The sequence below is a fragment of the Enterococcus sp. M190262 genome, assembly GCF_005843965.1.
GTDB classification, from domain to species: domain Bacteria; phylum Bacillota; class Bacilli; order Lactobacillales; family Enterococcaceae; genus Enterococcus_D; species Enterococcus_D gallinarum.
Genome location: NZ_CP040461.1, coordinates 1505001 through 1562671, shown reverse-complemented (window position 1 = coordinate 1562671; position 57671 = coordinate 1505001). Strand labels below are relative to the sequence as shown.

Genomic DNA, 57671 nt, shown 5'->3' with positions numbered 1-57671 from the left:
AAGGTAATTGATGCAGTTGTTTAAGGTGTGTCTTTTGCAGATAATTGCTTGCCATAAAGCGACGTAAGTCGAATTCACTGCCGCAAAGCTTCATGCCGTAGTAAGGCTTTGTTTGGATGGATAAATTATAATGGCTTAAAATCCGTCGCAATTTTTTGAGTTCATGAGATAACTTGCTTTGTGAGATAAATAAGCGTTCACATAATAATTCTGACTTGATGTATTCGTCTTCTTGGACGAAGTACTCAATGATTTGTGTCACAAAATCTTCTTGAGGTGTGTTTTCTAAGCTACGTTGAAATAATTCATGATTGATTATTTGTAAAAACAAGCCACTTCCTTTCTTCCCTTGAATCACACAGCCATAAAGCGATTGGCTTTGATTGATTTTCTCCACATATCTACGAACTGTTTTCGTACTGACACCTACTTTTGCAGCGATCTCTTTGGTTGTCATAAACCCGTCTTGCTCTGAAAGAGCCCTGATCAACAATAAGCTTATTTTTTCCATCTTTCTCTCCCTCATTAATTAGTTTAGAGTCTATTGTAGTCAACCTCCATAGGTATATGGTCCCTTTTATTAGGGTCAATTTCTACAAGAAGTTTTATCTTTAATAGTTAGGAGTAGCTGAAAAGGCGTATCACTTCGGATGCTACTAAAAAAAGCACTAGCACTGGCTAGAACGGAAACGCCCTTCAAAAGTTAACCCAAAAAACTAACTTTTGAAGGGTGTTTTATGAGAACGTTCCTTTATAAATGGGTCGAGTGATCCTGACTATATTTCCCCCACATTTATTTAGAGCGTACTCTTATGCTTAAAAAAAGGCTGTAGGCCTCCCTTTTCCGGGACATTGCCTACAGCCTGAAACCAGCTCAACAGCTGGTTTTTAATCTGGTACTATATGTGTTACCCACGATTGTCTAATGATGCACCAACAAATGCTTTGATCAATCGTTGTGGACGTGTTGGTCGTGAAATCAATTCGGGATGGAATTGGCAACCAACAAAGAATTTATTTTCTGGAATCTCAACGATTTCAACTAAGCGATTGTCTGGTGAGACACCTGAGAAGACCATACCTTCTGCTTCAAAGATTTCGCGGTATTTATTATTGAATTCATAACGGTGACGATGACGTTCTTGTACGACTTCTTCTCCTTCATAGGCTGCAGCTGTTTTCGTTCCTTTTTTGACTTTACATGGATACAAGCCTAAACGTAGCGTACCGCCTAAGTTTTCAATATTTTCTTGATCTGCCATCAAATCAATGATGTTGTTTGCTGTATCGGGATCAGTTTCTGCCGAATTCGCATTTTCTAACCCAACGACATTGCGGGCAAATTCCACGCAGGCCATTTGCATTCCCAGACAAATCCCTAGGAATGGGACATCATTTTCACGAGCATACCGAATCGCTTCGATCTTGCCTTCGATTCCACGATCGCCAAAACCGCCGGGAACTAAGATACCGTCTGCATCCTGTAAGTATTCGGCAACATTGTCTTTCGTTAATTCATGGGCTTTGATCCAATCGATCGTAATGTCGGCATCAAAAGCGAAACCAGAATGTTTCAATGCTTCAACAACAGACAGATACGCATCTGGCAATTCCACATATTTCCCTACCAATGCAATGCGGACTTTCTTTTTCAAGTTCAATACTTTTTCCTCTAATGCTTGCCATTCTGTCATATCAGCTACTGGCGCATTCAATTTCAAGTGATCACAAACGATTTGATCCATTCCTTGTGCTTGTAAAGCCAATGGGATCGAATAGAGTGTTTCTACGTCTCGGGATTCGATAACCGCTTCAGGTGCAACATCACAAAATTGGGCCAATTTGTTTTTTGTTGATTGGGACACAGGTTGTTCAGTCCGAACCACTAGGATATTTGGTTGGATACCCAATCCTCGCAACTCTTTCACACTGTGTTGTGTTGGTTTGGTTTTCATTTCACCCGCTGCCTTTAAGTAAGGAATCAACGTTGTATGAATGTACATCACATTGTCCGAACCAACGTCAGCTTTCATTTGGCGCAACGCTTCTAGAAACGGCAACGACTCGATGTCGCCAACGGTTCCGCCGACTTCAGTGATGATGACATCTGAATCGGTCATTTTTGCTGCCCGCATGATTTTTTCTTTGATTTCATTGGTGATGTGCGGAATTACTTGGACAGTTGCTCCTAAGTATTCCCCTTTACGTTCTTTGCGCAAAACTTCTGAATAGATTTTTCCAGTCGTTACATTTGAGTATTTGTTCAAGTTGATGTCGATGAAACGTTCATAATGGCCTAAGTCCAAATCTGTTTCTGCACCATCATCGGTCACGAATACCTCACCATGTTGGTATGGGCTCATCGTTCCTGGATCAACATTGATGTAAGGATCAAACTTTTGGATCGTTACTTTTAAGCCACGATTCTTCAATAAGCGTCCTAGTGATGCTGCCACAATACCTTTACCGATCGAAGAAACCACACCGCCGGTTACAAAAATATATTTTGTCATAAACTGAAAAACTCCTTTTAAACTATTTTGCAGGAAAAGCACTTAGAAAATAAGAAAAGCTCCCTATCCATAAATGAATAGGGAGCGAAAATTCTAAATCACTTTCTGACTCTTTTTCAAGAGTGCCCAAACAGAATGATACAATCTTGCCTAGCAAAAGTCAAGCAAACTTTTCTCGAATCCTTTCTGGATGCGGATACATCGAAAAATCGCTGATTTCGATGAACATTCACAAATCGCTAAACTTCTTTCTTACTTTCTTAATGGATTCTTTGGGTCTGCTTGTCATAATGATTCTTGTAGAGGAAGCTCGGTGCTTTACTTGTTTTGTTACAAATGATCAGAAATCGTTTTCTTATCATTTTTGCGAAAACAAGGTGCAGGTTCGATTCCTGTCTTCTACTTTGAATAGATAACAGAACAAAACCGCTAGATTGGTTTTCTCTAGCGGTTTCTTTTTTTGTATCGGTTGTCACAGACGCTTCAATAGATTCTAAGGACCATCTTCCAATGACTTATTCGTTTGTTGCCTCTGCAGATCGAACGACTAGTAATTGATTAGTACAATTCAAGGTACTGCTCGCGTTCCCACTCAGAAACTGTTTGACGGAAAGCGGCCCATTCCAAACGTTTGGCTTCCACAAAGTTCGCAAAAATGTGTTTGCCCAATGCATCGATCATCACGTCATCTTTACGCAATTCTTTGATCGCATTGTGGATCGTTGATGGCAGGTCTTCGATTTGTGCTTCTGCACGTTCTTCTTCATTCATCACATAAATGTTGCGGTCCACTGCAGGCGGCGGTGTCAACTCACGACGGATACCATCTAAACCGGCTTGCAGCAAGACAGCCATTGCCAAATACGGATTAGCGGATGGATCAACGGAGCGCAATTCTAACCGGGTGGACAAGCCGCGAGATTCAGGAACACGAATCAGTGGTGAACGGTTGCGTCCTGACCAAGCAACATAAACCGGTGCTTCGTAACCTGGGACCAGACGTTTGTAAGAATTGACTGTTGGGTTGCAGACTGCTGTATAAGCACGGGCATGTTCAATCAAACCGGCTAGGAAATGATACGCCGTTTGGCTCAACTGCATTGGTCCTTCTTCATCAAAGAAGACATTTTCTTTTCCATTGAACAAGGACATATTGCAGTGCATACCTGACCCATTGATGCCATATAATGGTTTTGGCATAAATGTCGCATGCAAGCCGTGTTTGCGGGCAATCGTTTTGACAACTAATTTGAAAGTTTGGATGTTATCGCACGCTTCTACCGCATCGGCATATTTAAAGTCGATTTCGTGCTGGCCTGGTGCTACTTCGTGGTGGGAGGCTTCCACTTCAAAACCAAGGCTTTCTAATTCTAATACGATATCGCGGCGGCAGTTCTCACCTAAGTCAGTCGGTGCAAAATCAAAATAGCCGCCTTTGTCATTTAGGTCTGTTGTGATTTCGCCATCTTCATCTAATTTGAAAAGGAAAAATTCCGGTTCAGGCCCAAGATTGAAAGAAGTAAAACCTAGAGATTCCATATCTGATAGTGCCCGTTTTAAATTGCCGCGAGGATCGCCAGCAAATGGCGTGCCATCAGGGTTGTAGATATCACAAATCAAACGAGCGACTTTGCCATGCTCACTTTCCCATGGGAAAATCATCCAAGTAGATAAATCTGGGTAAAGGTACATATCACTTTCTTCAATCCGTACGAATCCTTCAATGGAGGAGCCATCGAACATCATTTTGTTCTCAAGTACTTTTTCCAATTGGCTAACTGGTACTTCTACATTTTTGATCGTTCCCAAGATGTCAGTAAACATCAAGCGCAAGAAACGTACATTCTCGTCTTTAACGATTTGTTTGATATCTTCGGCTGTTCTTTCAATTTTCGGCATAATATCCCTTCCTTTGACCTTTATTCTTTCGTGCCACAACATTGATCTACATTAGCGGACCTTTTTGTTGGAATGGCTGTTGTTGATTCAGACCACCTTGCGCTAGGAGTTCGTCATAAAAGATTCGACGAACATCTTCGTCAGTCAGTGGCGGTTTGTTCTTTGCTTCTTGTTCTTTGGCAATTTTCATCTCGTACACACGTTTGATCCCAGCCATATTCAAACCATCTGACAGATAGTCTTTGATTTCTAATAGCGTATCGATATCATTTAATGAATACATGCGTCGATTACCATCACTGCGTTCTGGATGGATCAGTTCTTGTTCTTCATAGTAACGAATTTGACGAGCCGTCAGATCCGTTAGTTTCATCACTGTTCCAATCGGAAAGACAGACATCGAACGCCGCAACTCTTTTTCCCGCATAACGTGGCGCCTCCCTCATTTAGATGATCCTGCATAACTTAATTGAAACTATACCAATTGTTTTTTCCACTGTCAACCCTTCATGTAAGAAAAAGTGACATAGACATTTATTTTTTTCTGTTTGGCAGAACAATCACTAGAAAACCATCCTTTTACTGGTTGAATGAAAAAAATTTCCAGTGGTAATAACTGAAAAAAAACTGCGTGCAGGTATTAGAATTCCCTACACACAGCTCGACCACTTCATTTCCTGAGCGTTACTCTTCAATTGTTGGATAGATCCCGGCAGAACCTGGCAATGCAAAACCTTTTAGGTGATAGGTTTGATCTTCCTCGTCAAAGTCATTGGTAAGCAAGAGTGTTTCCCGCTTCAAACGGCTCAATCGCTTGCCTTCATTGGCAGCTAAAACGGTTTGATAAGGCTGCATGATTTGCATGAGTTCCATTTTAATTGCTTGGATCAGTTGTTCTTTCCCTTTACTGCTCTTGGCAGAAATCAAAACATTGGGGAACAGCGTCGGCACAAATTGTTCTGGATCAATGCGATCAGCTTTATTATAGATCGTCAGAACTGGGACTTGCGTTAATGATAGTTCTTCCATCAATGCTAAAACTGTTTTTTCTTGCTGTTGCCGATCATGAGAACCAGCATCAACCACATGCAGCAGCAGATCCATATTTTGACTCTCTTCTAATGTAGAATGAAAGGCATCGATCAATTGTGTCGGCAGTTCCTGAATAAAGCCGACAGTATCGGTAACGGTCACTTCCAATCCTTCCGGCAACCGCCAACGCTTTGTCAAAGGATCTAACGTCGCAAACAGTTGGTCTTGCTCATAGGTATCCGCACTAGTCAATAAATTCAAAATCGTTGATTTTCCAGCATTGGTATACCCGATCAAACCGATCTGAAAGACTTGACTGTCGCGGCGTTTCTGACGGGTACGATCACGATGAGCAGCGACTTCCTTCAACTCTCGTTTAATGATCGTGATCCGATTGCGGATATGGCGTCGATCCGTCTCCAGTTTGGTTTCTCCTGGTCCTCTCGTTCCAATACCGCCCCCCAGACGGGACATATTTTTCCCTTGTCCGATCAATCGAGGCAGTAAATAATCTAATTGCGCCAGCTCTACTTGCAGTTTTCCTTCTTTTGAACGAGCGCGCATAGCAAAGATATCTAAAATCAATTGGACACGATCAATAACTGGCGCCCCTAATTCTTCACCAATCAACTGGCTTTGTCGGGGTGTCAATTCATGATTGAAAATCACCAAATCAGCTTCATGGGCATCCACTAACTGTTGCAGTTCAGCCAATTTTCCTTTTCCGATCACTGTTTGCCGATCAACTTGCGGCCGTTTTTGGATCAGTGAAAAAATCACCTCTCCGTTTGCTGTTTTGGTCAAACTTTTCAATTCATTCATTGAGGACGCAAAGGTCGAATAATTTCGTTCTGTTTCTACGCCAACAAGGATTACGCGTTCTTGTGTCATTCCTTCTCCTCCAACCATTGGTCGATCGCTTTTTCGATCGAAGATACGTCCTCAGGATGCTGGACAAGATCGACCCATCTAGGAGCGAGACGATTCTTGAACCAAGTCAGTTGCCGTTTGGCGTACCTGCGAGACTGTTGTTTGATTTGTGCGACCGTTTCTTCTAATGAACATGTACCGGTAAAATAAGGGGCAAATTCTTTGTACCCGATTCCTTTTGCTGCTTGGGTCTCAGGATGGATCAGCACCTGTTGTGCTTCCGCAACCAAACCTGCTGCCACCATTTGATCGACTCGCTGATCAATACGCTGATACAACAACTGTCGGTCTGTGGAAAGCCCAATCATAAAATAATCGTATACCGCTTCCGGTGCAGTAGTCGGGGCTGCAATGCTTATTCCCGTTGTTTCCAAGACTTCCAACGCGCGGATCACTTTACGTTCATTGTTGTAATGGATCTTTGCTGCGGCTAAAGGATCTAATGCCTGCAACTTTTGCCATAGCGCTTCTTTGCCAATTCTTGCTGCTTCTTGCTGGTAGCGCTGCCGAACGGAAGGATCACTTTCCTCAGCGGCTCCTAATTGATAGTCATAGAGCAAAGCTTGGATGTACAATCCGGTTCCCCCTGCTACGATAGGCAGATGGCCTCGTTGATGGATGGCCGTGATCAACTCGCGGGCTTCTTTTTGAAATTCTGCCACAGAATAGGATTCATGGCTGTCGCGAATATCGATCAGATGATGAGGGATTCCTTGCATTTCTGCAGCTGTTACCTTGGCTGTCCCAATATCTAAGCCACGATAGATCTGCATGGAGTCGCCGCTGATCACTTCTCCCTGATACTTTTTCGCCAGTTCGATGCTTAAGGCCGTTTTTCCAACCGCAGTCGGTCCGACTACCACAATCACTTTTTCCATCAATGAGCTTCCTCCTGAACCTTCCTTTGGACTTCCCGGACTCGCTCAGGAAAATTGGTAATAATTCCCGTGACCCCTACTGCAAGACAGTGACGAATTTCCGCTTCTGTATCGACTGTCCAAGGACGAATGGCAATCGGATAATCCGCGATCTGTTCCTCATGTTTCTTGACCCACTCATAGGCAGGATGAATCCCTTCAATGTAAGGGCGCGACAATGCTAACGGAGGTTTCTCCTCCGATTTTCCCATAATAAAGTCAAAGGTTGCTTGCGGTTCAATCGCATACAATCGATCCAATGTGTCAACATTGAATGAACAATACCAATGAGTAAAGGGCCAGCTTTGACTGGCTAACAATTCAGATACTTTCTTTTCGATCCCTTGATACTCGTAATGGTCTGTTTTCAATTCAATCGTTAAAATACCACGATAATTCTTTGCTGCTAAAAGATCGAGGACTTCCTTCAACGTCGGCACTTTTGTGGCGGCATAATCTTCTGAGAACCAGCTGCCGGCATTCAATTCTTTTAGTTCTGTCAGCGTTTTATCACAAATTCGGCCTTTGCCGTTCGTGGTGCGATCGACTGTTTCATCATGCATTACGATCAGGTGACCATCCTTTGATAGATGAACATCTAGTTCAATGATATCGGCTTTGACCCGAACTGCTTCTGCAAAGGCTGGTAACGTGTTCTCTGGACGGTCTCCACTACTGCCACGATGGGCAACGATTTGTACCATTTGTTTCACTCCAATCTTTTTCTATTTTACCACGGAACCCCATAGAACCAAACTCCTACTCCTTGTGCCATCCTCATTTTCTAAAGGCATCGCTAGGATTTGTATATATCAGAGAATCGACAAAAAAAAGGCTATGACAGAAGTTTTTCCACAAAATGATCCTCCCAACAATCATGAAATTGCTCCTACTCTGCAGCAGGTCTTCATCAAATACACGATGGAGAGCGCAATTCCGTTCACGTCCTTTGGATCATCTCGTTGCAACTTCTGTCACAGACTCAATGTTATAGCCCCATTCTCGATTGACTCGACTATAATGGTTTAGAAAAATAAGTTAATGGTTCATTGGTCAAATTTTTCATTTGCGTTTTGCGCTCATTGACCATTTCAGTCAGTGTATCCAAGAAATTCTCCATGATGACACGACCGCCTTTATACGTATAACCGCCGATCTTCACCGTTTCTTCTGGTGAAAGGATCACTCTGCGGGTACCGATTTTCTTGAAAAATTCTTCTAAAAAATAATTCGGCAAATAAAAGTTATTCTGTGCGGCAAAAGACTGTAAATAAGCAAAATCATCGATCGTTATATAACAGTCATCGAAAGCATCGAAACTGACATATTCGTCCATCAGGATCACCCGTTTTTGTAAAATTTCGCTGATTTTCCGGTTCAATTGGAGAAGTGTCTCGATTTCTTTGACTTTATGCTCCAACAGCCGTCGCCGTTTTTCTTTTTGTTCATCGTAACGAATTCTAAGATTGAAGATGATCGTTACTAATAAGGCGCCTACTAATACGCCGATAAAACCTGCAATCGCTACTGCCATTTTCTTCTGACCCTTTCATGCTTACTTTCTTTTTATTGTATCATAATTTAAAAGAGAGGCAAAAAAGATAACGAACTTTTTATTTGACCTTTATTGACCTAATAGGTATACTTACTTTTAGATATTGCAAAAACTTTGTGCTAAACTATATCTATATCGATTTTTAGGAGGACTAAAAAATGAATTTAATTCCTACAGTCATTGAACAATCATCTCGTGGTGAAAGAGCCTATGATATCTATTCTCGTCTATTAAAAGACCGCATCATTATGTTAAGTGGTCAAGTAACAGATGATTTAGCAAATTCGATCATCGCCCAACTTTTATTCTTGGATGCACAAGATTCTGAAAAAGATATCTACTTGTACATCAACTCACCAGGCGGAAGCGTCACAGCCGGACTAGCAATCTTTGATACCATGAACTTCATCAAAGCAGACGTGCAAACAATCGTTATGGGGATGGCTGCCTCAATGGGTTCATTCTTATTGACAGCTGGTGAAAAAGGCAAACGCTTTGCTTTGCCAAATGCTGAAATCATGATCCACCAACCATTAGGTGGCGCACAAGGACAAGCAACAGAGATCGAAATCGCAGCTCGTCACATTTTGCAAACTCGCGAACGCCTAAACAAAATCTTGTCTGAGCGAACAGGTCAACCGATCGAAGTCATCGAAAAAGACACAGACCGTGATAACTTCATGACTGCTCAAGAAGCAAAAGATTACGGCTTGATCGACGAGATCATGGAATCAAACAGCTTAAAATAATTCATCCATCAAAAAACCAGCTGTGCTGAAGCACGCTGGTTTTTTTGCGTCATTAAACGAGATCCGATTGACTTCGCTTGCCATTAATAAACATATTTCCCTTGCAAGTAGTCTTTTCCCAAGGAAACATAATGGGCGATATTGGCTTTGTTTTTGGCAATTTCTTCCTCTGTCAACGGACGAATCACTTTAGCAGGACGTCCAAAAGCCAGCACATTGGGCGGAATGATCGTTCCTTGAGTAACTAAAGAACCGGCACCAATCAAACTGTTTTCACCGATAACTGCATGGTTCAAAACAATGGAACTCATGCCGATTAAGGCCCCTTTTTCAATCTTACAGCCATGAAGCATGCACTGATGACCGACAGTCACATCTTCTGCAATGATCGTGGGTGCATCATGATCCACATGAATGATCGTCCCATCTTGAATATTGGTCCGCTCACCTACTCGAATATAATTTGCATCTCCCCGCAAAACTGCTTGGAACCAGACAGTCGCCTCACTGCCGATGGTGACATCTCCGACGACAGTCGCATTTGGCGCGATAAAGTTTTGCGTACTAGCAGTTTCTGCGTTTAGTTGATTTCGTTTTTGGCTATTTGTCTCTTTTTTCCGATCCATTGTTAAACTCCTTTAGGATTTTTCTTTCTCCACTACACTTTACTACTACACTTTACTACTATACTTTACTACTATACTACTCTATTCCTGTACCCATGATACCATGAATAACTATGAAAACCATGAATCAGTCCGTAAGAGAACAGCGACTATATGCGGATATCTTTACTCTTCATACAAAAAAAGAGTGCGGCTGACACCACACTCTTTTGACCTATTCTGCTTCTTCTGAAAACTGACTCTGATAAAGCTGACTGTAAAATCCGCCAGCTGCCAGTAGTGTTTCATGATTGCCTTTTTCTATGATTGCTCCTTGATCCATGACTAGAATCAAATCGGCTTCCCGAATCGTAGACAACCGGTGAGCAATGACGAAACTGGTTCGTCCTTCCATCACTTTGTCCATCGCTTTTTGGATCAACGCTTCGAGCCGTGTGTCCACAGAGCTTGTTGCTTCATCTAAGATCAAGATTTTCGGATTAGAAATGACTGCTCGAGCAATCGTCAAAAGTTGTTTTTGACCAAGCGAGATATTATCCCCTTCGGAATTGATAAACATCTCATAACCGTCCGGCATCGTCCGGATGAAATGATCCACATTGGCTGTTTTAGCTGCATCGACCACTTCATAATCGGTCGCATCTAACTTACCAAAACGAATATTGTCTCCGATCGTTCCTTCATATAACCAAGCATCTTGCAGAACCATGCCGAATAACGAACGGACATCGCTGCGGGCCATTTTCTTCGTATCAATACCATCAATCTTGATCGCCCCTTCGTTGACATCGTAGAAACGCATCAACAAATTGATCAATGTGGTCTTTCCGGCTCCAGTTGGTCCGACGATCGCTACCGTCTGACCAGCTTTCACTTCAAAGTTCAAATCTTTGATCAGCGGTTTCTTCGGATCATAGGCAAAACCGACATGTTCAAATTGAACATCCCCATGAAATTCCGCTGGCAATGGAATATCTGTTTGGTTGACTGGTTCTTCCGGTTCATCCAAAATCTCAAAAACCCGTTTTGCAGCTGCCGAAGCACTTTGTAAGACAGAGGAAAGCTGGGTAATATTCCCCATTGGCTGACTCACTTGCCAAATGTATTGGATAAAGGCTTGCAGTTGCCCTACCACGATCACACCGCCAATTACATAGAAACTTCCCATAACTGCCATAGCAATATACGTAAAGTAGGCAGTCATTTGAACTAACGGCATCATCAATCCCGAGACGAAGGCCGAACGGAAGCCGTAATAGCGCAGTTGGTGATTGACTTTTTTAAAGCCGTCAAGTGTTTGTTTTTCTCGTCCATAGACTTTCAATACACTGAAACCAGTCATATTTTCCTGAACATAACCGTTCAAGTCTCCTAATGCATTTTGCATGCCTTGGAAGTCTTTTTGCGATTTCTTAACGATCGTTCTTGAAATGATCAATGACGTTGGAATCATGATCAATGCGATCAACGCCATAAACGAATTGATATAAAACATCATCGCTACCGCCATGATGATTCCTAGAAAGGCATTGACGATCCCGATCAAGGCTTGCTGCATCGCACCACTGACTGCATCCACATCGTTCGTTACCCGTGACAAGATATTTCCTTGCTGATTTTTGTCAAAATATGAAACAGGCAAGCGGTTGATCTTTTCTTCAATGTCTTGACGTAAATCACGCATCGCAGATTGAACGACATTTGTGATCAAAAGCCCTGACATTAATTGTGAGAAACAATACCCTACACCGACAACGGTGATCCAGATCAAACAAACGATGATGTAATCAAAATTCAGCGGCTCTCCCGCTGCAATATTCCGACTGATCTCTGTTGTAGGCAATCCGGACACATACGGCAATGCCGCGTTAAAGCCAACTGTAGCGACAGTAAAAAGTAAGACTAAAATAAAGGAGACTTTGTAGGGTTTGATGTAGCGCCCTAAACGTTTTAAAGAAGAGAATGCTTTCATTGTGCCAACTCCTCCTCTGATAATTGTGATGCTGCAATGTCGTAATAAACCGAGCAGTTTTCCAACAGTTCTTTGTGGGTGCCGATACCAACTACATCGCCTTCATTCAACACAATGATTTTATCCGCGTGCATGATCGTCCCCACACGTTGCGCCACGATCAAAACAGTTGATTCGGTCGTTTCTTTTTTCAAACGCGCCCGTAATTTGGCATCGGTTTGATAATCCAGTGCAGAAAAACTATCATCAAAAATATAGATCTCGGGACGACGGATCACCGCACGAGCGATCGCCAGCCGTTGTTTCTGACCACCAGAAAAGTTCGTGCCTCCTTCTGCTAGACGTGCATCAAAGCCATCCGGTGTTTTAGCAATAAAATCAGCTGCTTGTGCGATCTCAACCGCACGTTCTAAGTCCGCTTGTGTCGCATCTTCTTTCCCATAGCGCAGATTTTCTGCGATCGTTCCAGTGAACAGCAACGCTTTTTGGGGAATAAATCCGATCTTATTTCTCAAAGCGGACAAGCTGTACTCGCGAACATCGATCCCATCAATCAAAACCTGTCCTTTTGTGACATCATAAAAACGAGGGATCAATTGGATCAATGTTGATTTCCCGCTTCCAGTACTGCCGATGAAAGCAACTGTTTCACCAGGAGAAGCAGTAAAACTAACATTGCGGATCACAGGACTCTCAGCATGTCCCGGATAGGCAAATGTCACATTCTTAAATTCCACATATCCTTTGGTCTTGCCTTCTGTCACTGGCTGTTCGGCTTCCACGATTTCTGAAGTCATATCCAATGCCTCCTGAATCCGTCGGGCTGAGACCGCTGCACGTGGATACATCGTAAAGACAGTCGCAAACAACATGAATGAGAATAGAGCATGGAAGATGTATTCGATAAAAGCAATCAAGTCACCGACTTGCAGTTGCCCATTTTCGATTTGAATACTTCCTGACCAAATGATCAGTACCATCACGATATTGAATAAGAAGAAAAAGCCCGGCTGTGCTGTCGCCATCAAACGGAACAAGCTGCGAGAGCTGGATGCATACGCTTGATTGACTTTGCTAAAGCGTTTCTCTTCAAATTTCTCATTTACGAACGCACGGATGACCCGTAAACCAGACAAGTTTTCCCGCAAAATACCATTGATCTTATCCAAATTGGCTTGCTGCTTGTTAGACAACGGCTCGGAAATCTTTGCGATGGCTATCACAGCAATCAACAAGATCGGCAGTGCCCCTAACACATACATCCCTAATTTTGTACTTGTCCGCATGACCATATACAAACTGACCGCAAACATCATCGGCGTCATCAATCCGATCCGCAGAATATTCTGCAAGAACAACATGATTTGATATGCATCATTGGTCACCCGAGTAATCAAGGATGAAACACCGATTTTTTCATATTCCGTATGTGAATAACCTTGCACCTTTTCAAAAAGATCATCTCGAACATCTGCTACGATATTCGTTGTGATTCTTGAGGTAAAGTACCCTAACATAATATTCATTGCGATCCCTGTCAAAGTAATAGCAATCATTGCCATTCCCATCTTCCAGATATACTCTCGGTCACCATTTCGAATACCGACATCGATCATTCGAGCCAGCAATGTGGGTAATCCTAGTTCAATCAAAATAAATCCAAACACACAGATGAAATTAAAAACCAACAGTTTTTTATTACGCATTGTGTAATGCCACATTAATTTCAAAAAAGCCCCTCCTTTTTTTACACATTACTTTTACTATATCATAGTCCCAATTTCAAGTAACCCACTTCCCGAAGAAAAAAAGGAGATATTTTAAAGTATTTTTTTAAGGATGACCAAGGGAAGCCCTTTCAAACCAACTAGTTTCTATACTTATTTACTTTTCTATGATAAACTAATACTACTTGTAATGGAACGATTTACAAAAACCGGTGAATTTTTTATGACAACATTTGGAAAGCAAAGACGAGGCTTTCTCTTTTTTCTCACAACGATTGTCTGGAAAAAGCATGTAGCGGTCCACTGACGACCCCCACTTTTCAGGTCACTTATCTAGGGCCTTGATTTTGTGATGCACCGAATCGAACAAAACGATAAACTACTGCATTAGCAGATAAAGGAGAATTTGTATGATTTACAAAGTTTACTATCAAGAAACAAAAGACCGCAACCCAAAAAGAGAACAAACCCATTCCCTGTACATTGACGCAGAAAGCGCGGTTGCTGCACGCCGTACAGTCGAACAAAACACCCCATATAACATCGAGTTTATTCAAGAACTTGATGAAAAACATCTTGCGTATGAAAAAGAGAACGCTGATTTCAAATTAGCGGAGTTTTAATAATGAAAGTTTCTCTAAAAAATAATGAAACTGGCGTATTCGGCGTCGGCGGACTAGGCGAGATCGGAAAAAACTGTTATGGGGTTCAATTCCAAGACGAGATCATCTTGATTGATGCCGGGATCAAATTCCCGGAAGATGAACTGCTTGGAATCGACTATGTGATTTCCGATTATAGCTACATTGTCCAAAACATCACGAAAGTCAAAGGGTTAGTCATCACTCATGGTCATGAAGATCATATTGGTGGTATTCCTTACCTTCTGCGTGAAGCAAATATCCCAATCTATGCTGGTCCATTAGCATTGGCTTTGATTACCAACAAGTTGGATGAACACGGGTTACTGCGAGATGCTACATTACATGAGATCAATGAAGATACCGTGATTCGCTTCCGCAAAACATCGGTCAGCTTTTTCCGAACGACCCACAGTATTCCTGATGCGCTAGGCGTTGTGGTGAAAACACCTTCGGGAAATATCGTAGCAACTGGTGACTTTAAGTTCGATTTCACACCCGTGGGCGAACCAGCAAACCTACACAAAATGGCCAAAATCGGAGAAGAAGGTGTGCTATGCCTCCTTTCTGACAGTACCAATGCTGAGATTCCGACCTTTACCAAGTCAGAAAAAACGATTGGTAGTTCGATCCGCAAGATTTTCGAAAAAATCGAAGGCCGGATCATCTTTGCCAGCTTCGCTTCCAATATTTTCCGTTTGCAACAAGCAGCAGATGCTGCGGTTGCCACAGGTCGTAAGATCGCTGTCTTCGGTCGAAGTATGGAAAATGCGATCGTTAATGGGCAGCGCTTAGGTTATATCAAAGTCCCTGACGGTACATTTGTCGAATCTCATGAGATCAATCGCTTACCAGCTAATGAAACCATGATCCTATGTACTGGCTCTCAAGGGGAACCAATGGCAGCCCTTAGTCGGATCGCCAATGGTACTCATCGACAAATTCAGATCCATCCAGACGATACGGTCATTTTCTCTAGTTCACCGATCCCTGGAAATACTACTAGTGTCAACCACTTGATCAACTTGCTGTTAGAAGCAGGTGCACATGTGATCCACGGGAAATTGAATAATATCCATACCTCGGGACATGGTGGTCAAGAAGAACAAAAATTGATGCTTCGTTTGATGAAGCCTAAGTTCTTTATGCCGGTCCATGGAGAGTTCAGAATGTTGAATATCCATACCCAACTGGCACAAGATGTCGGCGTTCCAAAAGAGAACTGTTTTATTATGGAAAACGGTGATATGCTGGCGTTAACTGCAGATTCTGCTCGTCGAGCAGGTCATTTCAATGCGGGTGATGTCTATGTTGATGGTAGTGGAATTGGCGACATCGGTAACGTTGTCTTACGAGACCGTCGTATCTTATCAGAAGAAGGCTTAGTGCTAGCCGTAGCCACCGTCGACTTGACGAAAAAAGAAGTCTTAGCAGGACCAGACATTCTTTCCCGCGGATTCGTCTATATGCGGGAATCTGGCGAGATGATCAATGAAGCACAACAGATCCTGTTCCGTGCCCTCAGAGAAGTCTTGAACCAGCCAGATCCTAGCGAACATAAAATGCGAGAAGCCATGTCAGCTGCTTTGCAACCCTTCTTATTTGAAAAAACAGAACGTCACCCAATGATTCTTTCGATGATCATGACACCTGACGACCACTAACAAAAAAACTCGACCAAACCCTCAATGGAAGTGGTCGAGTTTTTTATTTTTCATCCTACTGACTTCCTTAGGTTTAAGACTCTCTTCTTTCGAAATTGGACGCAGGATTATCGGTACTGTCTCTTGCCACAGCTATTTAAAACTACTTTGGAAACTTAGCTATATTGGAGGCTATATTAAAAACTGTCTTAAAAACGATCTAAGAAGTGATCTCACCGATACATCTCTTCAGGAGAACTATCTACTTTTCGCTAAGCACCAGTTTAATGGTTTTAACTTCATATGGATGCAATGAAAATGCGATCGGCTCCGCTTTTAACTCTTCGCTAGCTTCTTCCATCATGTTCGTCTCTTGCCAGCGAATTTTGCCAGTTCCATGACAGTGAATGGTGACGTCGCGATCGCTCCCTAAATGGTCATAGCAACGCAAAATCCACCCGCTTTGATCTTCCGCTAACTTCAATGCGTCGATTATCAAACTTTCATCAGCCTCGATTTCAAGAGGAATACTTGCCATCTCTGTTTGAAGTTGACTCAATGGTGCATTGATCTCCCAAGCTTCTTCCATCACCTGACCAGTTGCAAAATCTCCTTGATGCGGAAATAGGCTGTAGGTAAGCGTGTGGGAACCAAGATCTGCCTGAGGATCCGGGTATGTTGCTCCTTTTAATAAAGATAATCGCAGCTGATTGCCTTTGATATCGTAGCCGTATTTGCAGTCGTTCAAAAGGGCCACCCCGTAATCCATTTGTGCAACATCCGCCCACTGATGACCTACTGTCTCAAATTTGGCGATATCCCAGCTCGTGTTCCAGTGAGTTGGACGCTTCACATTCCCATGCTGAATATCAAAAATAGCTTCTGTCGCGCGAATATTGACATCAAATTTCACTTTCAACAATTGCTGGCGTTCTTGCCAATCCACCGTGGTAACAAAATCAATTCGCTTCGTATGAGCATAGAAATAGATTTTTTGTAAAATAGTTGACTGCCCAAAAGTGACTTGCTGTTCTAAGACAGTAAACAAAGGATTGTTCGCGATGACTTGAATGCCTGCACTGCTTAGCTCCGTGCCTTTTTCTTGATAAAAAAGATCGATATCCCACGCATCGAAATTCAATGGTTTGTCTTCAAATAATTGAAAGACATTCCCTGTCCCAGCAAGCACTTCTCGTTGTGCGGTTTTGTCATAGATCTGGGTCAAATGCCCCGCCTCATTCCATCGAACTTGATAAAACGGAGTCTCGAGTCGGTCTTTTTCACTAACGGACACTGCTTCCAATGGCAACGCACAGATACAATCCGGCAAAAGACTCGCTTGGAATGCTGGCAAATGTACCAGAGCGTAACAAGAACCGTCGAAGAAAACTTGCTGCTGTTCAGGTACCGTGCCCGGTGCTACTGCAATGATGCTTGTTCGCTGCCAAGCGGCTGTATTGATGATACGTAATTGTTGTTCTTCTGTCTCAAGAGCAGTTGTCAGAGCATGAAGCTGCTTTTGACAAGCAAGTGCTTCGTTCCGATAATCTTGATAGACTTCTTTGATGGAAGAGCCCGGGATAATGTCATGAAATTGATTCTTCAAGACGCTTTTCCAAAGCTTTTCGAATACTGCAGCAGGATAAGCCGTTCCTGCTGTCATAGACTGAAGACTGTACAAACATTCAAGTTCCCGCAAGCGTATTTCAAACCAGCGATTCATTTTCTTGATAAAGGCCTGCGAAGTGTAGGTACCGCGATGGTACTCCAAATACAGTTCCCCATCCCAGATTGGTAGATCGTTCGAATTTTGGTCGACAGTTTCATGTAACTCTTCAAAAAAGTCAGCAGCCCGACCCGTTTTAAGCATCGGTAATCCCGGAATTTCAGCCATCTTTCTGCGGTTTTCCAACATTTCTCGGGTGACACCACCGCCGCCATCTCCATGTCCATAGGAAATCAATAGATGTTGATTCAATGCTTTATTCTGATAGCTGCGATATACTCCTAAAACCGTCTCCGGGGTCAGCAACCCATTATACGTGTAAAACCAATTGAATTTTTCTGTCCAGCTGCCACCACCTGGAACGGGTGTCGTGATGAAATGCGTCAAAATTTCAGAGCCATCGATCCCCTTCCATAGAAAGGTGTCGTTTGGCATGCGATTGTATTGATTCCAACTTATTTTCGTCGTCATAAAGGTATTGATTCCACTTTTTTTCAGAATCTGCGGCAACGCCCATGAATACCCAAAAACATCCGGCAGCCAGAGATAGGTGCTTTCTCGCCCGAATTCCTCGCGAATAAACTTTTTTCCGTAGAGAATCTGGCGAATAAGGGATTCGCCACTAGGCAGATTACAATCTGCTTCGACCCACATGGCGCCATCAACTTCCCAGCGGCCTTCTGCGATTCGTTGTTTGATTTGCACATACAATTCAGGATAGTCCTCTTTGATATATTGGTAAATTTGCGGCTGAGTTTGAAGGAACACATATTCTGGGTATTCTTTCATCAATTTCAAGACTGTAGAAAAGCTGCGGGCCGCCTTTTCACGCGTGTGCTTCAACTGCCAAAGCCACGCAAGATCAATGTGGGTGTGTCCAATCGCTGTGACTTGAACCAAGTCACTTTTGGGAAGTGCTTGCAGCGCCTCTTTTAGAAAAAGATGTGCTTCCCGCAAACTATCATAAAACTGCGGTGATCCTTTTTCTCGCCAATCGATCCGTTGAAACGAACCATTCAACATCTTGAGCAGCCGAACCTTCCGGTCATGATCCTCTGCTAATTGCTGGATCGTTTCTAAAATCATTTTAGAAAGATAAAAATAATTGTTGGCTTCTTCATCCAAATAACCGATAAATGCAGCTTTCAGTTCATGGGTCAGCTGCCGTTCTTCGCCACCGCCTTCTAGTCCAGACCATAGCTTCAGCGCAACGATCACTTCTTTTCCTAAATGTGCAGGTTCTAATAGAAATTCTTTGTGGTTGGCGTCGATTCCCTGAACAGGGATACCATCAATAAATAAAAGTGATTCAAAACCAGAGTTATTGCCGCCACCAGTTTTTCCAAAATCAAAAAACAATATATTCATCTTCGGGGGAATGGTGACTTTCGCTTGAAGCCATAAATAGCGATCCCTTCCTTGCCACGTTTCCCCTATGTGCATGACTTGTTCAGTCGAAAAGAGTGGCGGATATTTCTGACACTTTGTCTGATCCTCTGTGACAAACCATTGCTGGATCTGACGCTTGTTTCGATACCTCAATGCCTCGATTTCTTGAATGCGGCGCTTGATTTTTGCTTCTTGCATAAAATAATCCATTTTGTTCTGCTCCTTTGGCATTCACTTGGTTTTCCTACTGCTTATTCGCCCTTAAGTTAGTCTTGATTAAAGCGTTCAAATTGTTGCCGACGGATCTCCAATAAGCGTTGAGCACCGATACGATCCAATTGCTGCACATAGTTGGTCCAATCCTTTTCAAAATTCCATTCACCTGTAATGAACTTTACCCGCGATTGTTCCACATGGGTTGAGATATCTGTAACGATCGTTGACAATTCTGCTGCTTCTGCTTCGGTTGCCATAAATGTCGGCAGCATGTATTCCGGCATATATTCTTCTTTGACATCATCATAGACAGCCGGTTCTTTGCCAAATGCTCGATCTCTGATTTCTTGATCCAGTTCCGCGTAAGGGAAATAACCCCCGTAAACATTATCGACCCACTGGAAAGCACCGAGTTGCGGCCCGTTTTGATAGTTTAAGATTTCGTCAATATAGACCATGTGCCCATCTTCGTCAACTTCATAGGTCACTCCTTCTTCTCCTAAATAAGCAAAAATCTGCCCTTCAGGACTATAGAAGTAATCCACCCACTCAAGAAGTAATTCTGGATCTGCTGCATCCTTCGTAATGATAAATGCTGAAGTACCAGAAACAGGCGGTTCCGTATAAAGTGTCTTGTCGCCATAAGGTCCTTCAATGACATTGATCGGTGTATACGTTTCTGGTCCAAATGGGCCAATGAAATCAGGATCGACCCACTGGAAGAGACCAACTTTGTCTTGGGCAGCATCCGCTCGCCATTTGTCATCATCCACGCCGGCAAAGGATTGTTTTGCAACTAATCCTTCTGCATACAACTCTCTTAGGTACATCCAGACTTCCCGCATCCGTTCATGGTTGATGGTCAACTGTAATTGCCCCGCTTCATCCACAAACAGCATATTCCCCATCGCCTGTCTGCCGCCTGTCCCCAATCCATAGGAAGCCATCAAGACCTTTTCCAGTCCGCCGGCTAACCAGCCACTTGGCATATAATACCCTTCTCGTCCTTCCCCGCTCGCTACAAAAGCAGCTAGAACCTCTTTCAGTTCATCTGTTGTACGAGGCACATCCAAGGACAATTCATCCAGCCAATTTTGATTGATATACAGTCGAACCGTTCGCCCGCCGCTCATTGGATCCAAAGACATATACGGCAGCGAGTACATATGACCATCCGGTGCTGTTAACGTCTTTTTGACAATCGGATTTTCATCTAAGATTTTTTGCAGATTCGGCGCATGTTCGGCAATCAGATCTTCTAATGGAATGAACAATCCTTGCTGTCCGTATTTCACGATCTCATCATTGCTCCAGCCGGTCTGATAAAAGGCATCAGGCAGCTTTCCTGATAGAATCAAATTCTTCTTTTCCCCAAACTCTTTTACTTCTTCCCACTGTACTTTGACTCCAGACTTCTTCTCGTACTCTTGCCACATCCACAGGTCTTCGCTTTTCGGCCTCACGTCTGTAAAATCATTCCTCATTAAATGAATCGACTTTACGTCATCTGCTACTTTTTCACTTGGACTAGATTGGCAAGCCGACAACAGCCAGACGAAGGACAACAAAAACAATAGCACTCCTTTTTTCATACAGTTCTCTCCTTTTTATACAATCGAACAACCAACAACATCAAAAATAGACTCCTTTCATTTTGTTAAATTTATTGAAAAACAAGAAACCTATCCCATAAGCAGGCAATCCGATCCCTAAACAGATCCCTAAAAATGGATAGTAACAATAAAGAAGACTAACCAATCCAAGAAGTCCCATACTTATTAACAGCTGAACGGGACAAATGAACACAAACAGTAACGGCTGTAACCAACGATGGACTTTGTCTAAAGAAAAATAAGCATGCACAGGGAAAAATGTGATCGCCAGCAATAAAATAATCAGGAGATTCGTCCGCATCGTAAACTCAAACAAGAAATTGGTGGGATAATCACTCGCTAATGTGTGATGAACCCCAATAATAAAACCAGTCAGAACAATAGCCGCAACATGAAACCAGCGATTTTTTTGTTTGTTGTGCCGATATTGATCTGAAAAAATTTCTTTGAGAGGAGCTTCATTTTTCTGCAGAATCCTTTTTCGGATGCAATCGTAGACAGTAATCGTTGCCGGTATCAGACTAAACAGCACACCGCCCAGAAGCATGTAGCGCCACCAATACACATTCAAAAGCATCATATCGTACACTAATTCACAAAATGCAACGATCGCTTTTAGCATCGAAACACCTCCTCATCCCTTGATGGATCCTACGAGGATGCCTTTTTCAAAGTATTTGGCTACCACAGGATAAAATAGGAGCACAGGCAGACTTGAAACGATCACTACGCTGTATTTGAGGGTCATTTTCAGCATAAGCAGTTCGGATTCCGCACTACCGGCAATGATTTGGTTCATATCTTGACCAAACTGTCCCTGAACCAGTATTTCTCGCAGAATAATCTGCAGAGGATACTTGGCTCGATCCTGTAAATAAATCAACGCATCAAAGTAGGAGTTCCAACGACCAACACCATAGAACATTGCCATCACTGCGATGATCGGGGTAGCCAGAGGCAAGACGACTTTCCATAATAACCATAAATCGTTGGCACCATCGATATAAGCGCTTTCAATCAAATCATTAGGAATATTTTGACTGAAATACGTACGCATCAAAATCATATTATAAACACCCAACGCTCCAGGCAAGATCATGACCCAAAGTGTGTTAACGATCCCTAACTGCTGATTGACTAAATAAGTGGGGATCAACCCTCCGCTAAAAAACATCGTAATCGTAAAAAATAAAGTAAAGAAACGCTTGCCTCGTAAGCCGGAACGAGACAATGGGTAGGCAGCAATCGTCGTGACGATCAAGTTGATCACTGTTCCTAAACCCGTGTAGATCACTGCGTTGCGAAAACCCGTCCAGATATCACTGCTCTTGAGCACTTCCTTGTACCCTTCAACATTTAATCCACGGGGATACAAAAGCAACGGGACCTCATAGATCCTAGTGGGATCACTGAAGGAAGCATTGACCACAAAGATAAGCGGATATAAGATAATCAGGGCAATCAGACTGACCAGTAAGATATTGATAGTATTAAACAGTTTATCCCCTTTCGTTGCTGATACTTTCATTCGTTTTCCTCCTACCAAAGACTCGATTCATTTGTCTTTTGTGCTAGTTTATTCACGATAAATAGAACAATAAAATTAATCACGTTATTAAAAAGACCGACTGCAGCAGAGAAACTATACTCCCCATTTATGATCCCCATTTTATAGGTATATGTCGAAAGCACCTCAGAGGAAGCGAGATTCGCAGCGTTCTGTAAGAGAAAAGTCTTCTCAAAGCCCACGGATAAAATGCTTCCTGTCGCCAATATCGTGGAGATCACGATGGTCGGCATGATGGAAGGAATCGTGATATGACGAATACATTGCAAGCGAGAGGCACCATCCAAGTAGGCGGCTTCATATTGATCGGGAGAGATCCCGGACATCGCTGCCGTATAAATCAACGTTCCCCACCCCACACCTTGCCAGACACCCGACCACACATAGATATGCGGGAACCATTTAGGACTTCCGAGAAAATCGATCGATGGAAACCCAAATGTATTCAGCAACATATTAATCATGCCATCTTGACTTGAAAAAAAGAATTGAACCATCCCGATCACGACAACCACCGAAATAAAATTTGGGATGTATGAAATCGTCTGAGCGGTTGATTTGAACCATTTCCGATTCAATTCATTGAATAATAACGCCAAAATGATCGGTAATGGTACACTGACCAACAAACTGTAAAGACTCAAGCGCAAGGTATTAACAATGATCTCGAGAAAAAAATAGGAAGCAAAAAACCGCTCAAAGTGCTTCAATCCCACCCAAGGGCTACCTAAGATCCCAAATGCGGGAGAATAATCTTTGAATGCGATGATCACGCCATACATTGGCCAATAATTCCAGATCACGACAAAAATAATTGGAATGATCAGCATGACGTAGAGCCACTTGTGTTTCTTTAAATCTTTTTTTAGATCCTGGAAATTTCTTTTGTTTTTACCCAGATAGCCACTTTTTGCAACTGTACCTTTTACAGGCATCTTGAGTCCCCTCCTCCATTTAACTAGGTTTGTCTTTTTGTGTCGTTTTGTTACCTTCGATGCTAAAAAAATACGTCCAATCAAATTGGAGCACTTTACCGATCCGCTTCGCTACTTCAACACTTGGTCGTCGCTTTCCTCGTTCAATCATATTGTAATATGTTCGCTCAATTTCGGATTCCTTAGCTACTTGATCCTGAGTGAGTCCATTTTTTTCACGTTGCCTAATGAGCCACTCCCGCATACAGTTCCCTCCTTCTTCGGAATGTAACGTTCCGACACACACTCATTATATGTTTCCTTATGACACTTGTCAACGACATTTAGTAACAAATAGACACTAACCGACTCTTTTTTTCTAAGTAACGGTGTGTTACTATCACGAGAGAGGCAGGTGTCATTATGTTTCCGCAAATCATAAAAAAATTACGTCTGGAAAAGAAGTTAACTCAGCAAGAAGTGGCAGACAAAATCGGGATCACACGTCCAGCTTATACTGCCTATGAATCAGGAAAAAGAGAGCCCGACTTTAGCATGCTGCAAGTGTTAGCCGATCTATTTGGTGTGTCGACCGACTATCTCTTAGGCCGATCTGATAAGAGACACCTCTATCCTAAAGTAGAAAGTGACTTGATCAGTTCCCATGTCGATGAATCAATCTCAGAAGAAGGAATCAAAGAAATCCTCACGTTCATTGATTTTGTCAAAGAACGCGAGCAAAAAAAAAGACCATCTGAATGATGGTCTTTTTTGACTGTGCCTTCACTAATCCCATGAATGCAGTCTTGTAAATAAGCTTACGCTTTGTTTACGTTTACTGCTTGAGGTCCACGATCTGATTCTTCAACATCAAAAGTCACTGCTTGGCCTTCTTCTAAAGTCTTGAAGCCTTCACCTTGGATTGCTGAGAAATGTACAAATACGTCTGTACCGTCTTCACGTGAAATGAAGCCAAATCCTTTTTCAGCATTGAACCATTTAACTGTACCTTGTTCCATTATAAAAAACCTCCTCGTGCATAAGCACTTAATTATGTGTAACATTGCTCGTGTCCGATAGAGGTGTAACAAGCGTTTCAACATCTATTCAGCAAACAAAATTACACTAATATTTTACACTTGCTACTATTTTTTTGCAAGGTAGACGATCAGCCTTCCCAGAGTCCTTCTTCTCGCAAGCTGATATATGAATTATTACCGATAATCAAGTGGTCCAGCAAGTCGATACCCATCAATTCCCCACACTTCATCAATCGTTTGGTAAAGGTAATATCCGCCTGCGAAGGTTGGGGACTGCCGCTGGGATGATTGTGCACGCAGATCACTCGGGCGGCACAGCAACGAACTGCTCCGTGATAAATTTCTCTAGGATGAGCAATCGACTGATTGAGACTGCCGATGAATAACGTCTTTTTTTGGATGATCTCATTTTTGGTATTTAGGTAGAGACACAGCAAATGTTCTTGCTGATAATCTTTTAATTCCTCCATCATCTGATTGGCAATATCCACACTGGAATGAACTCTGCCATATTTTGGCTGTGCTGCTCGTTGGATACGGGCGCCAAGTTCTACGGTAGCTTTGAGTTCGATCGCTTTGATCTGGCCTACCCCACGAATGGCCTGCAGTTCGTCCAATGTCACGTGCTTTAGCTCATACAAGTCTTCAAACTCGTTGAGGATCTGACCAGCTAGTTCGATGACATTGAAAGGATGAGAACCCGTTCGTAAAAGAATCGCTAACAATTCTTGATTGGATAAAGCTTCAGCGCCATAATGCAATAGTCGTTCCCGAGGATAGGAACTTTGAGGAATTCCATTGTCTTTCATAAAAAAAACTCCTTTGCGTTAGTCTAAAATAAAACTACGCAAAAGAGTTCATGGTTGATGCGACACTACCAAGTATAGGCCTGCTCAAAATAATCCGGCACTTCTACCAGTGAAGGCAAGATATGCAGCACTTTTTCTTCGATCACTGACGTCGGAGCAACCAGATCAGGTACCATGATCACCGGAATGCCAGCTGCATGCGCAGCATGAATACCGTTAGCGGAATCTTCAAGAATGACTAATTGATTTTTCGGAACCCCTAAGCGATTATGGGCTTTTTCGAAAATTTCAGGATCCGGTTTCGCCCGCACAACATCATCGAAACAAACGATTTCTGGAAATTCTTGCGTCAGACCTGCGGAATCCAGCAATGTATCGATGACTCGTCGTTGGTTGCTAGAAGCAAGGATCCGCGGAATCCCTTTTTCATCCAAATAGCGCAGCAAGTCATGGACGCCCGGTTTTAGTGCTGCTTGACCTTGCTCAAAGAGCAGCAGAGTTTGATCAAAAGCGGCTTGGATGAAACGATCAACAATCTCTGGACCGAAGGCAGCATCATATCGTTCATGATAAGCCGCCCAGACTTCTTCATCTGAAACACCAACGTATGCTAGATAGACATCTTTTGCATAAGGGATCGCCATCTGATCGGCCACGATCTGTGTTGCCTGATAGTAAAGAAGCTCCGTATCAAAAATCAGTCCGTCCATATCAAAAATCACACCATTTAATTCAGCCATTTCTTCCTCCCATTCCCAACAAAAGTTCCCGAACTTCTGATACAAAATAAAGCGAACCAGTGATCAGAAGCAAGTCTTCATTGGTCATTTTTTCTAATAATTCTGCTAAGCCAAACTGCCATAGTGAAACGATCGAGATGCGCGCTTCATTCAATTGCTGGTAATCATCACTTAAATGGATCGCTTTTGGAAAATCAAATGTGGTCAAATAGATTTCAGCTTTCGGGATCGTTAACAGCTGTTGCAGCATCTCATCGACATTTTTTGTCTCCAATGCCGAAAACAAGATATGAATGCGATAGTTGGTGAATTCTTCTCTAACTGTTTCAACCAAGCGTTCCATGGCGTGCGTGTTATGCGCACCATCTATAATGATCAGCGGTTCATTGCTGATTTTCTCCATTCGCGCGGGCCAATAAGCTTTCTTTAAGCCATTGCGGACTACTTTTTCCGAAAATGGCAGTTTTTTTAACTCACAGAATAAATAATATAATTGAATAGCGACACCGGCGTTTTCTGGTTGGTGTCGACCAATCATCGGCGTTTTCAGTCCTTTGATTTTTCCGCGGTCATTCTCAAAATCAAACCACTCTCCCCAAATTTCATCCGGACGATGATACGTGACTCGATAGTCTTCTCCCAAGTGGGATACAGGAGCCTCAGATTCTGCAGCTTCAAGGTCGATTACGGATAGCGCACTTTCAGGGATCTTCCCAGTCACTAGTGGCACCTTGGGTTTGATGATCCCGGCTTTATGAGCAGCAATGGCCTCAATCGTGTCACCAAGCATATCCATATGGTCCATTCCAATCGTCGTGATGGCCGTCAAGATTGGTGTGATCACATTTGTACTATCCAAACGGCCGCCTAAGCCAACTTCTATGATAGCCACATCGACTTGTTGTTGGGCAAAGTAGCCGAATGCCAGTGCAGTCAAAATCTCAAATTGGGTGATTCCGGTCAATTCTTCTTCCTGATCCAGTTGCATGACGAGTGGTTGAAGTGTTTCGACCCATTCAATCAGCGAGTCATCTGGTATAAAACGCCCATCAATCTCGATCCGTTCATTGAAAGACTCGATATGGGGCGATGTGAACGTTCCAACTTGCAGCCCACTTTCTTCTAGAAGACTTCGTAAATAGCTGACAGTCGAACCCTTGCCGTTCGTTCCGGCAACATGGATCAATGTCAGATTTTTTTCTGGATTGCCTAATCGTTGTAGCAATGCTTCTACTCGCATTAATCCTGGACGCATCCCGAAGGTCTTTCTTCCGTGGATCCATGCAATTGCTTCTTCACTTGTCATGTTCTTCACCTCAAAATCATTTTAGCAAATCTTCCCTTTTTTTCCTAATTCTACTGCTCTTTCTCTCAGAGCGTTCCCAACAAAAATCGATAGGAAAACTACCCGATCTATAGCGGTTAGGAATTCTTTCCTCTATAGATCGGGTAGCTAGAGATCGGGTAGTTAGAGAGTAAATAGTTAGATCGGTAGTTTGCAACAGCTAGTGTTCCATAGGAATGTCGATGATTAGCTTGCTGCCTCGATTCAATAAATAGATTATTGAATCGTACGCAATTGCTCGATCCGTTCTTGAACTGCTTTTTGTTTATCCAAATAATCGGCTTCTTTCGCTCGCTCTTGCGCCACAACTTCTTCAGGGGCATTGGCAACGAAACGTTCGTTTGCTAATTTCCCTTGCACGCGTTTGACCTCTTGATTGAATTTCGCCAATTCTTTTTCTAAACGGCTGATTTCTTCTTCGATATTGATCAAGCCGGCTAATGGCAAATAGATCGTTGCTCCGGATAAGATAGCTGACATCGCCAATTCCGGTGCTTCCAGTGTATTGGAAATCACTAGCTCTTCTGGATTGCAGAATCGTTCGATATAGTTTTTGTTGGTGATCAGGAAGCTCTCGATCTCAACATCGTTGGTTTGGATCAGCAATGTAATTGGCTTAGAAAGCGGCGTGTTGACTTCCGCCCGAATGTTGCGGACAGAACGAATCAACTCTTTTAACACTTCCATTCCATGTGCTGCTTTCTCATCCGACCACTCTGGCTGAACTTCTGGATAAGCAGCTACTACAAGCGAATCGCCTGTATGAGGCAGTTTACTCCAAATTTCTTCTGTGACAAACGGCATGATTGGGTGCAGCAAGCGTAATATTTGATCCAACACATGAACCAAAATGCTCTTATTGACTTGTTTAGCTGCTTCACTTTCACCATATAAGGTTTCTTTGCTCATTTCGATATACCAGTCACAAAAGTCATCCCAAATAAAGTTGTATAACTGGCGACCTGCTTCACCGAATTCAAAACGATCAAACAACTCAGTCACTTTCTCGATCGTTTCATTTAAACGAGTTAAGATCCAACGGTCCGCTACGGATTTCTCGCCAGAAAAATCAATATCTGTCACCGTCATTCCTTCAACATTCATCAAGACAAAACGGGACGCATTCCAAATCTTGTTGATGAAGTTCCAAGCAGCATCCATTTTTTCATAGCTGAAGCGAACATCTTGTCCTGGTGCAGAGCCATTTGATAAGAACCAGCGCAATGCATCGGCGCCATATTTTTCGATGACTTCCATCGGATCGATCCCGTTCCCTAATGACTTACTCATTTTACGTCCCTGTTCATCACGAATCAGTCCATGGATCAGCACATTTTCAAAAGGACGTTTGCCTGTGAATTCCAAGCTTTGGAAAATCATGCGGCTTACCCAGAAAGCAATGATGTCGTAGCCTGTGACTAGCGTGTTGGTTGGGAAATAACGCTGATAATCAGCACTATTTTCATCTGGCCAGCCCATGGTTGAAAATGGCCATAATGCGGAGCTGAACCAAGTATCCAGTACATCAGGATCCTGTGTCCAGTTTTCGGCATCTGCCGGTGCTTCTAAGCCCACATACATTTCACCAGTTTCATTGTGGTACCAAGCAGGAATTTGATGTCCCCACCACAATTGTCGGGAAATAACCCAGTCGTGAATATTTTCCATCCAGCGCAAGAAAGTTTGATTGAAGCGCGGTGGGAAAAACTCGACTGCCTGATCCGTCGATTGGTTGTCGATCGCTTCTTTAGCCAATGGCCCCATTTTGACAAACCATTGCGTAGATAAACGAGGTTCAACAACGACACCGGTTCGTTCTGAATGGCCAACACTGTGAATCATTTTTTCAATCTTTAACAAACGTCCGATATCTTCCAAATCTTTGACGATCGCTTTACGAGCTGCAAAACGATCCATGCCAGCATATTTACCGGCTAAATCATTCATGGTTCCGTCATCGTTCATAACATTGACCCGTGGCAAGTTATGGCGGTTACCGACTTCAAAGTCATTCGGATCATGGGCAGGGGTGATTTTTACTACGCCGGTTCCAAATTCTTGATCCACGTAAGTATCCGCAATGATTGGGATCCCTTTATTAACTAATGGCAAAATAACCTTTTTGCCGATCAATTCTTGGTAGCGTTCATCCTCTGGATGGACAGCGATCGCAGTGTCTCCTAGCATCGTTTCTGGACGAGTGGTGGCAATCTCTACGGTACCAGAACCATCTGCCAGTTCATAAGTCATGTGGTAAAAAGCTCCTTCGATCTCTTTATGGATGACTTCGATATCAGATAAGGCCGTACGTGCTTGCGGATCCCAGTTGATGATATATTCGCCGCGATAGATCAAGTCTTTTTCGTAAAGAGTTACGAAGACTTTACGGACAGCATCTGACAGACCCTCGTCTAATGTGAATCGTTCTCGACTATAGTCAAGAGACAATCCTAGTTTTGCCCATTGCTCACGAATATGGCCTGCATATTCTTCTTTCCATTCCCACACTTGGTCGACAAATTTTTCCCGACCAAGGTCATAGCGGGAGATCCCTTGTTCTCTTAGTTTTTCTTCGACTTTTGCTTGTGTCGCAATTCCAGCGTGATCCATACCTGGTAACCACAATGTATCAAACCCTTGCATCCGTTTTTGGCGAATGATGATATCTTGAAGGGTTGTATCCCACGCATGGCCTAAATGTAGTTTACCAGTAACATTTGGCGGAGGAATAACGATTGAATAAGGCTTGGCTTTTTGATCACCACTTGGTTTGAATAGATCTTTGGCTAACCATTCCTGGTAGCGTCCCGCTTCGACTTCTTGCGGGTTGTACTTTGTTGATAAGTTATCGGACATTGCTTTACCTCCTACTTTTTTTGATCAGTTTCTTCAAGACCGCTCGGCTTTTGGGAATAAAAAAAGTCCTAAAATGCCGAAGCATTTTAGGACGCAAATACGCGGTACCACCTAAATTGTAGATTTCTCTACCTCTTGGGCGTGAGTTAACGGTCACGAAGCGTTTGATTCTACTGAACAAGGTGTTCCTTGCTGTTCCAATCAAAGACTCACAAGCTACCTTCTCAGATTCCTGCTGAAAACCTTGCACCAATTGGTCTTCTCTCTGTAAAAACAGTCCGTCTGATACTCCTCTTGATCCTCGTCTTCTTTCAATTGATCTTGTTCATTCTACAATGAACTTTTTTGAAAGTCAAACAGCGATTGATCTGGCAGCGGCCAAAGCCGATTGATAGTCCGGTTCTTGAGAGATTTCAGGCACGATCTCTTCGTAGCGGATCACCCCTTTTTCATCTAAGACAAAAATCGCGCGGGCAAAATGTCCAAACTCTGGGATCATAATTTGATAGGTTTCTCCAAACGTATTTTCTGGATCATGCAGCATCAGCATATCGATCCCTTCTTGTCCACACCAATTTGCTTGTTCTTCTTTCGTATTGTTCGAGATTGTCACAAAATTAACCTCATCAATCTTACTTGCTTCTTCATTGAAGCGCTTCGTCTGCAATGCACAGACCCGCGTGTCAATGTCGGGAACAATGCTTAAGATCGTCGGTTTATCTAAGAAATCAGCCAAGCGATAAACTTTGTCATCTAAACTTTTCAGTTCAAATTCTTTGGCTTGATCCCCTACTTTTGGCTGAATGCCTGGTACTTCAAAAATGGTTCCTTTACGTGTTACTTGCATGTCATCTCTCCTATTACAGTTTTCTCCAGTATAGGAGAGAACCCGCGAAAGCCAAAAGATTTTGCTCAAAACCTACGATTTCTGAGAATAGGTATTGTCAAAAAAGATCAACGTCTGTAATTCTGTCGTCAGATCGATGTATTGGATATGAACATTTTTAGGTACATTGACGCGATCAGGGGCAAAATTTAAAATCGCTGTAATGCCAGATTCTACGATCGTATCGATTGCCGCCTGAGAATATTGACTAGGTACTGTCGAGATAGCTACAGTGATTCCTTTCTCCTGAACGATCTCAGCTAGCTGATCCATTCCATAAACATAGTGACCGTCGATGGTCTTACCGATCAATTGCGGATCATTATCAAATACAGCAACGATCGAAAGATTCTCATTGCGGCGAAAGTTGTTGTTTGCAAGAGCTTTACCTAGATTGCCAAAGCCCACTAATGCAATGTTCTTTGCTTCGTTCGTTTCTAATATATGGCTAAAAACTTCAATCAAGTAAGGAACTTCATAACCATACCCGCTTCGTCCTAATTCCCCTAAGTGGGAAAAGTCCCGACGAATCGTTGCGGAAGGAACTTGTGTGATCTCAGCAAACTCTTTTGATTTGATTCGATGGACACCTGATGCATCCAAAAATTTTAAATGCCTTAAATAAGCAGGCAGACGTTTCGCTGTTGCTTTAGGAAGTTTTTTTTCTCTTAATGCTTCCATGGTTTCCGTCCTCCTTGTTAAATAGTTCACATATCGAGTTTAGCATGCTCGTCATTGAATAGCAAGCAATTTTCACAAACTTTTAATGCTTCCTAGATTCCAGTCAAACGACTGTGAGAAATCTCTCACAGGTCCAGCATAAACGAAAAAAGACGGCTACTTGGGCACACCCTTTGTAACCATCTTTTTTCTTTAATTGCCAACAGTCAACAGCTGGTTTTTATCCCCTGATATCAAAATTTTTTCTGATGTGAAGATCAAAGAAAATCAGCGAATTCTGCTTTTTCGGAAGCTTGGATCTCTTCGATTTTCAACCCAGCTAATGCCCGCTCCATCATGCCTGTTATATCTAAGCGCTCTTCATATAAATGCACTTTCTCCAACTTCGGTCTTGTCTTAGGCTGTGGCGGAGCAAAAATCGTGCAGCAGTCTTCAAATGGCTGGATCGCCAGTTCAAACGTATCGATCTCTTGAGCTACATCAATGATTTCTAATTTATCCATCGTTGCCACCGGACGAATGATTGGCGTATTCGTTACTTCATTGATCGCCACCATACTTTGCAATGTTTGTGAAGCCACTTGGCCTAGTGATTCTCCGTTCAAAATAATCAATCCATGACGAGCTTCACGGATCGCATCTGTGAGTCGCAGCATCATCCGGCGAGTGATCGTCATCCAATAGCCTTGAGGCACATGCTTCTTGATTTCTTCTTGAACTTCAGTGAATGGGACTTCAATAAACTGAATACCGCCAACATAAGGGGTTAGTTTCTTTGTCAGATCTTTGGCTTTTTGTAGTGCCTGTTCGCTAGTATAAGGCGGGCTAGCAAAATGGACCGCTTCGATCTCTACCCCGCGTTTCATCGCAAAATAACCGGCAACGGGGGAATCGATCCCGCCTGAAAGCATCAGCATCCCTTTCCCACTCGTTCCAACCGGTAACCCACCAGCTCCTTGGATCGTCTCGTAAGAAAGGTAGGCTCCATCCATACGGATCTCTATCCGTAGATTGATATCTGGCTTTTTCATTTGAACTTTGATTTCTGGAAAGCGATCAATTACAGCATTTCCTAACGTCAAATTCAACTGATTACTGTCTTGGATGAATTGATGGTCACTGCGTTTGGCAGTGATTTTGAAGGTCTCAGTCCCTGTATAGATTTCACTCATCACTGTTTGTACGGCTTCTTTTAACACTTCGACGTCTTTTTCTACCCGAATGCTGGGAGAAAAATTTTGAATCCCAAACACTTTTTGCAATTTCAATATAATTGCCTGACTGTCTTCCCCATTCAGAAGCAAATGCATCCGATCACGTTCTGCATGAACTTTGACTTTAGGATAGTCGGCAAGTGTTCGCTTCACATTCTCCGCCAACTGCATAATGAAACTGCGGCGGTTTTTTCCTTTGGTTGATAATTCGCCGTAGCGAACCATGATCTCTGTATAATTCACGAGTAAAACTCCTTTGTTTGTCGTTGGTATGTTCGCAACATGCTCTTATTGGCTTAATTTTGAGAACTTTTGATAAAGCTGATTAAATACAATCAAAAATTGTTCTACTTCGGCCATCGTATTACTTTCATCCAAGCTGACCCGAACTGCTGAAGTAGCTAAGCGACTAGGGACATGCATCGCATGCAATGTGCTGCTAGCCATTTTCTTGCGGGAAGAGCAGGCACTGGTCGTTGAGAGATAAATCTGTTTTTCTTCAAAGGCATGGACAAGCACTTCTCCTCTGATCCCTTCCAATGAGAAACAAAGAATATGCGGCGCAAAATGTTCGGCTCCAGAAAACACCGTCACTTTCTCATACTCAGATAATGCTTCTGAAAGGTAACTTTTCAATAAGCCCACATGGTTAGGCCGGGCAGCTTTTTGTTCAAGTGCTAGTCGCAACGCTTTAGCCATTGCAACAATTGCCGGTAAATTCTCAGTCCCGCTGCGCTGATTTTGTTCTTGCCCGCCACCGGTCATCAACGGTGCTAGCTTACGGCCTTTTTTCCAATAAATAAAACCGACGCCCCTAGGTCCATGAAACTTGTGGGCAGAAAATGTGGCAAAGTCTACCCGTTGTGGCAACCATTGCTGCTGATCAACCTTCGCAATTGCTTGAACAGCATCCACATGGAAGTGGATGCGAGGATGAGCTTCTAGAATTTCAGCGATTTGATTGATTGGCTGGATCGAACCAATTTCGTTGTTGACTGCCATCACAGAAACAAGAATTGTTTCCTTTCGGATCAGTTGCTGCAAAGCAGCGACATCTACAAATCCAGTAGAAGTAACGGGTGCGATGCTCACGTCAAACCCTAGTTCTTTCAACTGTTCTGCGGTCTCACTGACCGCTGGATGTTCGATGCCAGAAATAATCAAGTGATTGCCATAAGCTTTTTTGGCGATCGCGGTGCCTTTTAAGACCCAATTGTCTCCTTCCGTCCCCCCACTGGTAAACCAAATCTCTGAAGCAGAAACTTGCAGCAGCTCAGCAATTTGCGCCCGAGACTGTTCCAAAAGACGGCTGGCTTGACTGCCAAGATCGTGAAGACTTGAAGGGTTGCCGATAATACGCTGACTAACTTTTACATATGTATCTAATGCTTGCGGATAAATTGCGGTTGTGGCGCTGTTATCAAAATAAATCAATGCTAGGACCCTTTCTTTGAAAAATTCTTTCCCATTATAACTGCTCTTTCCTGCTCTTTCAAGAAGTTCCTCTTCTTGGATCGATTTGTCGGTAGAGAATCCGCCAATTCACTAAAAAAGCCAGACAGTTTTTCACTGCTGGCTTTTGCTTTATACTAAATCACGATTCTTGAAATAGAAGTTCTCGATCCGCTTGAAAGCACCTGGTTCGACGCGTTCCAAAGCTGTCCCGATCTCATCTAATGCATCTTGATAACGATACTCTTTCGTAAACAGATACAAACTCTTATCAATCGCTGCTTTGATGTCGGCATGTGAATGACGGTAACGGTTTGCATATTGCATCATTTGTTCTGTCAATGCAGCTGCATCCACTAAATCTTTCGTTTGTTCATCAAGCATGTCTAAATCTTCTTCACAAACTGAAACCAATTTATTGATTTCTTGCATGTTGATCCGAATTTTATTCAATTCTTTGCCTAATTCTTCCACTCGGTCAGTTGCGACAAAGAAGAATTCTAAGTATTCCCCTGGTAAGCCTGGCAAACGCTGTTTCTCAACAAAACGTTTGAGGTTACGTAAACGAAATTCGAAGTTCTCTACTTTCTCTTGTGCGACCTTTTCACCACGGCGTAGATCACTTAGCGCTTCATCGATTTCAACTTGTTGCGCTTCGACATCATCTAAAATTTTGTAAGCATCTTTATAAAAACTTTGTACTTCTGAATAAGGGATCTCATGGTTTTCCAACTGCGGCAAGTATTCATTGTTGCGGCGAGCCAATTCATCGACTTCTGTTTGGAAGCCACGAACCCGACCTAATTCATTATGATTCAATGTATAGCTTTGAGCGGTATGATCCAACTCAATCAATAATTGACGATTGTTTTTCGTCGCATGATCGATGTAGTCAACAATCACTTGACGATTTTTAAGAACATATTTCTTCGCATTGATTTCACGTTCCATTACCGTATACAACGCATCGATGTCACTAGCTGTATCCCGATTAGCTACCTCCACAGAAGCAACTTCTGTTTTGGCTAAATCATTCATAGAATTTTCAACCCGTTTTTTCACGCGGTTGATATCTTCTTGGAAGTTAGCTTCAGGAAAGACGTATTTTTGATCCAATAATTTTTTGTATCCATCTTGGATTTCTTTTAATTGATCAGGGAACGTACGATTCAGCTCTTCATAAGCAGTTGGGATTCGTTTCATCAAATCTTCGACTTCATAGGTGTGTTGCTCTGCTTGTTCTAAAACTTCCCGAGCTTCGACCGGATCACCGGAAGTATTCAGCGTAACAAATTGAGTGAATTCAATCTCGATATTTTTGATTTGCTTTTGCAGTTCGTTATAAGCTGGACCAAATTCCTCTCCATGCTCCCGCAAGTTTTTCTTCAAATCTTCATAAACATCCAATGCTTTTTGGACTTCTAGGGAATTGCGTTCTTCACTTTCACGAAGTTCTTTCAAGCCGGCACGAATCTCTTCGACTTGACGTTCCATATCATCCATGGTTGCTTCCGCTTGTTCGATCGCTGTTTTAGCTTTGAAAAAGCGAATCCGTTCATTCAACTCTTCGACTTCAAAGATTTGGCTTTCCAGTTCCGCAAATGAGGAGGTGGAAATATCTGTCCATTGCTGGTTCCATTCTCGGAATGTGTTTTGGCTTTGACCCACCAAATGCATTTTTTTCACTTCATCGACTTCTTCAATGACCGGCAGATCAAACAGGTTTTCTTTACGTTTCTCTAAGACATCCAGTTTCTCCTGATTTTTCTTTCGCATAAAGTAACCGATCGCATATAAGATCGCCGCGATGACGACAATGGCAATAACGATTCCAAAGATGATATTAGTTCCCATTTTATGGTTCCTCCAATTTTCAAATCTACACTTTTCGTATGAAATCCGCGTTTTCACAGATCCGTTTTTGGGTATGTAAGGTATCTCAAATAAAAGGACCCACTTGTCCCTTTTCAAAAAAAGCATCTACGCTAGATTATAGCATAAAGAAAAAAATCAAGCATTAAATTGCGGCAAAAAAGATTGACTTTTTTGCGACTTCCTCCAATTTTTCATTCTTTTTTTAACAAGCTCTCTCCAAATTTCCTTGGAAAAGCCGAAATCAAAAAAGCTTTTTCCTGTTTTTTGGTGCCTTTTTTAAGAAATGCCTTGATTTCTCACTTTTGACACTGTACTCTAGAAAAAAGCTTGAACAGGAGTAATGCAAGATGAAAGTAGCAAAATTTGGTGGTAGTTCGCTCGCTTCAGCCGAGCAAGTGCAAAAAGTAGTTGATATTATCCAAGCAGATCCACAACGCCGTTTTGTTGTTGTTTCTGCCCCCGGTAAACGCCATGCAGACGATACCAAAGTGACTGATCTTTTATTAGCCACTTGTGAAGGACTAGCTGCATCAAAAGATGTCCGTCCCTTATTAACAGAAATTTATGCGCGTTATGCTGCCATCGCTGCCCCTTTTCAAGTGGCGCCTGAATTATTGGCAGAGATCCAAAGTGCTTTACAGCAGTTTCTGACATTGTCGCCTAATGATGACCCACATTTTCATGACAAGATCTTAGCTAGTGGAGAAGACAATAACGCTCGTTTGATTGCCGGAATTTTACAAGCATCCGGTCTAGCAGCACGTTACTTAAACCCAGAGGAGCTAGGGATCTTAGTCACTGATGAACCCCAAAACGCCCGGATCTTGCCAGCATCTTACACAAAAATCAATGCCTGGGCAGAAACAGAAGAAATTTTAGTGATCCCAGGATTTTTTGGGTATACGGAGGATGGAGAAATCTGTACTTTCTCTCGAGGCGGATCAGATATTTCTGGTGCATTGGTAGCTGCTGGTGTCAACGCGGCGCTTTATGAGAACTTTACAGACGTCGATGGTATTTTTTCGGCTCATCCAGGTTATGTCCATCACCCAGAACCCATCAAAGAACTGACTTATCGAGAAATGCGGGAACTTTCGTATGCCGGATTCACGGTGCTGCACGATGAAGCGTTGATGCCTTCTTATCGGGCAAAGATTCCCGTCGTTATCAAAAATACGAATAATCCCACACATCCAGGAACCATGATCACCAACCAACGGAACAACTTGACACAACCAGTTGTCGGTGTTGCTAGTGATGAAGGCTTCTGTATGATCTACATCCGTAAATACTTGATGAACCGAGAAGTTGGTTTTACTTTACGCGTCCTTGAGATTTTCAAAGAATTTGATTTAAACTATGAGCATATGCCGTCCGGAATCGATGATATCTCGATCATTATGAGAGCCAATCAATTAAATCCGGTGTTGGAAGAAGAATTGCTGCGCAAGATCGCTTATGAGATCGATCCAGATGAATTACGAATGACCCACGACTTATCCATGGTCGTAGTTGTTGGAGAAGGGATGCGCCAACGAGTGGGGATCACTGCAGACAGCACAGCTGCATTGGCCCGCAAGAACATCAACTTGGAAATGATCAACCAAGGTTCTTCCGAGGTCAGTATTATGTTTGGTATCCATAAAGAACAAGAGAAAGCCGCTGTTCGAACTTTGTATTATACCTTTTTTGATTGATAGTCAGTGGCCTTTCCCAACAAAGCCGACCCTCAAATACACTTAGAACAAAAAAAGATGACCCTTGCGAATGATTTTGCAAAGGTCATCTTATTTTTATGGTTGTTCACTCGTTTCAAGTCAACTCTTCATTTTTGCTGCGATCTGACGTTCAATTTCAGCTTTGATGCGGGGCTCTGGAGCAAAACGTTCTTCCCAATCTGCAGGTTTCATGACTTTATGAGTCACAGGATGGTAATGGGGCATGCCATCTGGAAAAAGTTTCCCCATATTGGCTTCATGAACGATTTTCAAAATTGGTGCCGGATCGACACCCAATAGTGAAAAAGAGCCATAGGTGAAATACAAAAGATCGCATAAGGCATCGACTTGCTCGACTAACGTATCCGTCACTGGTTTTTGTTTGCTAGTGATCTTTTCTTTTGCTTGCTCGATTCCCTGATGCAGATCCGCCACTGACTGTGCGAACTGCTCGGGATCATTGTTGGCCGCTGCATACAAAAACTCAACTAATTCTTCTACTTTGAACCCTGCACGGAAACTGGCCTTTTCTGGTGTGAATGGCCGTGGTTGCTCCGGACGTGTCGGGTCAAAGGTTTGATGAAATTCTTCTGTCATTTCAAAAGGACTCATCTTCTTTCCTCCTCCGTTGATCTCACTCAATCAATTCGTGTATTCCATTTATTCCTCTAGTTAGGTGTTATTCGATGATGCCATAGTGCCTCAGAGCCTGAGCGATACCATCTTCATTATTAGATGCTGTTACATATTTGGCCGCTGTCTTTGCCGCTTGCTGCGCATTCCCCATAGCCACCCCAATACCAACACCTTTCAACATCTCGATATCATTTTCGTGATCCCCAAAAGCCATGGCTTCCTCGATCGCGATTCCTTCATAAGCCAAAAACTCATGGATTCCCTTCATTTTCGAGCCTTTCTTGGGGACGATATCCACTGAATAGGCATTGGAGCGTTTGAAATCACAGGAAGGCAGTTTTTGCTTTAGCTTTTCTTTCTCTGATTCGGGACTCAGCATAATGCACTGATAAATTGGTTCCCGCAAAATATCCAGAGACTGATACCGTTTGGCATTTCGATTTGGACTGAATCGCTGCAGCAATTTTTTTAGCACCCCAACGGGAAACTTCTTTGGGACGAATCGCAAATAACGTTGCATCACTGGTGATTGACTCAAACGAATCGTCAAGCTGCCAGCCACTTTGGTTTCTCCGCCAAACATTACCTGCCGATAATTTTCATCTGCATATGCAACAATTTCTTCAAGGATGTTCTTCGAAAAAGGTTTGGCATAAATCAAATTTTGTTTGGTGTAGACAAACTGCCCATTATAGGTGATGAACATATCCAAATCTAAATAATCGATGACTTTCTCTAATTCTACAGGTCCGCGGCCTGTCGCCACGCCACATAAGACACCTTGCTTTCTGGCTTCTTTGATCGCTGCTCGGGTGCTTGCCATCGCTTTCCCGTTATCTGCGATCAATGTACCATCGATGTCAAAAAAAATTGCTTTAATCATATAACTCCTCAAAATAGCTCCAATTGGCTAGGATTCAGTTGTTGGTAATCGATTTGCATGGCTTCGATCAACGCGCGGGCATTGTCCGCCGCATCACCGCCAGCATTATTGTTAAAAATAACAGCAACTTCTTGTGCGTGAGCCGCTGTTTCTTCGACTGCTTGACGTAGTTCACTTAATTCTTTCTCATTGTAGCGATAGAGCGTCCGATTCTTTTTGGCGTCAGGTCCGGTAGCTGTCCAACCAACATCATTTCTGCCATGAAAACGACATACGGCAAATGCCGGATTAGTCACTAGCGGTTCTAAAGGAACCGTAGTGGAGAGTTTCTTGGGCTCATCAACAATAACCAACGAGAACTTTTGCTTGCGCATATAGGCTTGCATCGAAGAGCGGAACTCTGGCTGATACCAACTATTGTCCCGCAGCTCGATTGCCACCGGATACGCTGCAAACCACTGACGTACTTCATCTAAATACGCCACACTTTCTTTCGTACACTTAAACCGGTTGGGAAATTGTGCCAGCAAACAATAAAGCCGGCCAGCATCCACCATAGGTTGAATCGCCTGCTTGAAAGCTGTTAGTGCTTCTGCCATAGACATACCTTCCGGCAAATCACCTTGTGTCGTTACGCTTTGATGCACTTTAAGAATAAAACGGAAGTTATCCGGTACCTGCGTCAACCAATTCCGCACATCCTTCTCTTTGGGTAAATAATGATAAGACGTATCCAGTTCAACCACAGGAAAGACACTGGCATATTCAAAAAGTTTTGATGTTTTTCTCTGAACAAGAGAACCATGTTCACTAAATGTCGTACAACCAATTCGAATCATTTTTCCTCACCTTGCTTGTTTTCTTATTTGATTAGTATACAATAGTTTTGGAGTTATGAGTAAAATAATCTTTGAGGTGACAAAAATGAAAAAAATCCTCGTTTTGCATACAGGTGGCACCATTGCCATGAAAGAAGATGTGTTGACCGGTGGTGTCAGTCCAGACGTCACAAACCCATTGATGGATGCCCCTATCCATATCGATGACGATGTTGAACTGATCGTTGAAGATATCTTTAATCTACCTAGTCCTCACATTGCACCTGAGCAAATGCTGCAAATCAAAGTACGCATCCAGTTGGCTCATTTAAGTGGAATCGATGGCGTAGTTGTCACTCACGGAACAGATACATTAGAAGAAACTGCCTTTTTTCTAGATACAACGATCGGCAATCAGCTGCCTATCGTCATTACAGGTGCCATGCGCTCCAGTAATGAAGTCGGTAGTGACGGTTTATATAATTTTGAAAGTGCCATTCGCGTAGCAAAATGTGATGATGCTCAAAAAAAGGGTGTTCTAGTCGTTATGAATGACGAAATCCACTCTGCTCGTTATGTCACAAAGACGCATACAACGAATGTTGCAACTTTTCGCACGCCAACACTAGGTCCCATTGGGCTGGTCACAAAAAATCGAATATTATTCATGCAGGAACTATTAGAGAGTCGCCAATTGGATGTTGATCGGGTCGATGGCTTGATTCCGATCGTTAAAGCCTATGCCGGCATGCATGGAGAACTTTTTGAGGCCTTAGCAGAATCCAATATCGATGGATTGGTCATTGAAGCCCTCGGAGCTGGCAATCTACCACCCCAAACATTACCGCCGCTAAAAAAATTACTGGCGAAACAAATCCCAGTCGTACTAGTCTCCCGCTGTTTCAACGGTATTGCCGAACCTGTCTATGGTTATTCTGGAGGCGGAAAAGAACTGCAGGAGATGGGAGTCATCTTTTGCAATAGCATCAACAGTCAAAAAGCCCGAATCAAATTGCTGATCGCCAAAAATCGTCGGCTGCCATTAGTTGAATTACACGACTTTATGGAAAACTGATTGCTGACTTTTTTAGAAACTAAACTGACAAAAAACCGCACCTTCGCTTGTTCTTAGCAACTGACCTTTTTTAAGAGAAGGTCAATCGCTAAGAACAGACGATTGTCAGTGCGGTTAGTTGTTTTCATTATTTTTTGTTCGTTCATGCCACTTCATTGCGGCTTCGCAGTACGTCGTCTCTCCGATTCTGATCTCATGTAATGTTTCCAAATGGTTCTCATCCCGAATCGTTTCAAAATGACTTTCTACCAAGTTCCCGTACTCAACTTCTCGGTCAAAACGAATCGTTATTTCCTTCACCTGATGCGTCGTCAAAAATTCATAGCCTAAAACATCCAGCAGCCAATTAAAATACATTGCATTGTTGACGTGCTGATTGCTGTCAATATCATAAAACCGAACCCGATAAGGTAAAAAATGTCCTTTTTCTGGGGAATTGATTTTAGGATAGCGCTTGATGCGCTTGATTTTCTCACTTTCAAAAGGAGCGACGATCTCATCTGGAACACTGCTGACTTTGCGTGTTGCCAAATCCATCAATGCAAAAACCGACTCGATCTTCACTAATTCATTTCCTTGGGCGTCGTGCAGCCAGAAATAGCGGTAGCAAAAATATTTATTGTATTCTTTTGCTTGTGTTGAGACCGTGATCTGTTCCCCGACCATCGGCAACCGATTGACCGTGATATGGTAAGTAGTAATGATCCATGTCAGTCCAAAAGAGCGAATGTATTCTGGCCCACGCTCCAATACTGCACTTTGCTCTTCGGATACTTTGATTGCCACTCCCAACATTGCTGGAAACGTCATTGTCTGATTGATATCGCACTCATAATAAGCGACTTCATGTTCTTTTTGATACTTTGCTACCATCTTGCCAAATGCCTCCTAATATCTACTCAAAATCTCATCTACATTATTGCCGTAACTTTCACCGAATAGATTCAAATGAACCAATAAATAGTACAACTGATACACAGGAACCCGCTCTTGCCAATCTTTTTCCAGTGGGAAGACTTGCTGATAGCGTTGGAAAAATTCCGGACGAAATCCGCCGAATAATTGCGCCATCGCCAGATCAAGTTCGCGATCACCAAAGGATACAGCCGGATCAATGAAAACTGGATCACCCTTCTGATCAAACAGCACATTGCCGCGCCAAAAGTCACCATGCAGTAAAGAAGGTTGAACCTGTCGACCTGACCACTCTTGATACAGCGTTTCTTTCAGATTTAGGTACTTATCTTCTCGGCGAGGATTCCAATGATTTCCTAACTTGGCCAATTCCACCTGAACGTCTAAGCGGCACGTGGTATAAAAACTCACCCAATCCTCTGCCGCGGGATTCACCTGCGGCAATAAGCCAATAAAGTTGTCCTGTTCAAATCCAAACGTTGGGCTTGTTTGCCGATGGATCTCAGCTAAAGCAGTGGCGATCGACTCTTGATCACCTTCACCAACATCGATCCATTCTAGCAAAAGGTAGGCGCCATGTTCGTTATCTCCATATTGATAAACGGCGGGTACGCGAACATAGGGACGTAATTGTGCCAGTCCTGCTGCTTCTGCTTGAAAAAACTGCTGGGATACTCCTGGATGATACTTCAAGAAATACTGTCTTTCTTCTGACCACAACCGGAACGTCTGATTCACGTCACCCCCGCTGATTGGCGTTAATGTTCCGGATAACCCAAACTGGGCAAGCAATTCCTGATTCATGTTGGACACATCCTTTACTCGGTAAAGTGGGCGTGAAAATACTCTTTTTCGTCTTTTGTGATTGCCAGTCCTTCTTTTAAATACTGATCCACCGTGCCAAATTCTTTTTTGATCGCTGCTAAACTTTCATCAAGAAAACTTTCTTTTGCACTCATCAATGTGGTGATGGCTTCAAGAACTTCAGGCGGCATTTGCTGCGCCATAGGGGCAAATTTTTCTTTTAAAAAAGGCCCCAGATAGCGATTCGTTGCCAGATAGTCTTGTTTGATAGTTGATTGATCCACCTCTAATAAAGATAAGAGCAGAAATGCCCCGAAGCCTGTTCGATCTTTCCCTGCTGTACAATGAAATAGGGTTGCTCCTGCTTCCGCATTTTCTAATACCAAGTCAAAAAAATGACGGTATTGCTTTCGAGCATGCGGACTTTCGACAAAGTGGCGATATACCTTCTTCATCTGATCTTCTGCATCATCCCCATCTGCCAGCTTTTGCTTCAATGTCTCTGGTGATAAGGAAACCATCGTTTCATCTTCGCTAAAAATCGGCAAAAAGAACTGCTGGGCATAACGGATTGGCTGATCTGGCTGTGCTTTGGCTTCTTCATAGGAACGAAAATCAATGATTTGATTGATGCCATAGTTGCTCAATGTTGCTTGATCTGTCTCAGACAGCTCATTGATCGCGGCACTACGAATCAGTTTTTTCCGCTTAATGGTCTTCCCTGATGTCGTTTTATAACCGCCTAATTCTCTGACATTTGCTGCATTTTCTAACTGAATCAGTTGTGTCATCTTGATCCCTCCTGCGCCTGTATACAAAAAGTATAGCAGAAACCCATAAAAAAAGCGGTGAATATTTCTTTATTATTCTCTCATCTACTAAAGATAGCGGTCAGAGTAGGCCATAATGACACATAATAACAATAGTGACTCTGATTTTTGGTCACAAAAAAAGAAAGACCACACGCAGTCTTTCTTAATAAACACTCTTTTGTTATCACTTGATTTAGTAGCGGCTTCTACTTGAATCAATCGGCATCAATCACAGCTGTTTGACTTTCAAGTGTTGCACGATCTAGTTCATGGATACGACTGCTAGTCACCACACCGGCAACCATGCTGTCACTGACATTAACCAGTGTTCGAGCCATATCGATCAGTGGTTCAACAGAAATGACTAGACCAACGATTGCGATCGGCAAGTTCATTGATCCTAAAACGATCAATGAAGCAAAGGTTGCCCCACCGCCGACACCAGCAACACCAAAAGAACTGATGGTTACGACCGCCACCAAAAGCAGGATAAACTGCCAATCAAAGACATTGATTCCTACCGTAGGCGCTACGATCGTGGCTAACATCGCCGGATACACACCAGCACAGCCGTTTTGTCCAATTGACAAGCCAAAGCTACCAGCAAAATTGGCGGTTGCTTCGTCGACACCTAGCGCTTTTGTTTGCGTTTCGATATTCAATGGCAACGCACCGGCACTTGAGCGTGAAGTAAATGCAAAACTTAACACTGGAAAAGCTTTCTTGAAATAAGTAATTGGATTGACTTTTACACTCGCTAACAACAAGGAATGAACGAGCAAGACAATGATCAATGCTGCATAAGAAGCTAAAATAAATTTCCCAAGATTTAGGATCGCTTCGAAATCACTTGATGCTAGAACATTTGTCATCAACGCCAATACACCATAAGGAGTCAACCGCAACACAAGTGTGACGATTCGCATCACGATCTTGTACAAGCTATCCATTAGATCAGCAAACGTTTGCGCCTCTTTCGGGGCTTTTTTCTTCACCCCTAAGTAGGCAATCCCTACAAAAGCAGAAAAAATTACCACTCCAATCGTACTCGTTGAACGTGTCCCAGCTAGATCGGCAAAAACATTATTCGGAATAAAGGATACGATCTGTTGAGGAATTGACAAGTCTTGGACTTGGGTAGAACGTTCTGCCAACTCAGCGATCCGTGCGGTCTCCGCTGCGCCTTCAGTAAAACTCGCACCGTCTAAACCAAACAACATAACCATCACGATTCCGATCAGTGCAGCGATTGCTGTCGTGCCCAACAAAGTAGCCAACACAGTAAAGCTGATTTTTTTGATTTTTTCGCTTTCTTTCATCTTGGTAAATGCCCCGACGATCGAAACAAAAACCAATGGCATGATCAACATTTGCAGCAGTGCTACATAGCCGTTCCCCACCATTGTGATCCACTCTAGTGATTGGGTGATCACTTCCGAGCCAGTTCCAAAGATCGCCTGTAAGATACCCCCAAAAAGTATCCCGACAAACAACGCTGTAAACACTCGTGTAGAGAATTTCAGATGACGCTTTTGCATCAGGTAGAACCCATAAATAAGGGCAGCAAAAATAAGTACAACAATAACTATAAACAGATTTGTCATTAGTCTCCTCCTTTAACATTAAGTAAAATGACAAAGTCTGTCAGTGGAAGTAAAGGTTCCCAGTGACCATTCTTCAACAGTTCACTCTAATGAGACGTGTGGCATCATTAGTGACTGTTCTATTTTATAGAAAGAATGGCGATCTTACAATTAATAAGTTTCACATTTTTCTGCTAAAGATCATAAAAATGGACAAAAAAAGCTGTGACAGCGCAGCTAATAAACGGTCCATCAAACAAATTGGTCTATCTGATAGAAAATGAACCGTTTCTATCTCAGTCCTCGTAAAATTTGTTCGATCGTCTCTTAACATACGCTCACAGCTTTTCATTTCTTCATTATGCTAAAGCTCCCATAGGGTCCCAAGGAGCTAAGACTTGCGGCTCTGCTTCAAAAGCAGCGAGTTGTTCGGCCGTCAAAAATTCCTTGCGAACAACGATTTGATAGGTGTACTCATCCATCCATTCATCACTCATTACAAAAAATCCATTGGTACCGACTTTTTCTCCCCAGCTGTTTTCGACTTTCCATTTTGTTGATTTGCCATCAACAATGTCCACACCAGTCAAGACCATCGCATGGGTCATCAGACTTTCACCATAATCTAAACGTTGAGCTTTCGTCATCGTGAAATCGATATCGAATAAGTCGTTCATATCATACGCATCCAATGCCATGATTCCAGAATCACGGGTAGAAGATTGCCCAACATCACAGCCAAACCAGACAGATTCTCCTTGTTCTAATTGGGCAATCGCCAATTTTTTGAATGTTTCCATATCCACATTCAAATATTTCACTTCTTTACCTCCAACAACGTTCCCCAACATTTCCACTGTATAGGACTTGTTATAAGGTTTGTCAGCAGTAGGGGCGTTGATGATGCTTACATAATCATCCAGATCTACCCCTACATATTTGTCATAAAATGTTTGCGGCGTCAGTCCGCGATCAATATGATAATTTTTCTCTTCATCACGGTATTCAAAGTCAAACGTTTCTGGTGGAGTCCCCAAAGAAGTCGCTAAGAAATTGTAGATTTCTTGTAGCATCCCTTCTTTTGCTTCTTGAATAGCTGCTTCGGATTGTCCATCCGCCACTAATTGGCGCAATGTCCCAGCATCTTTGCGCAATTTTTTGTTCAAGTAGTTGTTCAAGTCACGGGAATTCGATGAATTACTGCTTTCTGGCATCACTGCTTTTGGCACGACACCATATTTTTGAAAGATCGACACGATCATATCCCATTGTCCGCCATCTTGTTGGGGTGTTTGCAGCAAGAAAGCAACCTTGCGGCTAGATAAAGGCTCTTGTGCTGTTGCCAAGACATTTTCATAAAAATAGTTGGCTTTTTCATATTTATCCCAGAAAAAAGTATGGTTCTGTGACAATTCAAAGTCCTTCAAATTAAAGGCATTCAACATTTTGTGACGGAATGTGTTCAATGCTGCAAACATCCAGCAGCGACCTGATTGTTTTTGGTTTGACACTTTGCCAGTCGTCACATCAACTGAAAAGACTGGTACATTGTTGACATGGCCTTGAATCGTTTCTGCTGAAGCAGTGATCCCGTTTTTGACCACGCCTCTTTGCAGTGCATTTTGCTTGTTATTTTGCTGATACGCTTCAGCAAATTTTTCAGTAGTATTTTTGGAAATTTCTGACATATTTCTCCATCCTTTCACTTTATTCTCTTCATTTTACTCTTGTCCAAATCAAATAACAACCGCCTGAGCAAAAGTCTGGCAGATCCAAACTTGCGAAGGCGGTGTTTCCATTTAGATTCAGTTCGCAATCATGAAGATACCCAAGCCCAATAGGACAAAAGAAATCCCTTCTTCAAAACGGGCGTAGAACTGTCGAACAGGTCTGCTGGCTAATAGGATCGTCAGTAAAACACTGACGACGATCAACGCCATAAATCCGAGCAGTGACAAGTTTAGTTCAGTGATTGCCAATGCTCTCAATCCCTTAATAAAGATCCCTTGCAGCAAATAGACTAACAGTGTGTTCTTGCCCCATTTGGTAAAAAACAGCTGTTGCCGCGGGACGAGTCGCAGAAAGCCAATGATCCCCAGCAGTCCAATCACAAAGAACACCCCTCGTAATGGTCCTCCGAACAATGGATAGCTCAGATAGTCTTCATAAGGTTTCGAGCCAAAGACCATGTACTTATTCATCCCATGGAAAAGCGCAATAAACAAGTAGATAATCGGCAAGAAAACCAGACTGATTTTTTTTATTCGTGTTCCTTGTAAAAACTGCATCTCATTTTTAGGAAAATAAAAACCGATGATAAAAAATGGTAGAAAGACAAATGTCCGCTGCAGTGTCAGAACTTGATTAATAAAAGGGAGGTAACCAGCAAAAATGCTCAGCAGCACACTAAGCAAGATGGCTTTTCTGGCAGTCATTTTCTGAAAAAAGACGAGGGAAAGCTGCCAAAAGAACATGCTGAGTAAGAACCACAATGCCCATTGAGGGTTGAGCAGCTGAATATTCAACGACGCGTCAAGTCCAATCACCCAGTAATAAACTGTATAAAAAAGTTGAAAAAACACATAAGGAAGTAGAAACTTTTTGACCAGATCTCGAACTTTTGAACCTTTTGTGAGCGGTTTGGCAAAATAACCTGCTAAAAAAACAAAGGCTGGCATATGAAAGGTAAAAATAAAATAGTACAGATCATGATAAAACTTGTGATCACCAATGAATGGTTGCAATAAGTGGCTGAAAACCACTAAAATCATTAATAAAAATTTTGCATTATCGAAGTAAGCCGTCCTCGGGGAGTGGCTCATAATGTCTCCTCCTTTATTTTTTCTAACTAAAAGCATACCGTAAAATTCAGTCACTGCGATAACAAAGTGATTGCAAAACAGCAACGAAAAATTTCAGTTTATTACTCCTAATGCTGCGAAGTGAGTTCCTTATAGAGAGGATGATTATTGATTGCATGTTCCATCTATTTGTATTAATATAGATAATACAAAGGAGAGAGCGCCAGTGCAATTCTAAATCAAACCTCAAAGCAATACACCCATCTATCAACAATTACGCGATCAAATCATTCTTGGGATCGCAACAGGCGAATTAGCTGTCGGCGAACTACTTCCCTCTGTCCGTCAACTTGCAGAAGAGATTGGCATCAACACGATGACTATTTCTAAAGCCTATAATTCACTGAAAGAAGACGGGCTGCTGATTACCGATCGGCGCAAAGGAACTGCTGTCGCAGCGCCTCGCAGCTTTACCTTCTCCGAAGAGGAATATTATCAACAACAGCTGCAGCTGCAAGTAGCCTCTGCATTGATTCACGGAAAAAGCGAAGCAGCGATCATTGCCGATATTCAGCAATGTTTAGAACAGTTTTCTGAAAGGACCGAATTGAAATGAATTACATTTTCTTTGGCATAAATCTGATCGTCATTTTTTCTATCGCTTTTACAATGAATCTGCTCAGTAAGCCCCACAAAAACGTATTATTGGAAAATACATTATCTCCTGATCACTTGCAGCATCCGGACGTTTTGGCGTTAGTTTCTGAATACCGCCGCCGTATTATGCAGTTTGTCGGTATCTTAAGTGTAGCAAGTCTGATTTTTTTGTTCAATTTATATGACTCTATCCTCATGACCTTTTTCTGGCTGCTCTTGTTTTTGCTTCTGGGGGCAAGCTACGTCTTACAAATTCATTATATTGGAAAAATGCACGAACTAATTGAGCATAAGAACTGGGGACTCCCTATCGATCCTGTTTTAGTAGACACCAAATTGATCCAGCAAAAAAATAGAAAACTGTTGCCATTAGTCAGTTTTCTTCCATCATTGTTATTAGTCATTGCTGGTGTAATTTATTTCCCTACCGTGGAGAACGGACCCGGTTGGCTATTCAGCCTCATCAACTGCTTGATCTTTTTGCTTTTCCTCTATTTATGGCAAGTGATTCGCCGCTTACCGGTACGTCCATTGACGAAGGATTTTCAAATCAATCAACAGTTCAATGATTTAACGAAATTCTATTGGTCCCTTCTGGTCGTCTTAATGAGCACGGGCACACTGCTATTGTTTTTTGTTCCACTGCTCTCGACCCAGTTGACGGGGATAGTTGGAGAGTTATCCGCTGTTCTTTTCGTCTTGTTACTGGTCTTCTTGATGGTCGTTCCTTTTGGGCTATTGCTGCGATTACGAAAAAAACAAGATCAATTGTTGGCTTCTACGGAACAACGGTATTATGATGAAGACCGTTATTGGCGTTATGGCGTGTACATTAATCCAACAGATCCTCGATTATTTGTCCCTGACCGCGTGGGGTTGAATATCGGTATCAATTTAGGCAAAAAGACCGGAAAAGGTTTCGCAATCGGCACCGGCATTCTGATGATCGCGATCATGGTTGTCACTATCGTTCCTTTGTATCAATTAGATTTTAATCCTGATGCAATAAGTGGAGAGATGACAGATCAATCCGTACAGTTTGATGCCCCATTAGCTAGCCGAAAAACGATTCCGTTGGATGAAATCAGAACAGTCACGCTTGTTGATACACTTCCAGAGCCAACGGTTCGCACAATGGGGATGGCGACAGATCATTACCTGACAGGCAACTTTAACGTTGCTGGTCAATCTGCGAAACTATTCATGGACAAACGATCGCAACCCATTCTCCGGCTCTCGACAGCCGATATCACGATCTACTACACGAACAAAGATGCCTCTGAGACCGTCAAACTGTATGAGACTCTGGAGCAAAAGCTTCAGTAGGCAATAAGAAGATATTTAGCAAGCAAGACAAACAAGCGAAGCGACCCCTGCAATTAGTAAAAATTGCCCGAGTCGCTTCGCTTGATTTTTCATGCTTCTTAGCTATCAGGACTGTGCCATAAGTCATCATCCAACAAGTTAAACCGAATAATAGTCTGTTGCTAGGATAGATTCCTCTGACTTTTGCGACGAGGAGTCCCTGCACCGCAGGAGCAATAATCATTAATGTTCGGATAGTTTTACTTGTAGGAGACTTATGGCACAGTCCCAAAAATCACTACATTGGTTTCAGATTCTTCGCTAGCCGTTCGATCATCCAAGACAAACGCTTTTCGCGTCCAGTGTCGGTTTTTGCATCATAGTATGCCCGCGTGTAGGTCTTTTTGACAGAGAGAGACATTGCTTGGAAATTTGTATAAGCTGCCTCATGTTTCTTTAATAAGCTTGCTACGGTATAGATTTGTTCCTCCGAAATCTTTGGAGACTGAACCGCATCCCATTGACCGTTTTTCTTGGCCTCTTCTATTTTTCTTCGACCATAATCAGTCATTAGTCCTTGGCTTTCCAATGTTTCAGCTAGTGCTTTGTTTTTTTCTGACCACTTGCTGTTCTTTCTGCGCCTCGCAAAGTATTTCTTGTATGTTTTATCATCAATCTTTTGCATGACGCCATCGATCCAGCCAAAACAAAGCGCTTCTTCAAGTGCCTCGTGAGCCTTTATCGTCTTAGGACCGCCAGCTTTTCCGATCAAAAGCCAAACCCCTTCACTTGATACACCATACTCTTGAAGCCAGTCACGAAATTCATTTCTATTTGTAAATGTAATGCTGTTGTCCATAGAATCCCTCTCATCTTCTTTATCCACTTTGGACACCTTTTTAAGGAAACTGGGTCTTGACTTGCGCAATAGTCGAATGAGTCATTTTCCAATAAATCACTGTGGGGTAGGTCAACATATAAGCATCGTAAAGCAGCAGACAACTATCGAGTCTCTGAAATAAAGTGACTTCCCTATGTCGACTGCTTTGCTTATCCAAAAAACAAGTAGCCGCAAGGAGATAAACTGTTGAATCTATCTATAAAGCAAAACCCCCTGAAATTCAGGGGGTTTTGCTTTACCCATCCATCATCTTTTCATCAATGGGGACGTTTTATTTATGACTCCGGCAGTAGGACTCGAACCTACGACATCATGATTAACAGTCATGCGCTACTACCAACTGAGCTATGCCGGAAGAATCTACCTGTAATATAGCAAATATTCAGATAAGTTGGCAAGTGAAAAAAGAAATTTTTGCTTCTTTGTCTTGTTGTTCACCTTTTTTGACAAAAAATCCCAGTACTCTTGAAAAAATGGAATTGACAAACAGCAGGCTTTCAGGTATTCTATATCTTGTGTTAAATAACAAGCCGCTTTAGCTCAGTTGGTAGAGCGCATCCATGGTAAGGATGAGGTCGACGGTTCAAGCCCGTCAAGTGGCTTTCTCAAAACAACGTTCTTGGGACGTTGTTTTTTTGTTTGCAGTTAGCACCGATTATTTTCAGTTGCTCATTATTTCAACAACGAAAATGATAAACGGTCCCTGCATTGCATCACTATTTCACACTGTTCATTATGTTCATTTGAACAATCATAAATATCAATGATTCTCAAGAATAACTTCTTAGCCTATTATTTATCCAGTCACCAAAACTAGCTACGTATTCTATAGGGCCTTGTATTATTACTCTGGCTTGTTCTTTAGAAATTGCCTGATAAAAGAACTGTCGGTTTTCTCCATCGTATACATTGTTATATTGATTCAACAAATCATTTTTTAAATTTTCAACTAACCTCATACTAGAGATTGGAATATTAATGACGAGTATTGAACCCGTTTTAAAATGATTCTCGTTTTCAAAAAAATTAGTAACAGGGTTCTCAACTGACTGACCTATAAAACGATACACTTCGGATTTCAAAAATTTCCATTGTCCACCAATCTTTTGCCCTTTTAATTTACCATCAGACAAGTAGTTTCTAATAGTTCTTGTAGTTACTCCCAATGCATCCGCAACTTCAGATACACTTAGCAAATCGTGATTCATAGTTTATCTCCTTACATTAATAATTTTGTTCGCGTATTTCTTGAATGATTTATCATGGGTTGTATATAAAATAATTTTCTCTTGTGATTTGATTGTAATGAAATTCAATATTGCATTTGCAGATTCTTTATCTATATTACTAATGCTTTCATCTAAAATATATAATTCTGCATCAGATATAATTAATCTACATACTGCAATTCTTTGTTTTTCTCCTCCAGATAAATTCGCACCATTTTCTAATAATACACTATCCCAATGCTTTTCTTTAAATATCGGACTTAAAATACCAGATGTTTCAATCAAATATTTTTCATCTCTGGTTAGTTTTCTTCCCATTCCTATATTGTTTTCTAATGACGTAGACAAAATCGTTGGATCTTGTGAAATATAAGCAATTTTATTCCTTAAACTTGAATTTTCCAAGCTGTTAATTTCTAATCCATTGATCTTTATTCCTTTAGATTTTCTAAATTTCAACATCAGTCTCAATAGAGAAGTTTTTCCACTACCAGAATCTCCTTCTATATAAACTATATCCCCTTTATTCACTACTTCTTTTAAATTATAATTAAAAATTTGTTTATTTATTAAAAATGATGGGAAATTAAACTCAATATTGTTTATATTTTGTATTTCTATTTCCCCATTTTCTTCACGTAATAAGTCAAGATTATTCTTAATGAACTCATTAGAAATAGTTAAAGATTTATAATCTACATTTGCCTTAGATAAATCACTTAAAGCGGAATAATACATTGGAATAACAATACTTAGAATAATTAAATTTCCCACAGGAAATTCATTTTGAACAATTAATATACTCGCCCAAATATAAGTCATATTTTGAACCAATTGATTAATAAAGACAATAGCATTACTAGTAACTTGTGCATATTTATTATTATTTGCTAATGAATCATACATTGCAATCATCTTTGGTTTAAGCAGATGTTCTAATGCAGATACATTAGCTTGGGATTTTATATTATCCACATTTGATAATGTCACAATTAAATCTTTATTTGCACTTGCAGCATCTTTTTGCATTTTTTCCATTCTAATAGATAATTGCTTGTTAATATGCTTAAAGCCAACTAAATTTAAAGGAAGTAATATCAATAAGAGCAAAAAAATTTTCCATGATATAAATCCAACAATTCCTAGAGATAACAAAATTACAAAACATGACTTTACTATAGTCGATACACTATTAATCAAAAATAAATATAAAGAATCCACTGAAGTAAATATACGATTAATTAAATACGTGGGTTCTTTTTCAATAAAACCATCATAAGAAATTTTAGTCAGCTTACTTATCAGTTTGAACAAATAATTCGAATTAAACTTTGCTGCAAAATTTTCTCTATACACGAGCATGAAAGTCTGCAATAAGAAAGAAAACAACATAACTATAAATATAAAGAGCATTATCTCATAGGTTAGTTTGATCTTATTTTCATTAAAATATTGTATGAATAGAGGAGTAATCATTGATGTTAAAGAGCCAATAACAACTAATAGACTGGTTATTAATACAAATTGCTTATTTTCTTTTAGAACATTTTTCATATTTTTTCCTCTTTTTCGTTTTATTTTTCATAATTGTACTCTTTATCATTTATAAATGTCAATTATTTTCCTTTAATTAGGAAAAAATACGAAAAAACAAAACGACACTTCAATTAGAAAATATACGAACACCTGCCTTGAATAAAGCAACTACAAACTATTTAAATAGTACGTGTGGGAAATTAGTTGGAAGTGGGAAATTAAATAGTTACGGAAAACAGGAAAATGGAGAGTTATTGCAGAAAAAATAAACTAGCATAAACATTCCCAGCTTATTTCGTATTCAGACCTTGCTGCTCTCCAGTTAGTCGTAGTTAGTCTATTTACTCCGTATACGGTGAAATCACTTATCTGATTTTATAACCATTACTAAGTACGATTACTTCATCAACAATTTCCAGATTTTTCGGACGATGGGTAATCATAAGGACGATCCTATTCTTAAATATTTTCATTACTTCTTTGAGCAACTTTTCTTCGGTTGATTCATCCAATGCCGAAGTGGCCTCATCTATCACTATTATCTCTGCAGTAGAAAAGAACATTCTCGCAAACGCAATACGCTGCTTCTCTCCACCAGAAATATTAGAACCTTTTTCACCAATTCGTGTATCTAATCCTTCTTCAAGTGAATGATAAAAATGTCCTAATTGACATTTCTCTAGTGCCTCTATTACTTGAATATCTGGTATATTTTTGTCAAAAACAATATTTTCTTTTAATGTTCCCTGAAAAATAGGAGCATCTTGTGAGAGATAGAAAATATGATCGTAGTATTCATTTAAATTATACGAAGATAAATTCTTATGATTCACAAAAATATCTCCACTAGTGGGTTTGAATAATCCCAATATAACTTTCATCAAATAAAAAAGGGAAATCAGCAGTTACCTGATTTCCCTTTTTTGATCAAACAAATCAATAGTTTATTTCACAACAAATACCGAACATTTTGCATGGTTGACGACATAGTCAGTTGTCGATCCCACTACAGCTCTTGTGAGAGTTCCTTTACCCGTCGCACCAATCACGATTAGATCAATTGGATAAGTTTCTGTTGCTGCATGGATGATAAATCGCTTAGGGTCTCCTACCTCTACGATCACCGCAACGTCTTCGACACCATGGTTATTTGCATCATAGATTTTCTTTAGCATCTCGGTTTCAACCCTCGTCTTTTCCTGTTCAAATAGCTTTGAAAAAGAATAAGCACTCGTTGAAAGCTCTGCATTGTTAATGATTGAAAGGACATACAGTTTGGCTTTGTTTCGTTTGCAAATATCGACAGCTTCCCAAAAGGCCTTTTCTGATTGCTCAGAACCATCTAACGCAACGAGAACATTTTGACATGTACGCAACATTTTTATCCCCTCCTCTTTAGTTTACCACATTCAAGTGACAGCTGAAAGATTCACGAATGAACTGCTTTGTTATTTTTATTTTTTCTGTTCCAATTGCATGCAATATATGTTTTTTTACTTCATTTCCCATGAATAAACCTTAAACATCTACAAAGATTTCTAGAATTTCATTCAAACAGGCTCTTTCATGCTAGAATCATAGTGAACAACTGATTTGAGGTGAAGACAATGCGTCAATTCTTTCAAGCCCTGTTAACTTTTATTCTGTATATTGGTCTTTTTTTCGTGATTCTCGGATTGATAGCCTACTTCTTACTACGATAGGAACGAAATAACACCTGAGTCTTTGCATCTTAGCATTTCCATGTTAAAATAACAAAAGAAGCATTGTGCCCTTTTAGTCGTCTTCCCCAAGCTAACTATCTGGTCCAATGCTTTTCGTTATCTGTTTATAAGTTTTTTATGTTCAAGTCAATCAGCCAACAAAGAAAAATAGCAATTGCTTTTATAGAAAGAAGGTACTAGAAATGGAGCTAACGATTACCACAGAAGCAGCACAACGTCTTCCACAAGGTACAACTCAATTTATCTTGACAGCCAATGATGGTTCCAACCAGTTTTCCTCTGCTGAAGGCTGCTGTATGATTGGCGAGCGTTTCTTGATCGCACCTATTGAAGAAATCATTGTTCCTTTTACATTAGAGATCACTAGCAATTTGTTTACTTTCTATACTTCTGAGTACGACACAATGTTTTTAACTGGTCACCTCGAGTTAATGGTGCATCCGACTTCCGGCACCCTCGTTTTGAAAAATGAGAGTGGCTATCTGGATAATAATGTCTTAGTCCTAAAAACCACTACCATCCAATAACATTCATGAGCTTAAAAAAGAGTCGAAGTAAGTCCCGCTACTAATCAAACATCGCGAGGATAATCACCTTTCTTCCTCTGTTCTAAGCTCTTTTTTGCATTTATTTTCCAGCATGATCCATTCTGATCAATTCCAGCAAATCTAGTGGTTTTTCTGCCAAAGCGACTGCTCCTGCAGAAAGTAGTTCTTCCTCACTACCAAATCCATAAAGAACACCGATCGCGGATAACCCATTGGCTTTTGCTCCTAGAATGTCATGGCTTCGATCACCAATCATTAAGGCACTTGTATTGCCATCCGCCTTCTCTAGTGCATATGCAAGGACTGCCGCTTTTTCTCCCCGCTTATTTTCAAGATCAGCTCCGTAAATTCCTTTGAAGTAATCTGTAAAATCTAAGTAACTTAAAATTTCTTTTGCGAATATCTCTGGTTTTGACGTAGCAATGAAGACATCATGTGTTTCCGAAAGTTCAGCCAAAGTGGTTTCGATTTTTTCGTAAGGCGTAATCTGAAACATCCCTTTTTCTCGATAATTCTCCCGATAATAATTCACAGCACGCTGCGCAGTCTCTTCTGTAAAGCCCAGCTCACGAAAAGAATTAATCAGTGGTGGACCAACAAAGGCTCTCAATCCATCGGTTGAGAGAGGTTCATGTCCCAATTTTTCCAGTGCATAGCGAATCGAAGAATAGATCCCTTCGCTAGAATCAATGATCGTACCATCTAAATCAAAAAATAATTGTTGTTTCATGTCATCTCCCCTTTTCCTTATTATAGGAAAAAAAGGACTCTCCCGCAAACGCTTCTTTTTTGAAACATTCGACAAATCGACTGATCTTTGGGTTCCTCAAAATAATTTTAACTTTTATCTGCAAAAAAAGAGCGATCTTTCCGCTAGTAGAAAGATTGCTCCAAAATGGCAAAAAAAAGATAGCTTCACAGCTATCGATAACTCCGGCAGTAGGACTCGAACCTACGACATCATGATTAACAGTCATGCGCTACTACCAACTGAGCTATGCCGGAATGAAACAGCGTGGCGACGTCCTACTCTCACAAAGGGAAACCCTTCACTACAATCGGCGCTAAGAAGCTTAACTTCTGTGTTCGGCATGGTTACAGGTGTATCCTTCTCGCTATCGCCACCACACTATTCAATTGAGTAAGTATTGCTCACTCAAAACTGGATCGAAGAATCAAAACTCTTCCGAGTTTCCTTG

At 41.7% G+C, this 57671-nt stretch carries 50 protein-coding genes, 3 tRNA genes, 1 rRNA gene, 1 pseudogene and 1 other annotated feature (1 of these 56 only partly in view); of the genes and pseudogenes, 10 read left to right on the top strand and 45 right to left on the bottom strand.

The genetic code is table 11. From position 1 onward, the window contains the following. From FE005_RS07330 to FE005_RS07295, 8 genes are all read right to left on the bottom strand, one after another. Positions 1–511, bottom strand: the start of a protein-coding gene (locus FE005_RS07330) for a BglG family transcription antiterminator (RefSeq protein ID WP_138371559.1). The gene continues 1367 nt to the left of window position 1, outside the view; 511 of the gene's 1878 nt are visible here — the first part of the coding sequence; the start codon lies at positions 509–511; the stop codon falls past the left edge of the window. 397 nt (positions 512–908) lie between these two features. After that, positions 909–2513, bottom strand: coding sequence for a CTP synthase (locus FE005_RS07325; protein WP_138371558.1), 1605 nt, complete (start codon positions 2511–2513; stop codon positions 909–911). Positions 2514–3071: 558 nt separating this feature from the next. Beyond that, entirely contained in the window at positions 3072–4412 is a 1341-nt protein-coding gene (glnA, locus tag FE005_RS07320) for a type I glutamate--ammonia ligase (protein ID WP_005471630.1), read from the bottom strand. A 46-nt stretch (positions 4413–4458) separates the two neighbouring features. Further along, complete coding sequence (locus tag FE005_RS07315; RefSeq protein ID WP_003127364.1) at positions 4459–4839, bottom strand: MerR family transcriptional regulator; 381 nt, start codon at positions 4837–4839, stop codon at positions 4459–4461. Positions 4840–5096: 257 nt separating this feature from the next. Further along, entirely contained in the window at positions 5097–6335 is a 1239-nt protein-coding gene (gene hflX, locus FE005_RS07310; protein WP_003127363.1) for a GTPase HflX, read from the bottom strand. Beyond that, positions 6332–7252 carry a tRNA (adenosine(37)-N6)-dimethylallyltransferase MiaA gene (gene miaA / locus FE005_RS07305; RefSeq protein WP_138371557.1) on the bottom strand — a complete coding sequence of 307 codons (921 nt, stop codon included), beginning with the start codon at positions 7250–7252 and terminating at the stop codon, positions 6332–6334. The genes hflX and miaA overlap by 4 nt, the downstream gene beginning before the upstream one ends. Then, positions 7252–7995, bottom strand: a complete 744-nt coding sequence (locus tag FE005_RS07300) for a glycerophosphodiester phosphodiesterase (protein ID WP_081132083.1) — start codon at positions 7993–7995, stop codon at positions 7252–7254. Before FE005_RS07300 ends, miaA begins: the two co-directional genes overlap by 1 nt. Positions 7996–8306: 311 nt before the next feature. Next, positions 8307–8825: a hypothetical protein gene (locus FE005_RS07295; protein WP_003127360.1), complete on the bottom strand. Its 519-nt coding sequence runs from the start codon at positions 8823–8825 to the stop codon at positions 8307–8309. A 179-nt stretch (positions 8826–9004) separates the two neighbouring features. Between FE005_RS07295 and clpP the strand changes: the two genes are divergently transcribed. Then, positions 9005–9595: an ATP-dependent Clp endopeptidase proteolytic subunit ClpP gene (gene clpP, locus FE005_RS07290; protein ID WP_003127359.1), complete on the top strand. Its 591-nt coding sequence runs from the start codon at positions 9005–9007 to the stop codon at positions 9593–9595. Positions 9596–9678: 83 nt separating this feature from the next. Here the strand turns inward: clpP and FE005_RS07285 are convergent, their stop codons facing one another. The 3 genes from FE005_RS07285 to FE005_RS07275 all read right to left on the bottom strand — a co-directional run bounded on the left by FE005_RS07285 (position 9679) and on the right by FE005_RS07275 (position 13923). Beyond that, a complete protein-coding gene (locus tag FE005_RS07285) occupies positions 9679–10221 on the bottom strand; it encodes a gamma carbonic anhydrase family protein (RefSeq protein ID WP_003127358.1) in 543 nt (180 codons plus the stop codon). Positions 10222–10435: 214 nt separating this feature from the next. Next, complete coding sequence (locus tag FE005_RS07280) at positions 10436–12193, bottom strand: ABC transporter ATP-binding protein (protein WP_003127357.1); 1758 nt, start codon at positions 12191–12193, stop codon at positions 10436–10438. Next, on the bottom strand, positions 12190–13923 hold the full coding sequence (locus tag FE005_RS07275) for an ABC transporter ATP-binding protein (RefSeq protein WP_103300569.1): 1734 nt from the start codon (positions 13921–13923) through the stop codon (positions 12190–12192). The genes FE005_RS07280 and FE005_RS07275 overlap by 4 nt, the downstream gene beginning before the upstream one ends. A gap of 407 nt (positions 13924–14330) precedes the next feature. Between FE005_RS07275 and FE005_RS07270 the strand changes: the two genes are divergently transcribed. Both FE005_RS07270 and FE005_RS07265 read left to right on the top strand, forming a co-directional pair. Continuing rightward, entirely contained in the window at positions 14331–14543 is a 213-nt protein-coding gene (locus FE005_RS07270; RefSeq protein ID WP_003127351.1) for a DNA-directed RNA polymerase subunit epsilon, read from the top strand. Positions 14544–14545: 2 nt separating this feature from the next. Then, positions 14546–16225 (top strand): ribonuclease J, encoded by a 1680-nt coding sequence (locus FE005_RS07265; protein ID WP_138371556.1) that lies wholly within the window; start codon positions 14546–14548, stop codon positions 16223–16225. A 241-nt stretch (positions 16226–16466) separates the two neighbouring features. Here the strand turns inward: FE005_RS07265 and FE005_RS07260 are convergent, their stop codons facing one another. The 6 genes from FE005_RS07260 to FE005_RS07235 are packed head-to-tail and all read right to left on the bottom strand — an operon-like array spanning position 16467 to position 23894. Next, entirely contained in the window at positions 16467–19529 is a 3063-nt protein-coding gene (locus FE005_RS07260; protein ID WP_138371555.1) for an alpha-mannosidase, read from the bottom strand. Positions 19530–19585: 56 nt separating this feature from the next. After that, positions 19586–21127 carry an extracellular solute-binding protein gene (locus FE005_RS07255; protein WP_138371554.1) on the bottom strand — a complete coding sequence of 514 codons (1542 nt, stop codon included), beginning with the start codon at positions 21125–21127 and terminating at the stop codon, positions 19586–19588. A 40-nt stretch (positions 21128–21167) separates the two neighbouring features. Next, a complete protein-coding gene (locus FE005_RS07250; RefSeq protein ID WP_138371553.1) occupies positions 21168–21770 on the bottom strand; it encodes a DUF624 domain-containing protein in 603 nt (200 codons plus the stop codon). 12 nt (positions 21771–21782) lie between these two features. Next, positions 21783–22676 (bottom strand): carbohydrate ABC transporter permease, encoded by an 894-nt coding sequence (locus FE005_RS07245; RefSeq protein ID WP_138371552.1) that lies wholly within the window; start codon positions 22674–22676, stop codon positions 21783–21785. An 11-nt stretch (positions 22677–22687) separates the two neighbouring features. Then, positions 22688–23650, bottom strand: coding sequence for a sugar ABC transporter permease (locus FE005_RS07240; RefSeq protein ID WP_138371551.1), 963 nt, complete (start codon positions 23648–23650; stop codon positions 22688–22690). 19 nt (positions 23651–23669) lie between these two features. After that, complete coding sequence (locus tag FE005_RS07235) at positions 23670–23894, bottom strand: helix-turn-helix transcriptional regulator (protein WP_103300562.1); 225 nt, start codon at positions 23892–23894, stop codon at positions 23670–23672. Between the two features lie 158 nt (positions 23895–24052). Between FE005_RS07235 and FE005_RS07230 the strand changes: the two genes are divergently transcribed. After that, positions 24053–24391, top strand: a complete 339-nt coding sequence (locus FE005_RS07230) for a helix-turn-helix domain-containing protein (protein WP_103300561.1) — start codon at positions 24053–24055, stop codon at positions 24389–24391. A gap of 56 nt (positions 24392–24447) precedes the next feature. Here FE005_RS07230 and FE005_RS07225 read toward each other — a convergent pair whose 3' ends face one another. From FE005_RS07225 to ezrA, 10 genes are all read right to left on the bottom strand, one after another. Continuing rightward, on the bottom strand, positions 24448–24648 hold the full coding sequence (locus FE005_RS07225) for a cold-shock protein (protein WP_003127340.1): 201 nt from the start codon (positions 24646–24648) through the stop codon (positions 24448–24450). A 149-nt stretch (positions 24649–24797) separates the two neighbouring features. Beyond that, positions 24798–25478: a DNA repair protein RadC gene (radC, locus tag FE005_RS07220; RefSeq protein ID WP_003127339.1), complete on the bottom strand. Its 681-nt coding sequence runs from the start codon at positions 25476–25478 to the stop codon at positions 24798–24800. Between the two features lie 65 nt (positions 25479–25543). Further along, positions 25544–26218 (bottom strand): HAD family phosphatase, encoded by a 675-nt coding sequence (locus FE005_RS07215; protein WP_138371550.1) that lies wholly within the window; start codon positions 26216–26218, stop codon positions 25544–25546. Then, on the bottom strand, positions 26211–27524 hold the full coding sequence (locus FE005_RS07210; RefSeq protein ID WP_005471605.1) for a folylpolyglutamate synthase/dihydrofolate synthase family protein: 1314 nt from the start codon (positions 27522–27524) through the stop codon (positions 26211–26213). The genes FE005_RS07215 and FE005_RS07210 overlap by 8 nt, the downstream gene beginning before the upstream one ends. 255 nt (positions 27525–27779) lie before the next feature. Continuing rightward, the gene (locus tag FE005_RS07205) at positions 27780–30419 is read right to left on the bottom strand and encodes a valine--tRNA ligase (protein ID WP_138371549.1); all 2640 of its coding nucleotides are present in this window, start codon (positions 30417–30419) and stop codon (positions 27780–27782) included. A gap of 84 nt (positions 30420–30503) precedes the next feature. Then, positions 30504–30730, bottom strand: a binding site (T-box leader). A gap of 41 nt (positions 30731–30771) precedes the next feature. After that, a complete protein-coding gene (tpx, locus tag FE005_RS07200; protein WP_138371548.1) occupies positions 30772–31266 on the bottom strand; it encodes a thiol peroxidase in 495 nt (164 codons plus the stop codon). Between the two features lie 72 nt (positions 31267–31338). Next, entirely contained in the window at positions 31339–31986 is a 648-nt protein-coding gene (locus tag FE005_RS07195; protein WP_003127334.1) for a redox-sensing transcriptional repressor Rex, read from the bottom strand. Positions 31987–32243: 257 nt separating this feature from the next. Then, positions 32244–33443 (bottom strand): tRNA uracil 4-sulfurtransferase ThiI, encoded by a 1200-nt coding sequence (gene thiI, locus FE005_RS07190; RefSeq protein ID WP_138371547.1) that lies wholly within the window; start codon positions 33441–33443, stop codon positions 32244–32246. A gap of 45 nt (positions 33444–33488) precedes the next feature. Next, the gene (locus FE005_RS07185; protein WP_081132094.1) at positions 33489–34634 is read right to left on the bottom strand and encodes a cysteine desulfurase family protein; all 1146 of its coding nucleotides are present in this window, start codon (positions 34632–34634) and stop codon (positions 33489–33491) included. A 150-nt stretch (positions 34635–34784) separates the two neighbouring features. Continuing rightward, a complete protein-coding gene (ezrA, locus tag FE005_RS07180) occupies positions 34785–36506 on the bottom strand; it encodes a septation ring formation regulator EzrA (protein ID WP_138371546.1) in 1722 nt (573 codons plus the stop codon). A 368-nt stretch (positions 36507–36874) separates the two neighbouring features. Between ezrA and FE005_RS07175 the strand changes: the two genes are divergently transcribed. Next, positions 36875–38224 carry an aspartate kinase gene (locus FE005_RS07175; RefSeq protein WP_103300554.1) on the top strand — a complete coding sequence of 450 codons (1350 nt, stop codon included), beginning with the start codon at positions 36875–36877 and terminating at the stop codon, positions 38222–38224. 120 nt (positions 38225–38344) lie between these two features. On the opposite strand, the gene FE005_RS07170 is transcribed toward FE005_RS07175, so the two are convergent. The 3 genes from FE005_RS07170 to FE005_RS07160 form a co-directional block, all read right to left on the bottom strand. Further along, a complete protein-coding gene (locus FE005_RS07170) occupies positions 38345–38857 on the bottom strand; it encodes an HAD family hydrolase (protein WP_103300553.1) in 513 nt (170 codons plus the stop codon). A 67-nt stretch (positions 38858–38924) separates the two neighbouring features. After that, positions 38925–39764 carry a Cof-type HAD-IIB family hydrolase gene (locus tag FE005_RS07165; protein ID WP_138371545.1) on the bottom strand — a complete coding sequence of 280 codons (840 nt, stop codon included), beginning with the start codon at positions 39762–39764 and terminating at the stop codon, positions 38925–38927. A gap of 8 nt (positions 39765–39772) precedes the next feature. Continuing rightward, entirely contained in the window at positions 39773–40603 is an 831-nt protein-coding gene (locus FE005_RS07160; protein WP_003127326.1) for a DUF72 domain-containing protein, read from the bottom strand. A gap of 85 nt (positions 40604–40688) precedes the next feature. On the opposite strand from FE005_RS07160, the gene FE005_RS07155 reads away from it, so the two are divergent. Then, positions 40689–41657 (top strand): asparaginase, encoded by a 969-nt coding sequence (locus tag FE005_RS07155; RefSeq protein ID WP_138371544.1) that lies wholly within the window; start codon positions 40689–40691, stop codon positions 41655–41657. A 114-nt stretch (positions 41658–41771) separates the two neighbouring features. Here the strand turns inward: FE005_RS07155 and FE005_RS07150 are convergent, their stop codons facing one another. The 6 genes from FE005_RS07150 to FE005_RS07125 form a co-directional block, all read right to left on the bottom strand. After that, positions 41772–42530, bottom strand: coding sequence for an acyl-ACP thioesterase domain-containing protein (locus FE005_RS07150; protein ID WP_138371543.1), 759 nt, complete (start codon positions 42528–42530; stop codon positions 41772–41774). Positions 42531–42545: 15 nt separating this feature from the next. Then, positions 42546–43376, bottom strand: coding sequence for a fructosamine kinase family protein (locus tag FE005_RS07145; RefSeq protein ID WP_138371542.1), 831 nt, complete (start codon positions 43374–43376; stop codon positions 42546–42548). Positions 43377–43390: 14 nt separating this feature from the next. Then, positions 43391–44167, bottom strand: a complete 777-nt coding sequence (locus FE005_RS07140) for a tyrosine-protein phosphatase (protein WP_005471589.1) — start codon at positions 44165–44167, stop codon at positions 43391–43393. A 236-nt stretch (positions 44168–44403) separates the two neighbouring features. After that, entirely contained in the window at positions 44404–45792 is a 1389-nt protein-coding gene (locus FE005_RS07135) for an L-cystine transporter (RefSeq protein WP_003127320.1), read from the bottom strand. 338 nt (positions 45793–46130) lie between these two features. Then, the gene (locus tag FE005_RS07130; RefSeq protein WP_005471586.1) at positions 46131–47459 is read right to left on the bottom strand and encodes an aminopeptidase C; all 1329 of its coding nucleotides are present in this window, start codon (positions 47457–47459) and stop codon (positions 46131–46133) included. A 117-nt stretch (positions 47460–47576) separates the two neighbouring features. Further along, the gene (locus FE005_RS07125; protein ID WP_005471584.1) at positions 47577–48593 is read right to left on the bottom strand and encodes an acyltransferase family protein; all 1017 of its coding nucleotides are present in this window, start codon (positions 48591–48593) and stop codon (positions 47577–47579) included. A gap of 217 nt (positions 48594–48810) precedes the next feature. Here FE005_RS07125 and FE005_RS07120 point away from each other — a divergent pair, with 217 nt between their 5' ends. Next, the gene (locus tag FE005_RS07120) at positions 48811–49188 is read left to right on the top strand and encodes a GntR family transcriptional regulator (RefSeq protein ID WP_138371541.1); all 378 of its coding nucleotides are present in this window, start codon (positions 48811–48813) and stop codon (positions 49186–49188) included. After that, positions 49185–50555, top strand: coding sequence for a PH domain-containing protein (locus tag FE005_RS07115; protein ID WP_138371540.1), 1371 nt, complete (start codon positions 49185–49187; stop codon positions 50553–50555). The genes FE005_RS07120 and FE005_RS07115 overlap by 4 nt, the downstream gene beginning before the upstream one ends. Before the next feature lie 277 nt (positions 50556–50832). Here the strand turns inward: FE005_RS07115 and FE005_RS07110 are convergent, their stop codons facing one another. Beyond that, entirely contained in the window at positions 50833–51393 is a 561-nt protein-coding gene (locus FE005_RS07110) for a YdeI family protein (protein ID WP_003127314.1), read from the bottom strand. A gap of 323 nt (positions 51394–51716) precedes the next feature. Beyond that, a tRNA-Asn gene (locus FE005_RS07105) sits at positions 51717–51790 on the bottom strand. A gap of 174 nt (positions 51791–51964) precedes the next feature. On the opposite strand from FE005_RS07105, the gene FE005_RS07100 reads away from it, so the two are divergent. After that, positions 51965–52037 (top strand) — tRNA-Thr (locus tag FE005_RS07100). A 168-nt stretch (positions 52038–52205) separates the two neighbouring features. On the opposite strand, the gene FE005_RS07095 is transcribed toward FE005_RS07100, so the two are convergent. The 4 genes and pseudogenes from FE005_RS07095 to FE005_RS07080 all read right to left on the bottom strand — a co-directional run bounded on the left by FE005_RS07095 (position 52206) and on the right by FE005_RS07080 (position 55579). Continuing rightward, positions 52206–52643 (bottom strand): helix-turn-helix domain-containing protein, encoded by a 438-nt coding sequence (locus FE005_RS07095; RefSeq protein ID WP_003127312.1) that lies wholly within the window; start codon positions 52641–52643, stop codon positions 52206–52208. A gap of 3 nt (positions 52644–52646) precedes the next feature. Continuing rightward, a complete protein-coding gene (locus tag FE005_RS07090; RefSeq protein WP_138371539.1) occupies positions 52647–54218 on the bottom strand; it encodes an ABC transporter ATP-binding protein in 1572 nt (523 codons plus the stop codon). A 347-nt stretch (positions 54219–54565) separates the two neighbouring features. Further along, positions 54566–55078, bottom strand: a pseudogene (locus FE005_RS07085) (ATP-binding cassette domain-containing protein); the annotation flags it as partial. A 66-nt stretch (positions 55079–55144) separates the two neighbouring features. Then, positions 55145–55579, bottom strand: coding sequence for a universal stress protein (locus FE005_RS07080; RefSeq protein ID WP_003127309.1), 435 nt, complete (start codon positions 55577–55579; stop codon positions 55145–55147). A 527-nt stretch (positions 55580–56106) separates the two neighbouring features. Here FE005_RS07080 and FE005_RS07075 point away from each other — a divergent pair. Further along, positions 56107–56451, top strand: a complete 345-nt coding sequence (locus FE005_RS07075; protein WP_138371538.1) for an iron-sulfur cluster biosynthesis family protein — start codon at positions 56107–56109, stop codon at positions 56449–56451. A 100-nt stretch (positions 56452–56551) separates the two neighbouring features. Here the strand turns inward: FE005_RS07075 and FE005_RS07070 are convergent, their stop codons facing one another. The 3 genes from FE005_RS07070 to rrf all read right to left on the bottom strand — a co-directional run bounded on the left by FE005_RS07070 (position 56552) and on the right by rrf (position 57601). Next, on the bottom strand, positions 56552–57202 hold the full coding sequence (locus FE005_RS07070) for an HAD-IA family hydrolase (RefSeq protein WP_138371537.1): 651 nt from the start codon (positions 57200–57202) through the stop codon (positions 56552–56554). 201 nt (positions 57203–57403) lie between these two features. After that, positions 57404–57477: transfer RNA gene (locus FE005_RS07065), tRNA-Asn, on the bottom strand. An 8-nt stretch (positions 57478–57485) separates the two neighbouring features. After that, positions 57486–57601 (bottom strand): 5S ribosomal RNA (gene rrf, locus FE005_RS07060). Positions 57602–57671 lie beyond the last annotated feature (70 nt).

Bases quoted from the DNA above. Each gene is read 5' to 3' on its own strand.
- ezrA (WP_138371546.1), bottom strand. From the start codon at position 36,506: ATGGGAACTAATATCATCTTTGGAATCGTTATTGCCATTGTCGTCATC.
- clpP (WP_003127359.1), top strand. From the start codon at position 9,005: ATGAATTTAATTCCTACAGTCATTGAACAATCATCTCGTGGTGAAAGA.
- FE005_RS07160 (WP_003127326.1), bottom strand. From the start codon at position 40,603: ATGATTCGAATTGGTTGTACGACATTTAGTGAACATGGTTCTCTTGTT.
- FE005_RS07225 (WP_003127340.1), bottom strand. From the start codon at position 24,648: ATGGAACAAGGTACAGTTAAATGGTTCAATGCTGAAAAAGGATTTGGC.
- FE005_RS07165 (WP_138371545.1), bottom strand. From the start codon at position 39,764: ATGATTAAAGCAATTTTTTTTGACATCGATGGTACATTGATCGCAGAT.
- FE005_RS07155 (WP_138371544.1), top strand. From the start codon at position 40,689: ATGAAAAAAATCCTCGTTTTGCATACAGGTGGCACCATTGCCATGAAA.
- FE005_RS07265 (WP_138371556.1), top strand. From the start codon at position 14,546: ATGAAAGTTTCTCTAAAAAATAATGAAACTGGCGTATTCGGCGTCGGC.
- FE005_RS07115 (WP_138371540.1), top strand. From the start codon at position 49,185: ATGAATTACATTTTCTTTGGCATAAATCTGATCGTCATTTTTTCTATC.
- FE005_RS07075 (WP_138371538.1), top strand. From the start codon at position 56,107: ATGGAGCTAACGATTACCACAGAAGCAGCACAACGTCTTCCACAAGGT.
- FE005_RS07110 (WP_003127314.1), bottom strand. From the start codon at position 51,393: ATGGACAACAGCATTACATTTACAAATAGAAATGAATTTCGTGACTGG.
- FE005_RS07245 (WP_138371552.1), bottom strand. From the start codon at position 22,676: ATGAAAGTATCAGCAACGAAAGGGGATAAACTGTTTAATACTATCAAT.
- FE005_RS07270 (WP_003127351.1), top strand. From the start codon at position 14,331: ATGATTTACAAAGTTTACTATCAAGAAACAAAAGACCGCAACCCAAAA.
- FE005_RS07125 (WP_005471584.1), bottom strand. From the start codon at position 48,593: ATGAGCCACTCCCCGAGGACGGCTTACTTCGATAATGCAAAATTTTTA.
- FE005_RS07295 (WP_003127360.1), bottom strand. From the start codon at position 8,825: ATGGCAGTAGCGATTGCAGGTTTTATCGGCGTATTAGTAGGCGCCTTA.
- FE005_RS07140 (WP_005471589.1), bottom strand. From the start codon at position 44,167: ATGACACAACTGATTCAGTTAGAAAATGCAGCAAATGTCAGAGAATTA.
- FE005_RS07235 (WP_103300562.1), bottom strand. From the start codon at position 23,894: ATGCGGGAGTGGCTCATTAGGCAACGTGAAAAAAATGGACTCACTCAG.
- FE005_RS07070 (WP_138371537.1), bottom strand. From the start codon at position 57,202: ATGAAACAACAATTATTTTTTGATTTAGATGGTACGATCATTGATTCT.
- FE005_RS07215 (WP_138371550.1), bottom strand. From the start codon at position 26,218: ATGGCTGAATTAAATGGTGTGATTTTTGATATGGACGGACTGATTTTT.
- FE005_RS07250 (WP_138371553.1), bottom strand. From the start codon at position 21,770: ATGCTAAAAGCGATCGTTGCATTTTGTGAATTAGTGTACGATATGATG.
- FE005_RS07210 (WP_005471605.1), bottom strand. From the start codon at position 27,524: ATGACAAGTGAAGAAGCAATTGCATGGATCCACGGAAGAAAGACCTTC.
- FE005_RS07325 (WP_138371558.1), bottom strand. From the start codon at position 2,513: ATGACAAAATATATTTTTGTAACCGGCGGTGTGGTTTCTTCGATCGGT.
- glnA (WP_005471630.1), bottom strand. From the start codon at position 4,412: ATGCCGAAAATTGAAAGAACAGCCGAAGATATCAAACAAATCGTTAAA.
- tpx (WP_138371548.1), bottom strand. From the start codon at position 31,266: ATGCAAGTAACACGTAAAGGAACCATTTTTGAAGTACCAGGCATTCAG.
- FE005_RS07175 (WP_103300554.1), top strand. From the start codon at position 36,875: ATGAAAGTAGCAAAATTTGGTGGTAGTTCGCTCGCTTCAGCCGAGCAA.
- FE005_RS07205 (WP_138371549.1), bottom strand. From the start codon at position 30,419: ATGTCCGATAACTTATCAACAAAGTACAACCCGCAAGAAGTCGAAGCG.
- FE005_RS07135 (WP_003127320.1), bottom strand. From the start codon at position 45,792: ATGACAAATCTGTTTATAGTTATTGTTGTACTTATTTTTGCTGCCCTT.
- FE005_RS07315 (WP_003127364.1), bottom strand. From the start codon at position 4,839: ATGCGGGAAAAAGAGTTGCGGCGTTCGATGTCTGTCTTTCCGATTGGA.
- FE005_RS07095 (WP_003127312.1), bottom strand. From the start codon at position 52,643: ATGAATCACGATTTGCTAAGTGTATCTGAAGTTGCGGATGCATTGGGA.
- FE005_RS07090 (WP_138371539.1), bottom strand. From the start codon at position 54,218: ATGAAAAATGTTCTAAAAGAAAATAAGCAATTTGTATTAATAACCAGT.
- FE005_RS07150 (WP_138371543.1), bottom strand. From the start codon at position 42,530: ATGGTAGCAAAGTATCAAAAAGAACATGAAGTCGCTTATTATGAGTGC.
- FE005_RS07195 (WP_003127334.1), bottom strand. From the start codon at position 31,986: ATGGAAGCATTAAGAGAAAAAAAACTTCCTAAAGCAACAGCGAAACGT.
- FE005_RS07280 (WP_003127357.1), bottom strand. From the start codon at position 12,193: ATGAAAGCATTCTCTTCTTTAAAACGTTTAGGGCGCTACATCAAACCC.
- FE005_RS07230 (WP_103300561.1), top strand. From the start codon at position 24,053: ATGTTTCCGCAAATCATAAAAAAATTACGTCTGGAAAAGAAGTTAACT.
- FE005_RS07080 (WP_003127309.1), bottom strand. From the start codon at position 55,579: ATGTTGCGTACATGTCAAAATGTTCTCGTTGCGTTAGATGGTTCTGAG.
- FE005_RS07260 (WP_138371555.1), bottom strand. From the start codon at position 19,529: ATGGATTATTTTATGCAAGAAGCAAAAATCAAGCGCCGCATTCAAGAA.
- miaA (WP_138371557.1), bottom strand. From the start codon at position 7,252: ATGGAAAAAGTGATTGTGGTAGTCGGACCGACTGCGGTTGGAAAAACG.
- FE005_RS07255 (WP_138371554.1), bottom strand. From the start codon at position 21,127: ATGAAAAAAGGAGTGCTATTGTTTTTGTTGTCCTTCGTCTGGCTGTTG.
- FE005_RS07300 (WP_081132083.1), bottom strand. From the start codon at position 7,995: ATGGTACAAATCGTTGCCCATCGTGGCAGTAGTGGAGACCGTCCAGAG.
- hflX (WP_003127363.1), bottom strand. From the start codon at position 6,335: ATGACACAAGAACGCGTAATCCTTGTTGGCGTAGAAACAGAACGAAAT.
- FE005_RS07240 (WP_138371551.1), bottom strand. From the start codon at position 23,650: ATGCCTGTAAAAGGTACAGTTGCAAAAAGTGGCTATCTGGGTAAAAAC.
- FE005_RS07145 (WP_138371542.1), bottom strand. From the start codon at position 43,376: ATGAATCAGGAATTGCTTGCCCAGTTTGGGTTATCCGGAACATTAACG.
- FE005_RS07170 (WP_103300553.1), bottom strand. From the start codon at position 38,857: ATGAGTCCTTTTGAAATGACAGAAGAATTTCATCAAACCTTTGACCCG.
- FE005_RS07130 (WP_005471586.1), bottom strand. From the start codon at position 47,459: ATGTCAGAAATTTCCAAAAATACTACTGAAAAATTTGCTGAAGCGTAT.
- radC (WP_003127339.1), bottom strand. From the start codon at position 25,478: ATGAAAGACAATGGAATTCCTCAAAGTTCCTATCCTCGGGAACGACTA.
- FE005_RS07285 (WP_003127358.1), bottom strand. From the start codon at position 10,221: ATGGATCGGAAAAAAGAGACAAATAGCCAAAAACGAAATCAACTAAAC.